The following is a 57,671-nucleotide window of genomic DNA, read 5'->3' on the forward strand; positions in this document are numbered from 1 at the left end:
GGTTGATGTGCTGCTGCCATTGTTCGGATTTAGTCATGAGCTGTCTCGTTGAAGAATTTGAAGACAGCTTAGAATGAATTGAGTAGTGATTTTAGATGGGGTTGTTTGAGCGTTTACGTTGAATTCAGAGGGTAAATACTAAAATTTACATATTGGGTGTTGATGCAATCACACAGCTATCTTGAATACACCCCTAGGGAGGGTGAATTTGGATGTGGATCGGGCTGAATTTAACCTGAGGGGGACATATATTTAATCCTGCACGACTCTGCGTGAGTGTTGCCGGTGATCAGGGCAAGGCGGCGAATGCCGCGAAATGACGAGTCCTTTTCAAGGTCGTCAACACCGCTCTGGACGGCGGCAACCCGCGCTCCCCGGGGGCTGCCGGATGATTCCAACTCGGTGTTGCCGGTTTTTGATTTGATCCATCAGGCCTGCAAACCGGCTTCGTGATTCGACACCATCCGAAAGCCCAATGAGCACTGGTTTAAATAGAGGGTCTCTCCGGTGTGTGTCTCTGGCTACTGCACGATGGTCACCGGATAAACCGCAGATTTTTTGGCCGTCGGATTCAGCTGTCTCATTTCCGGAGCCAGTTTACCCAGTTCCTTGGCGCGGTTGCCAGATGAAGGGTGAGTTGATAAAAACTCCGGCCCGGAGCTGCCACCGACTTCCTGCATTTTTTCCCAGAGCGTAACGGCGGAGGTCGGGGAATAACCAGCACGGGTAGCCAGTTCGATGCCGATACGGTCTGCTTCGTTTTCGGCAGTCCGACTGTTTGGCAGTTGCAAGGCATACTTCGCAGCCATGGCACCACCCGAGAGGGCGATGGCGTTATTGTCGGTAGCGGCAGCCGTTGCCGCCAGACCGGCGTTGATCACCATGGCCCGCGACATTTGCTCGGCGGTGTGGTTGGCCAGCGCATGGGAAATTTCATGCCCCATGATTTGGGCAATTTCATCATCGGTCAGATTGAGCTGGTCGATAATGCCGGTATAAATGGCCATGCGACCACCGGCCATACACCAGGCGTTCAAGGTGTCGGGGTCGTCAATGATGGCAACACTCCATTCCCAGCTGGCTGTTTTCGGGTATTTGGCAACCGCTTCTGTGATCAGTCGGCCAGTGATGGTTTTGATGCGGCTGATGCGTTTGGGGTCGGTGACCAGTTGGTCGCTTTCTTCCAGCTCGCTGACCGTGCTCAGGTAGGCACTTTTGGATTCGCTGATGGCTTTCTCTGGCGAGATCACCATCAATTGGGTACGTCCGGTGGGGCTGGTGGCGCAACCCGCCAAGACCAGAGCGGTGGCGATGCCCAAAAGCAGCAAGGATGTGTTGATAGTCAGTTTGGGTGTGTACGTCATCATCATCGTTTTCCGTTTTTGATAATCCTGATGGGGCCAGTCTACGGTCAATTGCCTTCAGTCTGAAGAGATGCAGTGACAGTTCGTTTAATTCAGGGTGTCTCTGTCATCCGGCTGTTATAATCGCCGCAATATTATTGTGAGGCGTCTACGTGTTTACTGATTATCCCCTGAATGCTCGCCTGGCGCTTGGCCTGGAAAAATTGTCTCTGGAAGCTCCAACCGAGGTGCAGCAGGCAGTGCTGCCGCTGGCATTGGCGGGCAAGGATATTCAGGTCTGTGCCGAGACGGGCAGTGGTAAAACCCTGGCCTATCTGTTGCCCGTGATGCAGGGGTTACTGGATCGGGATGCGCCCAACTCCGCAACCCGTGCGTTGATTATGTGTCCCACTCGAGAGCTGGCTACCCAGGTGACCAAGGTGTGTCAGCATTTTTGTGATCTGACGACACTCAGTGTCGGACAGTTGTGTGGTGGTGAAGAGTTTCAGTATCAGGCGGCGTTGCTGCGTAAAAATCCAGAGTTGATTATTGCAACGCCGGGTCGTCTGGTGGATCACCTGAAACGTGGTACGTGTGATCTGGGCGATCTGGAATATCTGATTCTGGATGAAGCCGACCGTATGCTGGATATGGGCTTTGCCGAAGATATGGACATCATTCGTCGCGCTTGTAATAACGAGCGTCAGACCATGCTGCTTTCGGCGACCTTGCGCCATGAAGGGGTTGGCCGAATTGCCGCCAATCTGCTGAAAAATCCTGAAGAAATCACTACCCATACCATTCAGGAGCAGCATGGTTTAATCACCCAGCAGCGGATTCTGGCGGATGATAACGCTCATAAAGACCGCTTGATCGCCTGGTTATTGGCGCATGAAACCTACGAAAAGGCGTTGATTTTTGTTAACAAACGCACCGAGGTCGAACGCCTGTCAGAATTTGTTCGTCGTCATCGTAACGGTGTTGCCATGCTACACGGCGAAATGACTCAGGATGAGCGCAAGTATGTGATGCAGACGCTCAGGGAAGGCAAACGTAATATTCTGGTGGCGACGGATGTGGCGGCGCGTGGCCTGGATGTTGAGGGAATGGATCTGGTGATCAATTATGATCTGGCACGCAAGGGCGATGAATACGTTCACCGTATTGGCCGTACTGGCCGGGCAGGCAAGTCGGGTTTGGCCATCAGTCTGATTTCTCCGTATGAATGGAATCTCAAAGCGGCGATCGAAAGTTATATTCAGGTGGTGATGGAAGCGCGCAAAATTGAAGGCTTGGTGGCGGTATACAAAGGCCCGAAAAAACTCAAGGCTTCGGGCAAGGCGGCATCTGTTGGTAAACGTAAACCAAAGACCAAAGCTGCTCCATCCGGTCGTGATGGCAAGCCAGCCAGAACCGGGCCGCGTCCATCTCGACCTGCTGTTGCGGGGAGCCGTCCCGCTGCTGGAAGCCGTGCAGCTGAAGGGAACCGTCCTGCTGCTGTAGGGAGTCGTCCGAGTACGCGTAAAAGTAATGTCACGGATGGAGAAGGCTTTGCACCGTTACATCGGAAAAAGCCAACCGAGTAGGTTGGCTTTTTGGCTGCCGTGCCGGTTATAACTGGTTGTGGTTATTGGCCAAAACGACCAGCGTTGTAGTCGGCAATGGCTTGTTCGATTTCCTCGACGCTGTTCATCACAAATGGCCCGTAGTGAGCTATTGGTTCTCGCAACGGGCGTCCCGTCAGCAGCAGCAGATCGGTATCACTGGTGGCATTCAGCGTGATTATTTCTTCGTCGGTGTCAAACATAACCAGAGACTGGCTGTGGTTCATGTCAGTCAATAGACCCCGATAAACATAGGCCATGACGCTATGGTCAGCAGTGATTGGCAAGGTGAGCTGTTGCCCAGCGTCAAGGTGTATGTCGGCAATGCCAGCGTTGGCTGCGATGGTTGCCAATGGTGCAACATAGTCTTCGCCATCAATGATCCAGTGCCCGGCGATCAGCTTTAGTTGAGCACCGCAGGCAGCCGTTTGGAGCAGGATTTCATCAGCGGCAACATCACGGTACCCCGGTGTCTTCATCTTTTCGCTGGCAGGCAGATTAATCCAGAGCTGGAAGCCATGCAGTGCGTCCATTTCCCGCGACGGCATTTCGGAGTGAATAATGCCGCGTCCGGCCGACATCCATTGTGCGCCACCACTGTTGATCAAGCCGCGGTTACCAAGGTGATCCTTGTGTTCCAGTGCGCCCTGAAGCAAATAGGTCAGGGTTTCCATGCCTCGGTGAGGGTGGGGCGGGAAGCCGCCGATGTAGTCATCCGGGTTGTCTGATCGCAGTTCGTCGATCATTAGAAATGGATCGGAGGCGGTGTCGTTAAAGAGTGCGACACGCTGAATTTTTACGCCATCGCCATCAGAACTGGCGTGGCTGCGAATGATTTTCTGGTAACGCTGGGACATAACATTCTCCTGATAATGTGAGAAGGCTACACCGTCTTTCCTCTGGCTGCTGAGGATAATTTACCGGCTATCAATCGAATAAATCGAATTAAAGGCTGTGGAATGATCTATTAAACAGCCGTTTGTGCCTGAATCTGATCATCCAAGCCTAATATAATGGCGTGTTGCAGTTGCTGGCATAACACCGGGTCGGAAAACGGTTCTCCATCCTGATCCACGATGTAGAAAATATCCGATACTCGTTCACCTTCGGTGAGAATCTTGGCTCCCTGCATCTGGGCGCCAAACTCGGAGAAAATAGCACCCACGCGTGCCAGTAATCCCGGACGGTCGGCTGCGGTGACTTCCAGCACTGTGCGTTGCATGTGAGGATCATTACTCATGGTGACTTGGGTCTCGACTGGAAATTGCTTGAGCAGACGCGGAGTGCGGCGCTGAATGATCGTGGAGTATTCTTCCGGGTTCTCCAGTGCGGTGATCAAGGCGTGACGGATGGTGTCCAGGCGTTGTGGGTCATTGATCGGACGGTTATTCTCATCCAGAACAATATAGGTATCGACGGCCTTATTGTCTGATTCGGAGGTCATGACTCGGGCATCCTGAATATTGAGATTGAGCTGATCCAGGGTGGCGGTGGTGACCGCAAACAGGTCGATCTGGTCTTTCATGTAAATAAAAATCTGTGTGGCACCTTCTCGATCCCGATCAGAGGTTTGGCGAATGGAAATCAGTGGGTCGCTATTGTTGCCATGCCCGGCGATGGAGAGGGTGTGCCAGAGAATATTGTCAACACTTTCTCTTAAAAAGTAGTCATCACCGCAGTCGCCCCAGATTGCCAGGGTTTGCTCCCGGCTCAACCCCTGTGCTGTCAGTTGCGACAAAGCTTCCTGCTGAATTTCTTCGATATAATCTTCCTTGTTTAACGGATTGGCGAGACCACGACGGAGGGCTTGCTGGGTATTGAAATACAGTGAGCGCATCTGCTCTGCACGCCAGCTGGTCCAAAGCTTGGGATTGGTGCTGATCATGTCGGCAATGGTGATCAGGTAGAGCATGTCGAGGTGATGCTGGTCGCCGATGTCCAGTGCAAACTGATGAATGTCATCCGGATTGTTCAGATCCAACCGCTGTGCCGCGTACGACATAGTGAGGTGGTTGGCGACCAGCCAGCAGACCATATGGGTGTCGGTGGGGCGCAGATTGTGTTGGCTGCAAAACTGCAGGGCGATGGCTTCGCCGTTACTGGAATGATCACCTTCCTGAGCCTTGCCAGTGTCGTGCAGCAGGGCGGCCAGATACAGGACTTCGCGGCGCTGAATGCGATGAATCAGCTTGGATGCCAGCGGGTACTGGTTACGCAGGCTGGAAAAGCGCAGCTGGCGCAACATGCGGATCATGCGGAAGCTGTGGTCATCGACGGTATGAATGTGCAGCAGGTCGTGCTCCATCATGCCGATGATACGACCGAACTCGGGAATGTAACGTCCGAGAATGCCGTAGCGCATCATGCGTGACAACTCACGCACGACGTGATTTTTGTGGCAAATAAGATCAATAAAGCAGGCATTGTTTGCGGGATTGGTGCGAAATGTATCGTCAATCAGATGGCGATGATCGCGTAAGGCGCGAATGGTATCAGAATGAACACCTTTCAGGTCGGGGGTGTTGGCACAAAGGACAAAGACTTTTAATAGCCAGGCGGGTTCGCGGGCAAACAGCTGCAGGTCAATCAATTGCAGGTAACCATTAAACAGCACGAAGTGTTCGTTGACAGCAACGGGCTCGATACCTTCATGGCTGTTCATGAAATCTTCGTTGAAATGCAGCAACAGCAGATCGCATAACTCGGTGGTTGAGAGTTGGTTGCGGTAAAAACGGGTCATAAAACGCTCGACACCAAGATGATCATTGTCATCTTCAAACCCCAACAGGCTGGCAACCTGGCGTTGCAGGTTAAACAACAGGCGGTCTTCTTCCCGTCCTGCCAGCATGTGCAGGGCATAACGGACCTGCCAGAGAAACTTCATGCTGCCGGCCAGTCGTGTGAATTCAAACTCGGTCAGAAAGCCCCGGTTCTGCAGCGCTTCGAGGCTGCCGTCACCAAAGTATCGTGTGGTCACCCAGCTGACGGTCTGGATGTCACGCAAGGCACCTGGCGAGTTTTTGACATTGGGTTCGAGGTTGTATTCGGAGTCGTTATGCTTGTCGTGACGTTTTTCCAGTTCGTGCCATTTTTCTTTGAAAAAAGTTGCTGCAGGCCACAGGCCAGGTTCGTTGATAATATTCTTCAGGTCGATATGGAGTTCAGCTGTACCGGCGATTATTCGGCTTTCAAGCATATTGGTAATAATGGTGAGGTCTTTCGATGCTTCCTTGCGGCAATCGTCCAGTGTTCTGACGCTATGGCCGATTTCCAGTTTCAGATCCCAAAGCAAGGTGATAAACCCTTGCAGCTGTCCGGCATTGCTGGAGATGGCTTGTTCATCACGGCAGAGCAGCAGCAAGTCGATGTCTGAATAGGGGTGCAATTCACCGCGGCCATAGCCTCCGACCGCAAGCAACGCGAGGTCGTCATTCAGCAGGCCATTGTGCCGCCAGAGGCAGGCCAGCAAGGCGTCCATTTGCTCTGAGCGAAATCGTACCGGGGTTTCTGCATCCAGTGTGGCACGAAAATACGCATCAGCGTTTTGCTGGGTTTGTTGCAGTACTTCGCGGATGACCGGAATTGGCCCAGAGCATTCCGCCAGCCGGGCCAAAAGCTCTGCATGGTCGGCGAGCTTCAGTTCAGGTCGCTCCAGGCTCATGTGCCAGCTCGGTATTTTTCACCCGTGCGTGCCGTCAGCACCTCCACTCCGGATGTCGTGACCAATAGCGTGTGCTCCCACTGGGCGGACGGTTTGCGATCCTTGGTGACCACGGTCCAGCCATCCTTCATCAGTTTGTTGAAGCGGGTGCCGAGGTTGATCATGGGTTCAATGGTAAAGGTCATGCCTTCTTCCAGTGCCATACCTGTGCCTGGCTTGCCGTAGTGCAGTACCTGAGGGTCTTCATGAAAGGTTTTACCGATGCCGTGGCCGCAGTATTCACGAACCACTGAGTAGTGATTGGATTCTGCGTGTTTCTGGATAGCGGCACCGATGTCACCCAATTGAACACCAGGACGTACCATCTCAATGCCCAGGTAGAGGCACTCCTGAGTGATTTCCACCAGGCGCTTTACGGCCGCTATTGGCTCGCCAACAAAGAACATCTGGCTGGTGTCGCCGTGGTAGCCATCTTTGATGACTGTAATATCGATGTTGATGATGTCGCCTTTTTTCAGGATTTTGTCATTGCTGGGAATGCCGTGACAAATCACCTGGTTAATCGAGGTGCAGATGGATTTGGGGAAGCCGTTGTAATTCAGTGGCGCCGGGATGGCTTGCTGTTCATTTACGATGTAGTTGTGGCACAAGGTATCCAGTTCTCCCGTGGATACACCGGGGACGACATAAGGCCCGATCATTTCAAGGACGTCAGCTGCCAGGCGCCCGGCAACGCGCATTTTTTCAATTTCTTCAGCCGTTTTGATGGTAACAGTCATGTATAGATACAGAATTCCGCTGGTAGATGGGTCATTGTATCGGTTGTGACCGCAGTGTTGAACAATCATTAAATGTAATTGTACGTGACAAGGAAAGCTATGGCTCTGGTCTCGAGGGCTTCAAAGTGGTATAAAGCGCGCGCTGTAAGCACCGTCGGGGCAGGGCAAGTAATTGACTCTGTACCGGCAACTAAATCACACACGTGCCACAACGATGTGTCGGGGTGCTGCCAACTTCGGTTGTGCAGTCGACTCATTGGGTACGTGGAGGCCTAACCCAACTGTATAAGGTATAGATATGGCACAAGTAAATATGCGTGACCTGCTGAAAGCAGGCGTTCACTTTGGTCACCAGACTCGTTACTGGAACCCGAAAATGGGTCGTTACATTTTTGGTGCACGTAACAAGATTCACATCATCAATCTGGAACACACGGTTCCGGCGATGAATGAGGCTCTGGTTAAAATTGAAGGCATCGCTGCCCGTAACAACAAGATTCTGTTTGTTGGTACCAAGCGCGCTGCTGGCAAAATTATCAAGGAACAGGCCGAACGTGCCGGTATGCCATTTGTGGCGCACCGCTGGCTGGGCGGCATGCTGACCAACTACAAAACCATTCGTCAGTCTATTCGTCGTCTGCGTGACCTCGAAACGCAACAAGCTGACGGTACATTTGAGCAACTGACCAAAAAAGAAGCCCTGATGCGTAGCCGTGAAATGGAGAAGCTGGAACGCTCCATTGGTGGTATCAAGGAAATGGGCGGTTTGCCAGATATGGTGTTTGTAATCGACGTTGACCATGAACGTATTGCGATTCAGGAAGCTAACAAGCTGGGTATCCCGGTTGTTGGTATTGTGGATACCAACTCCAACCCGGATGGTATCGATTTCGTAATCCCTGGCAATGACGATGCCATTCGCGCTATCCAGATTTATGCTTCTGCTGTTGCAGATGCCGTTCTGGAAGGCAAGCAGCAGAATGGCCCGGCTGCAGACGAGTTTGTTGAAGTGGCTGCTGAAGAAGCACCTGCAGCAGAAACACCTGCTGAGTAATTGACAACTCGGGTCGGTAAAAAAGGGGGCGTGCCCCCTTTTTTTTAAGCAAGAAATTGAAGACAAGTTAACAAAAGAGGATTGGGATTATGGCGAACGTATCGGCCGCTCTGGTTAAAGAACTGCGTGAACGTACTGGTCTGGGCATGATGGAGTGCAAGAAAGCTCTGACTGCCAATGACGGTGATATCGACAAAGCAATTGAAGACCTGCGTAAGAATTCCGGTCTGAAAGCGGCCAAGAAAGCTGACCGTACTGCTGCCGAAGGCAAGCTGCGTATTCAGGTTCAGGACGGTGTTGCGTTTGTTGTAGAAGTGAACTCCGAGACTGACTTTGCTGCTGGCGATTCAAACTTCAATGCCTTTGCAGATCTGGTGGTTGCCAAGCTGGCAGATACTCGTGAGACCGACGTTGCCAAGCTGATGGCAGGCGACCTGGAAGAGGCGCGTATGGCGCTGGTTCAAAAAATCGGTGAGAACATTACTGTTCGTCGCCCAGTGGTTATTGAAGCCGGTGTTGTGGGAGCTTACCTGCACTCCAATGGCAAGGTTGGCTGCGTGGTGGCGCTGAATGGTGGTACCGAAGACGTTGCCAAAGACATTGCCATGCATGTAACGGCTTCCAACCCGCGTGTGGTTCGTGGTGAAGACATGCCAGCAGAAGTGCTGGAAAAAGAAAAAGAGATTATCAAGGCGCAGCCGGATATGGCAGGCAAGCCAGATGCGATCGTTGAAAAAATGATGGTGGGTCGTATCAACAAGTTCCTGAAAGAAAACAGTCTGCTGGATCAGCCGTTCGTCAAGAACCCTGACCAGACTGTTGGTCAGCTGGCCAAAGAAGCCGGTGCTGAGGTTGTTTCTTTTATCCGCATGGAAGTGGGTGAAGGTATTGAAGTTGAAAAAGTAGACTTCGCTGCAGAAGTTGCTGCACAGCTGAAAGGCTGATACAAACCCGGGGCAAACCATCAGGGATTGTCCCAACCTGAATATGCCGGGGTCACCCGGCATATTTGTATCCAATACACGCTAATGGAGTCGGTCATGGCTAAACAGCAGAGTCCTAAATACAAACGTATCTTGTTAAAGCTGAGTGGCGAAGCCCTGATGGGTGAGCTGGATTTCGGCATTGATCCCAAAGTGCTGGATCGTATGGCGCTGGAAATTGGGCAGCTCAAGGGTATTGGTGTTCAGGTTGGTCTGGTTATTGGTGGTGGGAACCTGTTTCGCGGCAAGAAACTGAGCGAATCGGGTCTGGATCGTGTCGCCGGAGATCACATGGGGATGCTGGCAACCGTTATGAATGCCCTGGCGATGCGGGATGCGCTGGAGCGCGCCAATATTACTACGCGAGTCATGTCTGCGATTCCGATGAGTGGCGTGGTCGATCATTATGACCGTCGCAGTGCCATTCGTGCGCTGGATATTGGGGATGTGGTTATTTTTGCTGCAGGTACCGGCAATCCTTTTTTTACTACCGACTCGGCGGCTTGTTTGCGCGGCATCGAGATCAATGCTGACGTGGTAATGAAAGCCACCAACGTGGATGGTGTGTATACTGCAGACCCGAAGAAAGACCCCAGTGCGACCAAGTACGATACCCTGACGTATCAGGAAGTTCTGGAAAAGCAGCTGGGTGTGATGGATTTGACCGCTATATGCCTGGCGCGTGATCATCAAATGCCGCTGCGGGTCTACGATATGAATGAAGTTGGTGTGCTTGCCCGTCTGGTCACTGGCGGTGACGACGGCACATTGATTGTAAGCGAGGAACAATGAGTATGATCGAAGATATTAAGCAAGATGCAGAAGAACGAATGGGCAAAAGTGTGTCCTCATTGCTGGATGCCTTCAAGCGTGTACGTACCGGCCGGGCGAACCCCGCCATTCTTGATAACATCAGCGTTGATTATTACGGAACCGCGACACCGATTGCTCAGGCAGCCAATGTGATTGTTGAAGATGGCCGTACACTGGCGATCAATCCATGGGAAAAAGCCATGGTCACGGTGATTGAACGGGCTATCCTCAAGTCTGATCTGGGTCTGAATCCGAACACCTCCGGTGATACCATTCGCCTGCATATGCCGATGCTGACCGAAGAAACCCGTAAGGATTTCATCAAGCTGGCGCGTTCTGAGGCTGAAAAAGGGCGAGTTTCCATTCGCAACATTCGTCGCGATGCCAATGGCAGCATCAAAGAGCTGCTGAAAGAAAAAATGATCTCCGAAGATGAAGAGCGCGGTGGTGAGGATCAGATTCAGAAGCTGACCGATAAGTTTATCGCCGAGGTGGATGCTCATCTGGCGCAGAAAGAAAAAGATCTGATGCAGGTCTGATTATTCTTCATGTCTACCAGTATCGATGATAAAAACGCGGCTGTTGGCCGCGTTCCCCGTCATGTTGCCATGATTATGGATGGCAACAATCGTTGGGCCAAGTCGCGTCATTTGCCAGGTATCGCCGGCCATAAGGCGGGGGTTGATGCTGTGCGTCAGGCGGTTGAAGTGTCGGCGCGGGCAGGGGTCGAGGTGTTGACGCTGTTTGCTTTTTCCAGTGAAAACTGGCGTCGTCCGGCAGCGGAGGTGTCTGCACTCATGCAGCTCTTTACGGTTGCGTTGGAGCGGGAAGTCAAACGGCTGCATCGTAACAAACTGCGACTGGTCGTCATGGGCGATAAAAACGGCTTTTCGGCACGTATTCAAAAGTTGATTGCCGATGCGGAGACGCTGACAGCGAACAATACAGGCATGGTCATCGTGATTGCCGCCAATTATGGTGGTCAGTGGGACATTGCCCAGGCTTGTCGGAAAGTGGCGATTGAGGTACAGCAAGGACGTCTGGATCCCGCTGATATCAACGAACATACCTTGCATCAATACACCTGGCTGAGCGAATATCCGGCACCGGATTTATTGATTCGCACCGGCGGCGAACAACGTATCAGTAACTTTATGTTGTGGCAGTGCGCGTATAGCGAGCTGTATTTTTCTCCGGTGTATTGGCCAGACTTTAAAGAACAAGAATATCGCCAGGCGCTTGAATCCTTTGCGGATCGAACCCGTCGCTTTGGCCGAACTGATGACCAGCTGAAGGAAACCGCCAGCCGTGTTTAAACAGCGTGTGATCACCGCTCTGGTGCTCGCTCCCCTGATGGTCATCGGCATTTTCTTTTTGCCGTTGAAACAATTTGCCATCTTTATTGCCGCCATTGCCACTATTGGAGCCTGGGAATGGGCCAATATCGCGGGTTATGAGCGTCGCTGGGGACGGGTTGCCTACGCCTTGATGGTGTTTGTTTGTCTTTATATCAGTGCCCGTGTCCTCCGGATTCGCCCGGAATTATTGGTGTATTACCTCGCCGTTGGGGCGTTGTGGTGGATCGTCGCCTTTGCCCTGGTCAAACGTTATCCCGGCGGAACCAGCTTATGGACTTCGCGCCCGGTCAGAGGGGCGTTGGGTCTGTGTGTGCTGGTGCCGATGTGGGTCGGTTTCATGCACCTCAAGGTACAGCCTCACAGCTCATTGTTGATTATTTTTGTGATGCTGATTGTCTGGGGCGCAGATACCGGTGCCTATTTTTCTGGCAAGCGCTGGGGAAATACCAAGCTCGCTCCCCATGTCAGTCCGGGTAAGTCCTGGGCCGGGTTCTGGGGTGGGCTGGCGACCGCCGCTCTGGTCGCGATACTGTTTGGTTTGGGGCTGGATCGCTGGCTGCAACCGCTGTCGCGTGACGATTATTTGCAAATGTTACTGATTGCGGTAATCACCATGGTTGTTTCCGTACTCGGGGATCTGGTCGAAAGCATGATGAAACGTCATCGCGGTATCAAAGACAGCTCGTCGCTGTTGCCTGGGCACGGCGGGGTACTGGATCGGATCGACAGTATGGCAGCAGCGGTACCGGTATTTGCCTTATGTATTCACCTGCTTGATTGGGGGTTTGGTCAATGACCCGTGCCGTGACCATCTTGGGAGCGACAGGATCAATCGGTTGCAGCACACTGGATGTGATCGCCCGTCATCCTGAGCGTTACCGGGTGTTTGCACTGACCGCTGCTACTAATGCAGAAAAACTGGCTGTTCAGGTGCTTGAACACGCGCCTGACTATGCGGTCATGCTGAATAACAGCGGTGCCGATGCGGTTCGTTGTCGGCTGCCTGCCGGTCATCCTACCCAGGTCTTGTCTGGTGAAGAAGCGTTAGCCTGGGTCGCCGGCCACGAGGACACCGATATAGTGATGGCGGCGATTGTTGGTGCTGCCGGATTGTTACCATCGCTGGCCGCCGCCCGTGCCGGTAAGCGTGTGTTGCTGGCCAATAAGGAAGCGCTGGTGATGGCTGGGCCACTTTTTATGGAGGCCATCAAACAGGGTGGGGCCGAGTTACTGCCCATTGATAGCGAACATAATGCGATTTTCCAGTCGCTACCTGAACACTACGGTGGCCACTTTGCTCCGTATGGTATCAGCAAGATTTTATTGACGGCTTCCGGTGGTCCATTTCGAGGTTGGCAGTCTGCACAGCTTGAAGCGGTCACCCCGGCCCAGGCGGTTGCTCATCCGAACTGGTCCATGGGGCAAAAAATCTCGGTCGATTCCGCTACCTTGATGAACAAGGGACTGGAGTTGATCGAAGCCTGTTTTCTGTTTAACTGCCAACCGGATCAGGTTCAGGTGGTGGTGCATCCCCAAAGTGTTATTCACAGTCTGGTGCAATATTGTGATGGTTCGGTCATGGCTCAGTTGGGCCAGCCCGATATGCGTACTCCGATTGCCTACGGTCTTGCCTGGCCAGAACGAATCACTTCCGGCGTTGCGCCATTGGATCTGGTGACGATTGGCCGGTTTGATTTTGAGGCCGCTGACGAAGAGACTTTTCCCTGTTTGGCTCTGGCTCGACGGGCATTTAGCGTGGGTGGCACCATGCCAACGGTATTAAACGCTGCTAACGAAATTGCCGTTGAGGCATTCCTTGGGGAACGAATTCCCTTCAGTACCATTCCAACGCTCGTCAAACGGGTGATGGATGCTCATGAAACGACAACGGTGAAGAGCCTGGAGACGGTACTGATGGCTGATCATTGGGCCCGTAATCAGGCGATCCTGTTGCTGCAAGGTTCTGTAAACGAGGTGGATGCGTGACAATTCTCTGGTTTATCGTCGCCATCAGTGTGCTGGTGGTGGTTCATGAATACGGTCATTTCTGGGCTGCCCGCCGTTGCGGTGTCCAGGTGCTGCGGTTTTCAGTGGGGTTTGGCAATCCATTGTTTTCTGTACGCGACAAGTATGGCACCGAATACTCGGTGGCACCGTTACCCTTGGGTGGCTACGTTAAGATGCTGGATGAACGCGAAGCCGAGGTGCCCGCGCATTTAAAGGATCAAAGCTTCAACAGTAAATCGGTTTCACAGCGTAATTTTATTGCTGCCGCAGGCCCATTCGCCAATTTTATTTTTGCCATTCTGGCTTACTGGGTGCTGTTTATGGTCGGCACTACCGGTGTGATATCAGATGTTGGTCGGGTAGTTGATGATTCCCCGGCGGCCGTTGCTGGCATTGAGGCGGGTGATCGTATCGTCGCTGTTGATGGGTACCAGACGACCACTTGGGAAGATGTTAACTGGCGTTTGATCAATCATCTGGGCGAAAGCGGTCATATTGCCTTGACGCTTGAAGACAGTAATCGCATTCAGCGCCCCGTGCAGCTGGCGATTCAGAACTGGTTGTCCGACAGCGACCAGCCCGATCCAATGGGATCTCTGGGGATTCAGCCGCGCCAACTAGAGGTGCCGGCGCTGGTCGGTTCTGTGGTCGAAGGCAGCGCTGCAGAACAAGCCGGGTTTTTGCCTGGCGACAAGGTAGTTGCGGTTGACGGCATGGCGATCAAGGACTGGTTTGCCTGGGTCGAGCTGGTGCAGCAACGTGCCGGTGTCGAACTGCAGGTTGAGGTGTTGCGTGATGGTAACAGGCAAATGCTGACCCTGTTACCCGGCAGCCGTACGCTGGACGATGGTCGCCAGATTGGATTTGCTGGAGTGGGGACGGTACAACCTGAAGTTCCGCCAGAATGGTTGAGTACCAGTTCGGCCGATCCATTGACAGCGATGCTGCGTGCAACGGGTAAAACCTGGGATTTGATTACTTTTACCCTTGATTCCCTTTGGAAAATGCTAGCAGGCGATCTCTCGGTAAAGAACTTGAGTGGCCCTATTACCATTGCTAAAGTAGCCGGCGTTTCGGCCTCGGGAGGGCTGGAATCCTTTATACAATTTCTGGCGTTGCTCAGTGTATCACTGGGTGTGCTGAATTTATTGCCGGTACCCATGCTGGATGGTGGTCATATTCTGTTTAATCTGGCAGAAGCCGTGACCGGCAAACCACTACCGGAACGGGTACAGACAGTGGCGATGCAGATGGGCATTGTGATGCTGTTCAGCCTCATGGCAGTTGCCTTTTATAACGATATCGGTCGACTTTAACTTTCGAAAGTCGCGTCATTTTGGATTACATTTTTCATGCGTTCGCTGCTGTTTTCCCTACTTGTTGGGCTATTTTCTTCGATTGCCTGTGCTGATGATTCATTTGTAATTGAAGATATTCGTCTTGAGGGGCTGCAGCGAGTGTCTGCAGGTACCGTGTTTGAGCGGCTGCCGATCAATGCGGGTGACCGGATTGACGGCAATCGCCTGGCAGACGTCTCACGGCGTTTGTTTGCTACCGGCTTTTTTAACGACATCAAGGTGTATCGTGACGGCCAGGTGCTGATCTTCCAACTGGTTGAGTTACCAACCATTACCCAAATTGAACTCGAAGGCAACTCGGCTATTCCGGATGATGTGCTGCTGGATAACCTCAAGCTGGCCGGTTTGGCAGAAGGGATGGTGTTCAAACGCTCGACACTGGAACGTATCGCGCTCGAACTGGAACGCCAGTACGTGATGCAGGGGCGTTACGATGCTCATATCGAAACCGTGGTTGAGGCACTGCCGCGTAATCGGGTGGCGCTGAAAATCAACGTTGAAGAAGGCAATGTGGCGGCGATTGCGCACATCAATATTGTGGGTAACCAGGCGTTTTCGGATGACGAGTTACTGAAACAGTTCAGCTTGCAGGAATCCAACTTCTGGTCCTGGTACGCTGGCGATAACAAGTACTCACGGGAAAAACTGGCAGCAGATCAAGAAGCCCTGCGCTCGTATTACTACGATCGCGGCTACCTGCGTTTTAATATTGAATCCACCCAGGTCGCACTTGCGCCAGAAAAAGATGGTGTTTATATCACGGTGAACGTCACGGAAGGTGATGTCTATAAAGTCCGGGATATCAGGCTGGCGGGTAATCTGGTACTGGATGAAGACGAATTCAAACGTTTCTACAATATTCAGCCTGGTGACGTTTTCTCGCGCAGCAAGGTACTGTCTAGCAGTGAAGGCATGATTCGCCGCCTGGGTAATGACGGTTATACCTTTGCCAAGGTGGATGGCAGCCCCAAACCCGATGACGAAACCCTGGAAGTTGACCTGACTTTTTTTGTTGAGCCAGGACGACGCACCTATGTTCGCAGTGTCAATTTCAGTGGTAACGACAGCACCATGGATGAAGTCCTTCGCCGTGAAATGCTGCAAATGGAAGGTGGTTGGGCATCGACCGAAAAGATTGAAGCCGGTAAAAACCGTCTTAACCAACTGGGCTTTTTCAAGACCGTGACGGTTGAAACACCTGCGGTATCGGGGGCGGATGACCTGATTGACGTTGACTATAACGTTGAAGAGCAAATGAATGGCAGTCTGAACTTCAACATCGGTTATGCCGGTGGCAGCGGTATGATTCTGGGTGCCAGTGTCAGCCAGAATAATTTTCTGGGTTCCGGCAATCGCATGAGCATGAGTGTGCAGAAGAACAAGACGGTGCAATCGTACAACTTCTCTTTCCTCGATCCTTATTACACCATTGATGGTGTCAGTCGTGGCTTTAACTTGTTCTATCGGGAAACAGACTACAATAGCCTGAGTTCTGTCAGTGACTATCAAACCAATGCCAAGGGCGCCAGCGTGACGTTCGGATATCCGATCACCCGTCGCCAGCGACTGTCGATGAGCGCCGGATTTACCAATACCCATATGTTTGAAGGATCGACGGTTCCTGCCGAAATTCTGGAATTTCTGGATACCGAAGGGGATGACTTTGACGAGTATACCCTGGGTCTGAACTGGCGTTACAACGGCCTGAACCGGGGTATGTTTCCGACTGCCGGTATCGAACAAAAACTGTCGGTTGATCTGGGTGTTCCCGGCAGTGATCTGACGACCTACAAGCTGGGCTACACCGCCAATTACTATTTCCCCTTGTTTGAAGACTGGTCATTCCGGGTGCGGACAGAATTGGGCTACGCCAACGGTTATGGCGATCAGAAGCAATTACCCTTCTTCAAGAACTTCCGTTCCGGTGGTCTGGGTTCGGTGCGTGGTTATACCAGCAACAGTCTGGGGCCACGCGGCTTGCCAGAGTACACAGTCGTACCTGTGGTACAAACCGATAGTGACGGCAATGTATTGTATGAGACCGATGAGCTGGGCAAGCCGGTGGTCGACTCATCAGCACCTACCGTGGTGTATAAAACCGATGAAGATGGTGCCGCTGTTGCTGTTTCCAACTCCAGCCAGTACAAGCCAATTTACGACACCGATGCTGATGGCTCTGCGGTGACTGCACCTGCCTATTATGAAACCGCCCGCTCACTGGGTGGTAATATGCTGGCCGAAGCGTCGCTGGAATTGATTTTTCCATTCCCGTTTGTTGAAGATCGCAGCTCATTGCGTAGTGTGCTCTTCTTTGACGCTGGCAATACATTTACCGATAGCTGCTATACCCCCAATGATGCGGATGTTCCTTCATTAACGTCACATCCGTATTGTACTGAGGGGTTAGACTTGTCGGATTTACGGTTGAGTACTGGTGTCGGCCTGACCTGGATAACAGCTATTGGTCCGCTGACCTTTGTATATTCGATACCACTGAATGACCAGCGCGGGGATCGTACGGAAGGCTTCGAGTTCTCTCTTGGTCAGGTTTTTTAATGCTGACATCCAGCACAATTGCAATTTAAAGGAGCATTGGGATGCGTGTTTTTCTGTTTTTGGTTGCTGTACTACTGTCACCGCTGGCGGCAGCTGAATTGAAGGTTGGCGTTGTGGATATGGAGCGTGCCCTGTTTCTGTCTGAAGAAGCCAAGTCCGGTGCGCAAAGGTTTGAAAAAGATAATGGCGCTGCCATCAGCAAAGTGCGTGAGATAGAAAAAGCCATGATGACGCTGAAGGACAAGCGTGAAACCGACGGTGCTATCATGAGCCAAGATGAACTGGCCAAGTTGGTGGGTGAATACGAAGAGAAGGGCAAGGAGCGTCAGTTCTATCTGGAAAAACTGCAGCAGCAGGATCAAAAATGGCGGCAGTCATTTTTCCGGTCGAAATTACCAGAGCTGGAAGAGTTGTTGAAGGCGCTGATCGAGGAAGGCAAATACGACCTGGTGTTGCAGGCAGGAGCCGTGGTGTACAGTGCACCGGCTATCGACCTGACCAAACCGCTGCTTGAACGCCTGAACGGAAAATAACGCTTTATCATTACATTAGTAAGGGCACATCGATGGAGCTGAGTTTATCCGAACTGGCCAGCCACCTTGGCGCAGAAGTCCGTGGCGACGGTTCGACACGGATTGGCGGCGTGGCGCCATTGTCATCGGCAGGTGCCAATGACGTTACTTTTATCGCAGACCCGGCCTATCGCAAGCAACTTGGTACTACCCTGGCAGCCGCCGTTATTGTCAGTCCTGCGCTCGTCGATGATGTGAGCGGTGCTGCACTGGTTGTTGACGATGCCTATCTGGCGTTCGCAAAAACGACCCAGCTGTTTGACAATCGTCCATGCTCGCCTGTTGGTGTTCATCCCCGCGCTATTGTCGAAGATGGCGTTGTACTGGGTGATGGGGTGACGATCGGGCCGGGTGCGGTGGTTGGTCGTAACAGCCGTATCGGTGCGGGTACCGAGATTGGTGCCGGATGCGTTATTGGCAGTGATTGTATTATTGGTGACGATTGTCTGCTGAATGCCAACGTAACGCTGTATTATGGGATAAGCATTGGCGATCGGGTTCGGGTACAATCCGGCGCCGTTATTGGTTCCGACGGTTTCGGCTTTGCTCCCAATAAAGGCAAGTGGGAACGTATTGCCCAGTTGGGCAGCGTTCGTATCGGTAATAATGTCGAAATCGGAGCCAATACCTGTATCGATCGCGGTGCACTTGAAGATACCGTGATCGAAGACGACGTGATTCTCGATAATTTGATCCAGATTGCTCACAACGTGTATGTCGGCCAAGGCTCGGCCATGGCGGGTTGCGTAGGTATTGCCGGTAGCACCCGAATCGGCAAAGGCTGCACTTTAGCGGGTGGTGTCGGGCTTGCCGGACACCTGACGCTGGCTGATGGAGTACATGTTATGGGAATGACGCTGATTACAAATTCGATTGATGAGCCCGGAGCCTATGCGTCGGGTACGTCACATATGCCAGCCAAACAGTGGCGTCGTAGCGCCGCACGATTTAAACAGCTCGATTCGATAGCCAAACGGCTGCAGAAATTAGAGAAAATCCAAGAAGGTAAAGCTTGATGTACCCGCAACCAGTCCAAACGATCCAGGAATTTTTGCCCCACCGTTATCCGTTCCTGTTGGTTGACCGTATCAATGAAGTAGATCTTGAGTCTGAAGATGCTCCAGTGATTCGTGCCATCAAGAATGTCACCATTAACGAAGCGTTTTTTAATGGCCACTTCCCCGGTCATCCGGTGATGCCGGGCGTCCTGATCCTGGAAGCCATGGCTCAGTCTGCCGGTTTACTCGGTATGACCATGATGGGTGAAAAGCGTAAGCCGACTATGCTGTACTACTTTGCCGGGGCCGACCATGTACGCTTCAAGCGTCCGATTGTGCCTGGTGACCAAGTTATTCTGGAAGCCCGTTTTACCGGCACCCGTCGTGGTATCTGGAAATTTGATTGCCGTGCACTGGTGGATGGCGAAGTGGCCTGTTCAGCATTGATTACCTGTGCTGAACGAGATATGGAGCCGGCATGATCCATCCTACGGCCATCATAGACCCGTCTGCCCAACTGGCTGATGACGTTGAAGTCGGTCCGTACAGCATTATCGGTGCAGACGTAGTGATCGACTCCGGTACCATAATTGGCCCTCATGTCGTGATCAAGGGGCCAACCCGTATTGGCAAGCATAATCGGGTTTATCAGTTTGCCACGCTGGGAGAAGACTGCCAGGACAAAAAATATGCGGGCGAACCAACCCGGTTGGTCATTGGCGACAACAACGTGATTCGCGAAAGCTGCACTTTTCATCGTGGTACGGTGCAAGACAACAGCGAAACCCGTATCGGCAGCCATAACCTGTTTATGGTGAATGTGCATGTCGCACACGACTGTGTTGTTGGCGATAACTGTATCCTCGCCAACGACACCAATCTGGCTGGCCATGTACACCTGGGTGACTGGGCGATTCTTGGCGGTGCGACACAAGTGCACCAGTTTTGCAAGATCGGTGCACACGTCATGGCCGGAGCCGGTACCGTGGTACTGAAAGATATCCCGGCTTATGTTATGGCTCTGGGCTATCCGGCAGAACCCCACGGTATCAACGCCGAAGGGCTGCGCCGTCGCGGCTATTCGGCTGAAGCCATCAGTGCCGTGCGTAATGCTTATAAAACGGTTTATCGTCAGGGCTTGACCCTGACGGAAGCATTAGCAAAGCTGGAGCAAGACGCAGCAATCGAAGCGGCAGTGGATGTGCTGTTCGACAGCCTGAAAGATTCCAGTCGCGGGATTATTCGCTAGTGAAGCGGATCGCCATTGTGGTGGGCGAAACCTCCGGCGATATGCTCGGGGCTGGCTTGCTCACATCGCTACGCGAACGCTACCCGGATGCGATTTTTGAAGGTATTGGCGGCCCTTTGATGCAGTCTCGGGGCTTTGACAGCCTGTATCCGATGGAGCGACTGTCTGTCATGGGTCTGGTCGAGGTACTGGGCCGTCTGTTTGAGTTGCTGAAAATCCGCAAATCACTGGTGCAATACTGGAGTGAGAATCCGCCGGATGTGCTCATCGGTATCGATGCCCCGGATTTTAACCTGACGCTGGAAGAAAAACTGAAAGCGCGGGGCGTCAAAACGGTTCATTACGTCAGTCCATCGGTTTGGGCCTGGCGTCAGAAACGAGTGATAAAAGTCGGCCGTGCTGTCGATTTGATGTTGACGTTGTTTCCGTTCGAAGCCCGTTTTTACGAAGAACACCGTATTCCGGTACGTTTTGTGGGCCATCATCTGGCTGACAAGATTCCGTTTGAAACACCCAAAACCCCCGCTCGTGAAACTCTGGGACTGGATGTCAGCAAACCATTGGTGTGTCTGATGCCCGGCAGCCGGGGTGGTGAAGTGGAACGTCTCGGCCCGCTGTTCCTTGAAACTGCCCAGCTGATGTTACGCAAACGTGCCGACTTGCAATTTGTGATTCCGGCTGTCAGTGTGGATCGTCGTAACCAGTTGGAAGCCCAGCTGGCGGATATGCCCCTGAAATTACCGGTTACTATTGTGCTGAGCCAGTCCCATACCTGTATGGCGGCGGCCGATGTGATTTTGCTGGCGTCTGGTACCGCAACACTGGAGGCGATGCTGCTGAAACGGCCGATGGTGGTCAGTTACAAGGTCAACAAGGTTACGGCATTCCTGTTACGCCGTATGCTGAAACAGCCTTTTATCTCTTTGCCCAATCTGTTGGCAGGACGAGAGCTGGTACCTGAGGTCTTGCAGGAGCAAGCGACGCCGATGAAGCTGGCGCACGAATTGATCACTTGTCTTGAAGATCAGGATACCCGTCACCAGTTGCACGAAACCTTCCAGTTTATTCATCGGCAATTACGACGTAATGCGGATCATGAAGCCGCAAAAGCCGTCATTGAATTGCTCGAACCAGAACAGGCCGCTGGTGCAGACATGCGCCAGGACGCGCACTAACCGAATAGTATCCCATGATTGATATTGAACTGTCCCTGATTGAACAGGGACTTGTCTACTGCGGTATTGATGAAGCCGGAGCCGGACCGTTGTGTGGCGACGTGCTTGCGGCGGCAGTGGTATTACACCCGGACAGACCCATCCCAGGGCTGGATGATTCAAAAAAGTTGACTGAAAAACGTCGGCAAATTGTCTACGAACAGATTCTTGAGTCGGCTGTGGATTACGCCATTGCCCGTGCGACCGTTGCAGAAATAGATGACATCAATATTCTCAACGCCCGCATGCTGGCGATGACCCGTGCGGTGGCCGGTTTGTCGGGTGATGTTGAATATGCACTGGTGGATGGCAATCGCTTGCCACAGCTCGACATTGCTGCAACCACAGTGATCAAGGGCGACAGTCTGGTGCAGGCCATCGCTGCCGCTTCTGTGCTCGCCAAGGTCACCCGTGATCGGGAAATGCTGGCACTGGACAAGGTGTATCCTGGTTACGGTTTTGCCCAACACAAGGGTTACGGGACAAAAGTGCATCTGCAAGCGCTGCAAACCTTGGGGCCTTGTGCCATTCACCGGCGCAGTTACGCGCCGGTCAGGGCTTTGTTGGAGTCGGACTCCACGCGTTAAGGTCAGCCAATCAGCGTTTTAGTGGCAACGAGTGAAACTGCTCAGCCTGACGATAGGTTTGCTGACGGAGGAAGTCACGCAGCGCTTCGTCGGTGGTGCAGGCAGCTATCTGTTCTGGAGTAATGGCTTCACCGATGCCCAGATGAATGGTGGACTTGCGTTTTTTGAGGAATTCGGCCGGAATTCTCAGTGTTCGCAGGGCTGGATGAATTTTGCCCAGAATATGAAAGCTGGCACTGTTGCGGCCGTGAAAATACACCGGAATAACGGGTACGTTGGCTTTACGGATCAGGCGCACACTGGCGATGGGCCAGGTTTTGTCGCTGATACCGCGTTGGCCTTTGTACCAGGTGGATACTTCACCGGCAGGAAACAGCCCCAGGCCATTCCCCTGTTTCAGTTGGCCGAGTGATTTACGCATGCCGCCCATGCCTTTTGGGCCGCCTTTTTCAAACGGATTAACCGTAATAAAAAGATCGGCAATCGGGGCAAAATAACTCAGTAGGTAGTTGGCAACGACGCGGAAATCCGGGCGAATACGGCAAATCAGCAGTAGCAGGATAACGCCGTCGAGGAAGCCGAACGGGTGGTTGGAAACGGTGATAAAAGGTCCCGTTGCCGGAATGGCCCGACGCAGTACATCGTCGTCATAATCCAGTTCGATATTCAGATAGTGGAGCGATTCCTCAATCATATCGATGCCCTGCTTGGCATCCAGCTTGTCGTAAATACGAGTCAGAGTTGGGCCTTTTAATAGCCGCAGCAGCATGTCGAGTTTGCGAGGGGAGAGTTTGGTCGCTTCCAGTAGTCCCTTGCGATCAAATAACTCCATAGCGTGTTTCCCGTGGTCGGTAATGAATCGAACGCATAATACCAGTCAATCCCCTTGCGGCAAGCGCTTGTTGGAGTCGCTACAGTTTGGATAAACGAATGAAAAATCACACCAATGTCATCATTATCGGGGCGGGTGCCGCCGGGTTGATGTGCGCCGCACTGGCGGCCGCTGGCGGCTGTTCTGTGCGGGTGCTGGATCATGCCAACAAGGCGGGCAAAAAGATTCTGATGTCCGGTGGCGGACGCTGTAATTTTACCAACTATGACATCCAGCCTGAGCGCTATCTTGGTCATAACCCGCACTTCTGTAAATCTGCCCTGAGTCGTTATACCCAGTGGGACTTTATCGCGCTGGTCGACAAGCATGGTGTGGCCTGGCATGAGAAAAAGGATGGTCAGCTGTTTTGTGATAACAAATCGAGCGACATTCTCAACCTGCTGCTGAGCGAGTGTGACCAGGCTGGGGTCGATATCCAGCTCGACACGAGCATCCAGGCTGTCGCGGCGGAGCCTGCTGGCGGCTACCGTTTGCAGACCAGTAGTCAGCAATATCACTGTGATGCACTGGTGATAGCAACGGGTGGGCCATCCATTCCGACCCTGGGTGCCAGTGGTTTTGGTTATCAGGTCGCTCGCCAGTTTGGTCTGGCGGTTTATGAGCCGGTCGCCGCACTGGTGCCGTTTACTCTGACCAGCCAGCTCAAGCAGTTGAGTAGTGAATTATCGGGTAACGCTTGCCGTGTTGATGTCAGCTGTCATGGCAAGCATTTTCTGGAAGACATGCTGTTTACTCATCGGGGATTGAGTGGCCCGGCGATGCTGCAGATTTCCAGCTATTGGCAGCCCGGCGATAGCTTGACGATTAACCTGTTGCCAGAAGCTGATGCGGCGGTGGAATTGCGCTCAGCCCAGCACACCACCCCTAAGCAACTGGTCAAAACCTGGCTGGGTCAGCGTTTGACACAAAAAATAGCCGAATGCTGGCTGGCTGCGGTGGGATTCGCCGCCGATCAACCCTTGTCCGCGTTGAATGGGGCACAAATGGATGATCTGGCCCAACGTATTCACCACTGGCAGGTCAAGCCTGCTGGCACTGAAGGGTATCGTACTGCCGAGGTGGCCCTTGGCGGTGTCGATACCGATGAGTTGTCTTCCAAAACCCTGGAAAGCAAAAATCATCAAGGTTTGTACTTTATTGGTGAAGTGGTGGATGTCACCGGTCATCTGGGTGGATTCAACTTTCAATGGGCCTGGTCCAGTGCAGCCGCAGCAGCAGAGCACCTTGTCAAAGTCCGGAGCTGATACTCTGGATGTAATCGTTGATACCTTGGTAGCGTATTTTTTAGGTGAATAGCAAGAATACGTCCTATTGATTTCAATTATGGGTTCGATGTCCATAGTATTCATTGGCAAGCGGCGATGAGCATCCGGCAACAGATCAGGAGCCATCCGCTGCATACCCCAAAATGCATATGACAAAGGACGAACCCATGTCTGCTTACCAAAACGACATCAAAGCTGTTGCTGCCCTGAAAGAAGCCGCCGGTGCTGGCTGGTCAGGTATCTCTGAAGAGTCTGTTGCACGTATGCGTGCCCAGAACAAGTTCAAGACTGGTCTGGATATCGCCAAGTACACTGCCAAGATCATGCGTGAAGACATGGCTGCCTACGATGCCGACAGCTCTCAGTACACTCAGTCTCTGGGGTGCTGGCACGGTTTTATTGGTCAGCAGAAGATGATTGCGATCAAAAAGCACTTCGGTAGCACCAAGCGTCGTTACCTGTACCTGTCTGGCTGGATGGTTGCTGCACTGCGTTCACAGTTTGGTCCTCTGCCTGACCAGTCCATGCACGAGAAGACAGCGGTTGCCAGTCTGATCGAAGAACTGTACACCTTCCTGCGTCAAGCCGATGCCCGCGAACTGGATCAGCTGTTCCGTGCGCTGGATGCTGCGAACGAAGCTGGTGACTCAGCCAAGGCTGCTGACATTCAGACCCAGATCGACAACCATGAAACTCATGTAGTACCGATCATTGCTGACATCGATGCTGGTTTTGGTAACGAAGAAGCAACTTACTTGATGGCCAAGCAGATGATCGAAGCGGGTGCTTGCTGCCTGCAGATCGAAAACCAGGTTGCTGACGAGAAGCAGTGTGGTCACCAGGACGGCAAAGTGACGGTTCCTCATGCCGATTTCCACTCCAAGCTGCGTGCGTTGCGTTACGCTTTCCTGGAGCTGGGTGTTGACGACGGTGTCATCGTTGCTCGTACCGATTCCCAGGGCGCTGGCCTGACCAAGCAGATCGCCGTTGTGAATGAGCCAGGTGATTCTGGCGACATCTACAACAGCTTCCTGGATTGTGAAGAAATCACGATTGACGACATGCAGCAGGGTGACGTGGTGATCAAGCGTGGCGACAAGATCCTGCGTCCGAAGCGTTTGCCATCCGGTCTGTTCCAGTTCCGTCGTGGCACCGGTGAACAACGTTGTGTATTTGACTGTATCGAAGCCATCAAGGCCGGTGCTGACCTGCTATGGATCGAAACTGAAAAACCACATGTGGGTCAGATCAAGGAAATGATGGACGAGATCCGCAAGGAAGTGCCGAATGCCAAGCTGGTCTACAACAACAGCCCGTCATTCAACTGGACACTGAACTTCCGTCAGCAGGTATTTGATGCCTTTGCCGCTGAAGGCAAGGATATTTCTGCTTACGACCGTGCGGCTCTGATGAGCGTTGACTATGACGAAACCGAGCTGGCAATCGAAGCCGATCGTCGTATCCAGAGCTTCCAGGCGGATGCATCTCGTGAAGCGGGCATCTTCCATCACCTGATTACTCTGCCGACTTACCACACTGCGGCCTTGTCTACCGACAACCTGGCCAAAGAGTACTTCGGTGAAGCCGGTATGCTGGGTTATGTGGCGGGCGTACAGCGTAAGGAAATCCGTCAGGGTATCGCTTGCGTCAAGCACCAGAACATGTCCGGTTCTGACATGGGTGATGCACACAAGGAATACTTCTCAGGTGATAACGCCCTGAAAGCTTCTGGTAAAGACAACACCATGAACCAGTTCTCGTAACGGGTTCACACCCCACTTGGGTGTTGTAGCTGGGCGGCCTTCGGGCCGCCTTTTTTGTGCGCAGCTGCAATGCAACAAAATTCGCTATTGGGTAGCGAGTGCCAGTCGTATATGAATGGATTCTGGAATAACCATCGCTTGCCGCACAGGAAGCCGATGGCAGGATCATCCCTCTGCAAAAAGCTTGGTCTATATATATGGACAAAATTGGCCAACTATTTCTAATGACTGAAAGTAGTGAAACTCGTATGGGGATATATACGGAATGAAGTTATACTGAACGGTGTAACCAGGCGTATCTAAACTTCCCATCAACTTTCATGGATCCAGAAGGCCTCGATTGAGGTCGCGAATGTGATGCTGAGATCAATCAAGCTGCAGAGCTTAATCTACCGTAGTTTTCTGACCAGCTCTCTGGTACCCCTGTTTGCCATCGAATTACTGTTGTTATTATTGTACTTCGGCGTAAACGCCTATCTGTCAGACCATCATCAGAATGCGTTTGTTGAAGAAGTTGTCAGTAACCTTGAAGGCATTAGTATTCGTGAGGCCAACTTGGTTGATGGCCAGCTGGCGGAAGTCAGCCGGATGGCGGCATTGATGCAACGGGCACATGAGGATTTTTTTGCCCATCCCGAGCGTTGCAAGGACGTTGTACCGACAGGACTGTTCCGTACCCATCCGAACGGTGCCTTGTATAAGGCATTTGATAATGGTGGTGCATCGCTTTATTTCTCTGCCAGCACTGCGGCAACCGAGGCGGTACTTCGAAAAGCCTGGTGTTCTGAGCAGCTTGACCCCATGTTCAAAGCGTTGGTAAACCAGAATCCATTGGTATCTCAGGCGTATCTGAATACCTGGGATGACATGAATCGATTATATCCGTTTATGGAGAATGCACCGGTTCAGTATGGCTCTGGTCTGCATATGGAAGATTATAACTTCTATTTTCTTGCGGATAAAAAACACAACCCAGAGCGGAAGCCGGTCTGGACCAGCGTCTACCTGGATCCGGCCGGGCAGGGGTGGTTGGTGTCGGTGGTTGTGCCGGTATATCGTGGTGATTTTCTTGAAGGGGTAAGTGGTCTGGATATCACCATTGATACCTTTGTTCGTGCCATTCTGGATGCTGATTTACCCAGGGGGGCCAGTCGCTTTCTGGTGGATCATGATGGTGTGATTCTGGCTATGCCTCCAAGTGTGGAACAGCTGCTGAAATTGAAAGAATTACGTCACCCTGTCGCTGTATCTGCTATCCGTCGTACGGTAGAAAAACCGGAAGAATTCAATCTGCTCAAAAGTAGCAACGATGAGATTCGCCGGAAAATGACGGATGTCCTGAATGATGTCAGTCCTAATGGTCAATACAGTCTGAGTATCAATGGTGCTGATTATCTGCTGAATAGCCAGCGAATTCCTGCTACCGGCTGGCACATTATTACCCTGGTTGATCAAGCAACATTGCTGGCGCCGATGAGTGAATTACACTCCATCAGTAATCAGGTGGGTTTTGTGGCAATCAGCATCATGGTGGTTTTTTATGTGCTGTTTTTCCTCTACCTGGAAAACAAGTCACGTCATTTGGCCAAACGGGTTGCGGATCCGATTGAGCGCTTGTCCAATCTGACCAGCTCGTTGGGCGACCAGTTGGTGATGGAAAAACTGACGTCGGTGGGCATTGCCGAGATCGATCGCTTGTATGGTAATTTTAATCGTATGAGCAGCCAGCTGGAACAGAAAACCCAGGCGCTGGTAGATTCGGAAACCCGAGAGAAAGTCCGACGTAAAGAGACCGAAATACTGGAGCGATTGGCGATTACCGATCGCCTGACGGGTTTGTATAATCGCCGTAAGCTGGATGAAGTACTCACCTGCGAAGTGGAGCGTAGCAACCGTTCTGGACACCCGTTCAGTATTGTTATGCTGGATATCGATCACTTTAAAAACGTTAATGACACCCATGGCCACCCGGTCGGTGACCAGGTCATCGTGGAGCTGGCTATATTGCTGCTGGAGTTTATTCGCAAGATCGATATTGTCGGACGCTGGGGCGGGGAAGAGTTTGTTATTGTCTGTCCGATGACCGATCTGGTGGGGGCCAGGCAGCTTGCCGAAAAGCTGCGAGTGGAAATTTTTAATCATCACTTCCCTGTGATTGAACACCTGACCGCCAGCTTCGGTATCGCCAGCTCGATGGCGGAAAAACATTACGAGCCTATTATTGATCGGGCTGATCAGGGCCTCTACGATGCCAAACGCTCAGGGCGTAATCGAGTAGGGGTTCGATTGATCGCCCCTCGCAACGATGATGGGGCCTTGCTTTAACCCCCGCGACCAACCAGCTGACGTTATTGCTTGCTCAGCACTTGCTTGATACGTAACTGGGTTTCTTCTGTTTGTAGCAGCTCAGCAAACAGCTGCATTTCTATAGCAACAGCACGGTCTACCCGCTCGACATGCCCTTCTTCCTTTGCCAATCGCTTGATCGCCCGGATAGAACCTTGAGAGTTCTTGCTAATTTGTCGGGCTATCGCCAGGGCGTTATCCAAGGCTTCACCGTCTTCGGTGACCTGGTTTAACAGTCCCCATTGCTGTGCTTCGCTGGCGCTGAAAAAACGTCCGCTCAGTAATAATTCAGCCGCCACTTTCGGGCCAACGGCTTCAGCCAGTAAAACCGAGCAGGCACCTTCAGAGGTAACGCCAATTTTGGCAAAGGGCAATGAGTAACGGGTACTTTTACCCGCATACGCAAGATCGGCGTGTAACAGAATATTGGCACCAATACCAATAGCAACACCTTCTTGTGCGACAATCAGTGGTTTTGTCAAGGCTGCCAGGGTATGGAAAATACCCGCGACCCCTTCTTTGACGGCGAACAGATTACCACCAGGCAGCAAATCACTGAGATCGTTCCCGGCAGAAAAAGCCGTGGCAGACCCGCTTAATACAATCACATTAACCTGTTCATCCTGCTCTGCGGCAGTCAGTGCTGCAATCAGATCCAGATAGGTCTGCACCCGGATAGCATTCAATACTCCCGGTCGATTGAGTTGTAACAAGGCAATGCCCTTGTCCTGGCTGTACAGAAGATCCTCAAACATGCGATGTGATTCCTATATCTGTGAATTAAAATATATTCACTGTGTATTTTTATTCACATGATTGTGCCTGATTCCGGTACCGCCATCAAGAATGCCAGGGTTAGCAAATCTCCATGCTGAATAGACTTGCATCCAGACCCACCAGTCCGTTAACGCCAGTGCCCAAATCGTTTTCAACATACATCCAGGCGCTATCACACAGAGATCGATCACAGATTTGTAGATTAAACAACCAACAATCTCCCTGGATTCGGCACTGAAAAATATTGCCTGATGGCAGGAGGACGTCGGGACGTAAATCATCAAGTGGTAAATACCAGGCGATGAGAGAGGGATTAGACGTATCCGTGTCGGTATTATTACTCGCGTGGTATGTCTGAAACAGCTTATGGCTCTTGGCGATGGGTATACTTGAACCATGGGAAGTGATCTGGAAGCTGCCCTGCAGGGATCGCAGTGGCAGTTGCGGAGGGTGTTGCCATAGGTGATTTTGTTGAACAGGTTGTGTGCCTTCGGGGGTGGTCATAGTAAGCATCCATGTCTGGGAACCACGACAGTTAAACGGAAATAATGCTGTGCCCGAATGGCCTACATCAAGATTAGTGCATGATTTTACCAAAGATGAACAGCAGGGTACGACGTGTGATGCCAAGGGTCTTACTCCCACACGAGGGAGGGGTCTCCACCGTTGGTTTGTATGACGAGAGAGTGGTGGAGTCGTGGCTATCATTGAGAAGGCCCCCTGGCAGGCTCAGCGGATCAGGGCTTCAACCTGGGCTCCATGCAGACGCGCAGGAGCCAGTACCAGTAAGTTCTTAATTTTTCATCAATACCACCAACAGGCTGCCCGGTGCGACACCTTGCCCGGCTTGCTTGACTACTTCCACTACGGTACCCGCTTGATGGCTGGAGACTTCTATTTCCATTTTCATCGATTCCAGAATCAGTAGCGGCTGGTTGGCTGCCACCAGATCGCCGGGTTTTACCAGACATTGCCAGACGTTACCGGCGATGTGGCTTTCAACGCTGAATTCACCGTCTGCTAACGGGCGTTCGTCTTTCTGTTCGGTGGCAGCTGGTTCACTGTCGTAATTGAAGCGGCCGGTACGTTTCCAGTCTTCCAGTTCGTGTTGGAAGGCTTTCTGGCGTTCGCGCTGGAATGCACTGATGCCGGACGATTGTTGCGCCAGAAAAGCTTCATACTGGCTGAGGTTGAATGTGGTTTCTTCAATCCTGATCGGGTATTGGCCGTGGGGAAACTGCTGGCGAATGTCGGTGAGTTCGTCGTGGCTGACTTCGTAGAAGCGTACCTGATCAAAGAAGCGCAGCAACCAGGGCTGAGTGAATTCCCTGGTTTGTTTGTAGCGGTTCCACATTTGCAGGGTACGGCCGACAAACTGGTAGCCACCTGGGCCTTCCATGCCATAAATACACATGTAAGCACCGCCAATACCGACGGAGTTTTCCGCCGTCCAGGTACGGGCCGGGTTGTATTTGGTGGTAACCAATCGATGGCATGGGTCAACCGGTGTTGCTACCGGGGCACCGAGATAAACGTCCCCCAGGCCCATCACCAGATAACTGGCGTTGAAGACGATGTCTTTCACCTCCTGAATCGAATCCAGGCCGTTAATTCGCCGAATAAATTCGATGTTGTCCGGGCACCAGGGGGCATCGGCGCGCACAGATTGCATGTACTTCTCGGCTGCCAGTCGGCATACCTCATCGTCCCAACTCAAGGGCAGATGCACAATACGCGATGGCACTTCGGCGCCTTCGAGGTCACCAAGCTGGCCTTCGGCGGCTTGTAGCAAATCCAGCAGCTGGTCTTGCGGCAATACGGTGGAGTCGTAGTGTAGTTGCAGCGAACGGATGCCGGGTGTGAGTTCTTGCAAGCCTTTGATCGGCTGGCTTTGCAGGTATTGCATCAGCGCGTGAACCCGAAAACGCAGGCGAATATCCAGTTGTAACGGGCCGTATTCAACCAGTAAGTAGCGGTCGCCGGACGGCCGATAGATAACACCCGTCGGGTGGTTGTCGGTGCTGATTTTCGCGACGACAGGGGAGGCCGGACGGTAGTCTTCCACCGTCACCGCATTGGCGGCTGTCAAGGTGATCAGATTGGCGGCTTGCTGGTTAAACAGTTCAACGGCGGTGGTTTGCGACACCGGAATAAATGTGATTTTGTCACCGGCTTTTAGCTGGCCCAGTTTCCACAGGTCGGCGGTGATGACTGTCGCCGGACAGACAAAGCCCCCCAGGCTGGGGCCGTCGGGGCCAAGAATGACGGGCATATCGCCAGTGAAGTCGATGGTGCCGATAGCGTAGGCGTTATCGTGAATATTGGACGGGTGTAAGCCGGCTTCGCCGCCGTCAGTGCGTGCCCATTCCGGCTTTGGGCCAATCAGCCGTACACCGGTGCGGCTGGAGTTGTAATGAATTTCGTAGGTGTGTTCAAACAGGCGTTCGATATCGCTTTCAGTAAAAAATTCTGGTGCACCGTGGGGGCCATAAATTACCCGTAATTGCCATTCGTGGGTAATTGCTGGCAACAGGGCATCAATGGCTGGGTTGATGGCGGGTGTGCTGACGGACTGCAGGTGCAAGACATCGCCTGGCAACAGGGCGCGACCATTGTGACCGCCGAACTGTCCCAGCGTGAAGGTGGATTTGGAACCCAGGTAGTCCGGGCATTGCAATCCGCCATCTATTAACAGGTACGCTCGTGCACCGGCACCACTGACCGCGCCGGTATCGAGTATATCTCCGGCTTGCACCGATATGGGTTTCCAGAATTCCGGAATCTCGATCACACCGTTCGCGTGGGTGATTTTGGCCTGGGTGTGAGCACCTGCCAGCAATACCCGCGTGGTGGTGTTGAATTTCAGGATCGGGCCTTTGAGGGTGATTTCCAGCCCGGCGTCCTGTGTGGCATTACCCAGTAAACGGTTACCCAGCTCAAACGAGTAGCTGTCGAAGGGGCCGGAAGGCGGTACGCCAATGTCCCAATAACCGATACGAGCGGGTAAGTCCTGAATGGTGGTTTGAGTGCCTGCGGCGATGACTTGAAGAGTGAGCGGTGCATGGTGCAGGGTTTTCAGCAGCTGGGTGTAAACATCGCCATTATTGACGCGCTGGTCGGCCAGAATATCGCGCAGGTAGGCGCGGTTGGTTTCGATGCCATACAGTTCACTGCTTGCCAGTGCTTGTGACAGACCAGCAAGCGCCTGTGCACGGCTGTCGGCCGTGACGATGATTTTGGCAAGCATGGGGTCGAACAGCGCTGGCACGGTGGTGCCGGATTCGACCCAGGTATCGATTCTTAAACGACCTTGCTCAACCGCATCTGGCCATTCAACGCGGCTTAATAAACCAGCAGACGGCTGGAAATCCAGTGCCGGGTCTTCGGCGTAGATACGGGCCTGAATAGCGTGGCCTACAGGCTGAAGCGTGGCCTGGTATTGATCGAGGTGCAGGTTGTCTTTACCGGCTTGAACGCCTGGTAGACGTACCATCCATTCCACCAGATCAACGCCATAGACTTCTTCAGTGACACCGTGTTCTACCTGTAAGCGAGTATTCACTTCGAGGAAGTAAAACTGGCCGTTGGCGGCATCAAAAATAAACTCGACAGTACCGGCACTCTGGTAGTTTACGGCAGCAGTCAGGCGTCGGGCGGTGGTTTGCAATTGCTGGCGTTGGGCATCGGTCAGGCCAGGGGCTGGGGTTTCTTCGAGGACTTTCTGGTTGCGACGCTGCAAGGAGCAATCGCGTTCACCCAGGGTGATGACGTTGCCGTTACCGTCGCCAAAGACCTGCACTTCGATGTGGCGGGCTTTTTCGACGAATTTTTCCAGAAACACGCCGTCATTGGCGAAGTTGTTGGCGCTCAGGCGTTTGACGCTATCCCAGGCTCCGCTCAGTTCCTGGTCGCTGTAGCACAGTTGCATGCCGATACCGCCACCACCGGCGGTGCTTTTCAACATCACCGGGTAGCCGATGTGTTTGGCAGCGTCGCGGGCGGCGGTGAGGTCGGTGAGTAGTTCGGTGCCGGGTAGCAGTGGCACGCTATTCTGTTCGGCCAGGGTGCGGGCGCTGTGCTTGAGACCAAAGGCGGTCATGTGCTCCGGGCGAGGGCCAAGAAAGTAAATGCCCGCTGCACTGCAAGCACTGGCAAAATCGGGGTTTTCACTGAGGAAACCGTAGCCGGGGTGGATGGCATTGGCACCGGTTTGGCGGGCGATTGCCAGTATACGATCCTGGTTCAGATAAGTGGCAGTGACCGGGCCTTCACCGAGACAAACGGCTTCATCGGCCTGTTGTACATGCAGGGAGTGTTGGTCTTGCTGGTGGTAAACGGCCACTGAGCCAATACCCAGTTTTTTCAGGGTGCGGATGATACGGCAGGCGATGGCGCCACGGTTGGCAATCAGTACTTTGGTCAGCATGAGCGTTCAGGCTCCGTTGTTCAGCTCGCAGGCCGTCCTGCGAATATTCTGGAACCAGCGCGGGTCGTCCCGCCGGTTTTTTTCGGTGCTGGTTGGCTTTTACCCAATACTGGATGTAATACGCCTGCGGCGATTACATCCTGCAGTTTGGCCGCCTGGGTTACTCCCACACCAACACTTCGATGGGGGTCGGGTTATAACCGTTACACGGGTTGTTCAACTGTGGGCAGTTGGAGATCAGCACCAGGGTGTTTTTCAGGGCTTTTAATTCAACGTATTTACCGGCACCGGAGATGCCATCAGCGAAGGTCAGGCCTCCGTCGGCAGTGATCGGGACGTTCATAAAGAAGTTGATGTTGTGGGTGATGTCGGCTTTGTCGAGGCCATATTCTTCATGCTCGTTGATGGCCAGCATCCAGCTGTCGCGACAGGCATGCATGCATTTTTTTTCCAGTGCGTAACGCACGGTGTTGGATTCGGTGGCACAGGCACCACCGAGGGTGTCGTGGCGGCCACAGGTGTCGGCGACGATTTCCAGTAACGGGTTGTTGTCGTTGGTGCGCAGGATGGAACCGGCGGTCAGGTAGACGTTGCCCTGTTCGCGAATGGTGTCCATGGCGCTGTAGCGTTCGCTGACATCGTCGGCATTGTAGAACAGCGTATCGGCGGCCTGGTTGCCTTCGAGGTCGAGAATACGAAGGGTCTGACCGGCTTCAATACGGTGCAGGAAATAGTCTCCGGCAGCGACGGTTTGGCGGAAGCTGGCGTCGTCCGGGTGCAGCGTGCTTGCTTTAATCATAATCTTTGCTCCTCAGACGGATGTCAGTCCATGAATGTGTATAACAAGGTGTTCTGGAATCCGCGCTGGTTTTCCGGGCAGTGATTCTTGCAGTTGTCGTTGTCTGCCAACGGCATTGCCTTGGCCAGGGCGTACTGCACCGGTTTGCGCGGGTATGCGGCAAAGCCGGTCGCAGGAGCGGCCATCGGGTGCGGGCAGGTATGCAGAATCACCAGGGTGTCCATTTCAAAGCGCAGGGTAACGGAGTCACCCGCTTTGCCAGCGGGCTGGTAACTGAGGTTACCTTCGTCGTCGGTAAACACCTGACTGAACAGGTTGAGGTTGGCGGCCATGTCTTTACGGTTGAGGCCGTACTTGGCTAGCTCGACCATAAAGCTGTCGTAGCCATTCTGGGTCCAGTCATTGCGTCCCTGCTGGTACGTTACCGGCGGCCAGCGTTCGGCCTGCATGGTTTTGTTCATGTTGCCGCAGACGGTGTCGTGCCAGCCACAGTCGTCCTCGACAATGGAGGCTAAGACGCGGCCCATATCGGAGTACAGGCAATGGCCCTGGGTGAGTTTGAAGGTATGTTGGCACTTCAGACTGTCGGGGGCGTTGTACTTCTCCAGCAGGTCGTTGGGGTTGTACAGCAGCAGGCCAACATTGGCACCGCCTTCCAGATCGGTCAGGGTCAGCAGGGTGCCTTTACGTACCCGCATCGACCAGTGGCTGCCGCCAGTCAGGGTGTCCTGATAAAGGGTTGGGCCAGATTGAAAGGGACTCATCGGGTTCTCCTTAAACGGCATGGCGCGAGGCCAGTGCTGGTTGTTGGATGCGGGTAATTCGCAGTAAGTATGAACTCAGACAAAAGGATGTCGAATCGCTGCTGGTCGGATGTTCTGGGAGGTATCGGAAAATACGGGGTATAGCAAATGGCATGTACACTCCTGAATCAGGGTTAACGGCTTGAAACATTGGTCTGCCAAAACGCCAGACCTCCGGCAGAACAGTCACCAGACTGTTTTGCATGTCTCCCGGGCTTTTATCCCGCCGTGTAACCTCCGATCAGGTGTCAGGCAGTGCAGGCGCACTGTTGCCACATCGGTGAGGTCGACGGCTCTCGGACCAGTCACAGCACGCTGCTGCCGGAACCCTAGCCGTCTATTTGATGGACTATTTCACTGAATTAACAGCAGAGTTGCAAGCGATCTTTATGCCAATGTCGTATCGGAAGCATGGTACCTGCTCTGTCTTCCTGTGAAAGTGGCTGACGTAGACAGTGCGGGTTTGCTGTCATGCCGCCTTGCCCTGAGGCTTTTTGTATTTGAGTGATGTGGTGGCTGAGCTATTTCAGGGGGTTTTGTTGTATTAATTTGTTATGGGAATCGACCGGTATGGAGGGCCAAAACAATATTTTTGCGCCAATATGGTGCAAAAATCACCATGATATCGTCGTGAGATTGAAAAACCACTCCGAGTTCCAGAGCTTGCTGTGGCCCCAGATTGTGTACTTTTTACGTTTTGTCCGGTTATTCATATGAACGTCACTCTCCGGGTGTTTATTAGTAGTAATTTTTTGTAAAGTTCGCTCGAAATATACAGCGGAGATACGCATGGATTACCTGATCGTCGGCTTGGGTGTAACCATTCTGGTTGCTGTTGGTTTTATTGTCTGGACAGGATTTATCAGACGGGCGTCAGAGAGTGACTTGCCTTATGTTGCAGTTGGCCCGGTGTTGTCGCCTGCTGAGTACTCTTTTTATGGCGTATTGCAATCGGCGTTAGGAAAATCGGCGTTGATCTTGTGCAAGGTGAGAGTAGTGGATGTGATCAAGCCCCGTTCCGGACTGGATCCCAAAATCTGGCGCTTCCATTTTGACCGCATCGTACAAAAGGAATTCGACTTTGTATTATGTGATCCGGACGATCTGAGTGTGCGTTGCGTTATTGAGCTGGATAATGCCTCCCAAAGTAATGACGAGCGGCAGAAACGGAACGAGTTCCTGACTGCTGCCTGTCAGGCGGCAGACGTGAAAATAATGCTGGTGGATGCTCGGCGGGGGAGTTCGATCAAGGAAATCCGGGAGTTGGCCGGTTACCCATCGGTTACGTCTTCTTTCTCAGCTGACCCGTCCGGTGCTCAGCGGAATGGTACGGAGAGTCAGTATCCATCAACCTTGCTGGTGCCGCCCTTACCTGGTGATGACATGCTGACAACGGAAAGGATGGATTCAGATGATGGGCAAGCAGCAAATCCATTTTCCCTGTCTGCACTGGTGAATGAGCAGCAGCCAGAAAACCTTGTGGCTGATTTCTCCAGCGATCTTGGCTTGGAATGGGTGGAAGAGCGTGGTGTAGCAGCCCCGGTTACGGATGATCCCACACCTGCCTCTGAGCCCGCCAGTCTGGTAAATGCGACGGACACAACATCAATCGGTGTTACCTCAGACACCTTGCCACGGGCATCGGGGGTAGGTCGCGAGGCTATTCGGCGTTCGCTGAAGCAGGCAAGCCCGGCGTCTCTTACTGTCGAACCGCACTGTCCCCGTTGCCAGGCGACGCTGGTAAAGCGCAAGCCAAAATCCGGTAAATTTGCTGGCCAACTGCTTTGGACTTGCAGTACTTTCCCTGAATGTCGTTATGCCGCGCCTTTCAAAGCACATGCAGACAAGGTGCGAAACGACGTCAACGAATCCGCCTGAAGCGTTGGCTGTACCTGTTTGCCGAGGCTGTTTTGCATGACATCTCGGACTTTTGTCTTTAATTGTAAAGTTTTGGTGTTTTTTCGATCGGCAGTTGTTGTTAGGTAAAACGGCTCTGATAATGGCCGGGGATTTTTGTTACCGCTCTGTTGCAAGGCACGATTCGTGCTTTCTGCTATGCTGTCAGAGTGTAGTTTGTTGAGTGAATATCACTGCCGCAGGAGCGTTTTTGTTTTGGCGTCTCCCTAGTGATTCTGGCTGGCTACCCTTTGGGCAATTAATGTTTTATTACCTGTCAGTTATGAGGTTTCCGTACTATGGATGTGCTCGAGATATTGGTGTTATTGATCGCACTGGTGCTAATTGCTTTGGTTGTGGCAGTGGTGCTGGTTTCTGTTCAGGCGCTGACATCTCGCAAAAGCTCCAGCTCTTCAGAGACTGAATCCGGGCCGGCTGTCACAGTTCCCGCATCTGGGGGAGCCACCCCAACGCCAGTTACCGTACCTGTTGCCATGCCTGTTGCTAGGGAAGATGAAATTCTTGACGAAGATGCCGAGATGGACGGGCAGTCCGTCGAGGATCTGGTGTTTCCGGGAGATAACCCGGAAAGCACAAAAACCACGGGAAAAGAAGTGCCCGTTACTCCCCAGGCCCATTACACACCAAACAGTGATGCACCAAGCAAGGAACAACCTGGTGCCGCCAGTCAGGATCGCCGTCCGCCACCCGCATATCAGCCTGTCAGGGATAATATCCCGGAAGACAGGATCCGGCGTCCCATTGAAGAAGTGAATGTGGCCACGCCCGTGCGGCGCAATGATGAAAATTTCCCTTACGTGGCTGGAGGCCCGCTGCTGACACCGCTCGAACGGCTGTTTTATGGTGACCTCAAAACGTCAGTTTCTGACAAAACCGAGATATTCTGTAAAGTCCGGGCGTCAGATATTCTTAATCCAAGGTCGGATCTCAACTTTGAAGAATCCCATTTTGCGGCGGAACAGCTGGCCACCCAGCGTTTTGATTTTGTTTTGTGTGATTCCCGCGATTTCTCAGTGATTGGTGTTATTGAGCTGGACGGCATGAATGAGCGCGAAGGTTTACGCAAGGCACAGCGTGAGGTGTTGCGCAAGTCCGCCGAGTCGGCCAATTTGCCAGTATTGCTGGTGGATATGAAGCGTGGCTATACCATCAAGGAAATCCGTGATCGGGTGAATTACTTGCTGCCGAAAGAGAGTGGTGGCTATATGGAAGGTTCACTCAGCCATCAAACGGCGGAGCTGGATGCGCTGTTTGATGAACAGGATGAAGGTATTTCCCAGTACCGGCAGGTGGATTCCGACGACGATGTTGAAGAAGCCACACTGGCTGAGGCTGACGAGGTCGTGGTGAAGAAGAAGGACGTCGCCGCCGTCGCCGTGGCAAAAGACAGTGTTGCCGAAACTCACGAAGACGTCGATAAAAGCGCTGCAACCTCTGGCGCAGCAGAGGTTGTCGATAAAAAAGCCACGCCGGCTTCGGAGCACAAAAATGCCTGTCCCCGTTGTCAATCACCGTTGAAACTGTCATTGGCGACCACCGGCGAGTTTGCCGGGCAGTATTTCTGGATTTGTACCAAATTGCCGGAGTGCCCTTATGTCGCTCCTATTGCACCGCCCCAATAAGTACACCTGCCAGTTTCATGGAAGCGTCAGCAGTCTGACGGGATCGGTGACATTCAGGAATTATTTATGTGATCCGAGCAGAGTCCCAACAGCGACTGCAGGTAACGGGTGGCCGGGCCAGCACTGCCCGGACTGGCGACGATGAGGAACAGGTCTTCGTAGCGGCTGCAATCGGTTGCCATCGGTAACGGTTTGAGGGTTCCTTGCTGCAGATCATTATCAATCCAGCTGAGTGGCAGCCAGGCATAACCCAGTCCCCGGCGGACGATGTTCAAACTGGTATAGGTATGGGACACCGTCCAGCGTTGGTGGGCACCCAGCCAGCCGGAGTCCTGGCGTTGGCGACTGCTGTCTCGCATCACAATTTGGCGATATTCGGTAATATCGTCGTAAGTCAGCTTGCGGCCTTGTTGCAGCGGGTGATCCGGGCTGCTGACGGCAACAAACTGTTCTCTGTGGATCAGTTGGCCTTGGTGACCAGAGGGCAACACCGGAGTCACCAGCAGATCAATTTCCCCTCGTTCGAGCATGTCGTTGCCACCATTCATAACAAATTCGGTTAACTCAACCCGGGTGTCGGGAAAGTGACTGGAGAAGTCGTGCAACAGGCAAAAAAGCCGTTCATAAGGGAAAATCATATCCAGTGCGAGTCGTATGACAGGCTCGACACCTTGTTGCAAAATATCAGCCGCCTTGTCCATGCTTTCCGCCTGTTCCAGCAACCGGGTTGCCCGTTGCAGCATCACTTTCCCGTGTTCTGTCAGCACCGCCTTGCGGCCTTCCACTTCCAGCAAGGTGATTCCCAATTGCTCCTGTAGTTTGTGCACGCCGTAGCTGATGGTGGACTGGCTTTTGAAAATGGCGTCGGCCGCCTGGGCGTAACCACCATGGTCAACTACTGCCTTGAACATGCGCCACTGTTCCAGTGTCGTTTTCATCGGAAATCCTGTTTGTTGCCAAGGGTATCTTGGGGATCACTGCGATTGGACTGTGCTGCGGGATGGTGCACCCGCTGCAAGGCTGCAGCCATTGTCCGGTGTGTGTAACGACGGGTCAATTTCAGCCGGTACTTTGACGGTTCCCTCTAGCTTTACAGCAGAAGGAGCTTCCCTCTGGATGGCTATAGCCAGCAGGCTATACTCAGATTTTTATGACGGGGGCTGAACCCATGGCTGTTCCTGAATCGCCCGAATCGTTTGTTAAAACACCAGATACAAGACTGCGCCATCAGGTGGCTAATCCGCTATTACGCTGGCTGCTGATGCTGTTGGGATGGTTGGCCGTGGCGCTGGGAACAGCGGGGATTTTTCTGCCGGTTTTACCCACCACGCCATTTTTGTTACTGGCGGCTGGCTGTTTTGTTCGGTGTTCGCCAACTTTCTATCGCTGGCTGATCGGGCATCCAACCTTGGGAAAGTACTTGCTTTATTACCTGGATGGTAAAGGTATGCCAATGAAAGCAAAGATTTATACCTTACTGCTGATGTGGACGTCACTGCTGGTGACTGCTTTCGTATTACTGAACTCATTGGCCCCAAAAGTGGTGTTGCCGCTGATTGGACTGGGAGTCAGCTGGTACATTTTGCATTTGCCGACTCTGACCCTGGTGACCGAGCCAGGGAGTACTGTCGAGGATTCGCCGGAGTGATTTGGTGGCTTTTGCGTTGTGGTTGCCGCTATGCTTTGCGCCGCATTTATCTGTTTGAGGTGGTAAAACGTGTTTTTTCTGAAACAGCATGTCGATTGGTTGCTTTTTCTATTGCTGGTTCTGCTCTTTTGGCTTTGGCCGGGGCTGGATCTTGCTGTCAGCCATTGGTTTTACGATAGTGATTCAGCCAGCTGGCCTTACCGCGACAATCCACTCAATCTCGCGGTGTATGGTTTGTTTCGGTATCTGCCTTATGCTCTGGTACCCCTGTTGTTGATGGGGCTGGGATTAACTTTCTGGTCACATGGGCTGCCCTCCAGTCAGCGGCGGGTATGGCTGTTTTTACTGCTGACCCTATTGATAGGGCCTGGTCTGCTGGTGCATTCGGTGTTCAAGGAGGGTTTCGAGCGACCGCGCCCGAAACAGGTGGTCGAATTTGGTGGCGAAAGTGGATTCAGTCCGGCATTTGTTATCGCTGATCAATGCCATGGCAAGTGCCGTTCGTTTGTCAGTGGTCATTCGGCGATGGGATTCTGGTTGATGGTGTTTGCCTGGTGGACCCGGCGCCGGGTCTGGTTGTGGCTCGGTATTGCGGTGGGGGTAGGGGTCAGTCTGGTGAGAATAACCCAGGGCGGGCATTTCCTCAGTGATACCTTGTTTGCCGGATTTATCTGTTATTTCATCTATCGCCTGCTCAGCTTCTGGGTGTTGGGGCATAGTCGTATTGGTATGTCTGATACAACACGGGGTACGGCTTGATCCCCGTTTGTTGTGCAGCCAGACGGGGTTACTTGGTCGTAACCAGCCAGCGGTTTTTTTCTATCGTGGCGGAGCCGATACCACGTACCTGAGCCAGGTCTTCGACAGTGGCAAAGGGGCCATTTTCCTGCCGGTAGCGCACAATCGCCTCAGCCTTGGCTGCGCCGATCCCGGTCATGCGGGTCAATTCAGCCACATTGGCGGTATTGATATTGATCTTGCTGATGGTTGCGGCTTTCTCTGTGGTTGTTTCAATGGCGTTTGTGGTTTTGGCTGGGGAATCGTTGGCTGCCAGTACGATGGACGTCTGCAGGGGCTGTTGTGGTGGTTGCAGTGTTACCGAGAGATCAGCGTTGGGTGTGACGGCAGTGCTGGAGGACTGGCTATTGGCGGGTTCGCTGCAGGCAACGGACGACAGGGCCATCAGCAGGGTAATCATGGCGGGTTTGAATGATTGCATTTCAACATCTCCTTGTTGGCTGGAAAGGTGAAGTTAGCAATCAAACAAAGAAATTTGAATCCGGCAAAACTCCTAGATCGAGAGTTTGCCGGTTCAGTCTAAAGTGTGAAGCAGCGACTATTTTTCAGCGACTTTTGTCGTCTTTTTGGCTGGGCTTTTTTTCTTGTTTTCCTCAGTCCATTTTCCGTCTGTGTACCAGGCTGACCAACCCGTGGCCTTACCTTCCACTTCTGACATCACGTATTGTTCTTTGCTTTTGCGACTGTAACGAATGACGGCAGGATTGTTGTCCTTGTCGGTTCGTGGTGCATCCAGCAGGTAATGATATTTTTGCGGCAGTTCGGCCTGGTGGGCTAGCAGTTCTTGTACTTGCGGTGGACGGGTTTCGCGGTTTTTCGGAAACTGGCTAGCGGCCAGGAACAAGCCGGAGGCGCCATCACGCAAAACGTAGGTGTCGTCTACTTTCTGACACTGCAGCTCCGGCATTGGAATCGGATCCATTTTGGGTGGTGCGGCTTCGCCACTTTTCAGTAGCTTGCGGGTATTTTTACATTCGCTGTTGGTGCAGCCAAAGTATTTGCCGAAGCGACCCGATTTGAGCTGCATTTCGCTACCGCACTTGTCGCAATCGAGTGTGGGGCCGTCATAGCCTTTGATTTTGAACTGGCCACTTTCAACCTCAAAGCCGCTGCAATCCGGGTTGTTGCCACAAATGTGTACCTTGCGCTGTTCGTCCAGCAGATAACTGTCCATGGCGCTGTCACAGATCGGGCAGCGGCGTTTTTCCATCAGCCGACGGCTTTCCGCTTCTTCGTCTTCGTCGGCGGAGATGGCTTCTTCGCCGGGTATCAGGTTCAGTGTCTGGGTGCAGCGTTCTTTGGGCGGCAGTGAGTAGCCAGAGCAGCCAAGAAAGACGCCGGTAGAGCCGGTACGAATTTGCATATGACGACCACAGGTCGGGCAGGGGATGTCGGTATCGACCGGGGTATTCGGACGCATACCGCCATCTTCACCGGCACTGTCCAGTTTTTTCTGGAAGCCGCCGTAAAAATTATCCAGTACTTCAGTCCAGTTGCTGTCACCGTCGGCAATATGGTCGAGTTTTTCTTCCATGCTGGCGGTAAAACCAAAGTCCATCAGGTCGTCGAAGTTTTCAACCAGGCGGCTGGTAACAATGTCGCCCATCTTTTCAGCGTAAAAACGACGTCCCATAAGGCTGACATAGCCACGTTCTTGAATGGTGGAAATAATCGAGGCGTAGGTCGACGGTCGGCCAATACCCCGCTTTTCGAGTTCTTTTACCAGTGCGGCTTCAGAGAAACGCGGTGAGGGTTTGGTGAAGTGCTGTTTGGGTTCCAACTCAACGAGATTGAGGTGATCACCTTCGGTGACGTCTGGCAACAACACGTCATCATCCTTGCCACCGCCGGAGGTCAGTACTCGCAGATGGCCATCAAAGCGGATCACTCGGCCTCGGGTTTTTAATTCAAAGTCGCCGGCGCTGGTGGTAATGCTGGTACTGGTGAATTTTGCATCGGCGGTTTGGCAAGCCACAAAGCGGCGCCAGATCAGGTCGTAAAGACGCTGGGCATCCGGCTCCATGCTGCTGAGATCGGCGGCACGTAATGCGACATCAGAAACCCGAATGGCTTCATGCGCTTCCTGTGCCCCTTCCTTGCTGCTGTAGATTCTGGGTTGTTCTGGCAGGTATTCATTACCGAGCTTGTCCTGAATATAGTCGCGCACACTGGCAACGGCATCCTGACTGAGGTTGGTAGAGTCGGTACGCATGTAGGTAATGTAACCGGCTTCGTACAGACGTTGGGCCAGCGTCATGGTTTTTTTAACGCTGAAACCCATGCGAGTGCTGGCGGCCTGCTGCAACGTTGACGTAATAAACGGCGCAGCCGGTTTGGAGCTGGTGGGTTTGTCTTCGCGTTTGCTGACCGAGAAGGGCAGCTGGCGCAGCTGGTCCACCAAGATGGTGGTATCGGCTTCGTTGGTCGGGCGGAATTCCTTGCCTTGATATTTAATCAACTGCGCACGTAGCACTTCACCGGCGTCGGTGCTGAGGTTGGCAAAGGCTTCCCAGTATTCTTCCGGAATAAAGGCGCGGATTTCGCGTTCGCGCTCAACAATCAGGCGTACGGCAACGGATTGAACCCGTCCGGCCGACAGGCCACGGGCAATTTTGCTCCACAGCAAGGGCGACAGCATGAAACCCACTACGCGGTCGAGAAAACGTCGTGCCTGTTGGGCATTGACGCGATTCATGTTCAGGTCGGAAGGCTGTTCAAACGCTTTCTGAATGGCTTTTTTGGTGATTTCGTTAAACACCACGCGACGGTACTGCTTGTCTTCACCGCCAATAATCTCACGAAGGTGCCAGGCGATGGCTTCTCCCTCGCGGTCCAAATCCGTCGCCAGATAGACCTGGTCGGCATCCTTGGCCAGACGCTTCAGTTCGTCGACGACTTTTTCCTTGCCAGGCAATATCTGATAATGGGCTTTCCAGCCATGCTCGGGGTCGATCCCCATGCGATTAATCAGTTGCTCTTTGGCTTTGCGGGTTTTGTAGACCGCTTTTTCTTCCGGTGACATCTTGCGAGTCAGGGCGGCCTGTTTGGCGCGCTCTTTCGGGTCGCTTGTCGATGCGGAACCGGATGTAGGCAAATCGCGCACATGGCCGATACTGGACTTGACGATAAAGTCCTTACCCAAGTACTTATTGATGGTTTTCGCCTTGGCAGGCGATTCCACAATTACCAGCGATCTGCCCATATTCTCCGCTTTACCCTTAAAAAACGTGTTAACTCATCCCAGTAGTCGCGACACTTTATAGGTAGACCCCAGGGTCTGGTCAAGCCTGAAGCAAGGAACTTCTCTATATAATCCATTCTCAGTGGCAGAGAGTGGGACAGATTCGCAGGTCAAATATCGTTTTTTTGCCCGGCCTGTGGAAGGTGGATACCCAGCTGTTTCCTGCACCCTGGCCAATCGTTGCTAGACTGAAGGGGACATCTATTTAATCCTGCACGGCTCTGCGCGAGTGTTGCCCTTCTTTAGGGCAAGGCGGCGAATGCAGCGAAAGGACGCGTCCTTTTCAAATGCGTCAACACCGCACTGGACGGCGGCAACCCGCGCCCTGCGGGGGCTGCCGGATGATTCCGACTCGGTAAATAGATGTCCCCTGAAGGTCACGCTGGCAGGTTGTATTATTGACAAGATCCGGCTGTGCTTTTATTTCACTTCCCACCGCCGTGGGGCCGGAGGTTGGTTTCAGATGTCTGCGATTGGAATGGTCATTGCGCTTGCACTGCCGATAGCTCTGTTGATGTTGGGAATGGTGTTTTACGGTCGGCATCAGCAGAAGCAGCAGTCGAAACGGATGCAAGCCCGTCTGATTGCCAGCAGGGCAGAAGAATTGCAAGAAGCGCTGGAATTTCTGATGGTGGTGGACAACCTTCAAGAGCTGCAGCTGTTGGTGCTGGAACGGGTCGAACAGCTGTATCAGCTGGCGCGTGAAACCCGGCCAGAGGGCAAGGTTCAAGTTGACTCTGAGGCACTGCCACCAGTTGATATCGAATCCCTGCGACATAAGATACTGGAGAACAAGGAACCCAGAATTGTACTCAAGAGTGATCGTGAAATCCGCTTTGCCAAACAGCAGTTCAGCCGGGTGTTGAAAGCACTGGGGGCGATGGCGAAGCGCAAGCAGATATCGGCCACCACGTTGAACGAATATCGTCGTTATTTACGGCTGACGTTGCTGGAGCGGGAGGTCGATACCTTTACTGCCCAGGGAGATGTGGCGGCAGCGCGTGGCGATGTGGTTACCGCCAGTGGCTACTACAAGGCAGCACGCAAGTTGTTGATTGAATTTGATTTGCAGTACCCGGAAAAAAACGAACGTATCCGGGACTTGTCGGAACGTACCAATGCCCTCTTTAATGGTGGTCTGATAAAAGAAGATAAATTGTCGCAAGCACTGTCCCGTGAAGCGGATGTTGAGCGAGACCCTCACGGAATTCCGTCGGATCCGGAGGAAAAACGCAAATATTGAGGGTGGTTTTTACTGGTGTTTTGCTCCTGCACGGATTGTCTCACGGCTGTTGAATCATTTTTGTCTCTGTGTCGCTGCCTGAACGTTGAGCCTTTTCCGGAGATTGCCGGAATGGATGTCTCCGGGGTTGCTGTATTGCGGCTGGATCGTATTCATCCGGTACTGTCGGGCAATAAACTGTTCAAACTCTTGTGTCACTGGCAGCCTTGGCAGGCGAGTCGCCAGCCAGGCTGGATTACTCCAGGCGGTGTCTGGTCGAATCACCTGCATGCGGTGGCTTTTCTGGGGCAGCGCCTGGGAATACCAACTACCGGCCTGATCCGTGGTTATGAACATCTGCCGCTGACCGCAACCCTGCAGGATTGCGCCGACTGGGGTATGCAGTTGGTCTTTCTGTCCAAAGTTGAATACCGGCAACGCTATCACCAGGCTTGGCAGCGTCATTGGTCACGCGTGACAGACAGCTATTTTATGGGTGAAGGCGGTGCTTTATTGACTGCTAGAGGGGCGCTGGCCGTTCTGGAGAACGGCAAAGATCCTGGTGGGCAGGCGTTTGATGAGCTTGCCAGGGTTTGCAGCCGATATGATCAGGTCTGGCTGGCCGTTGGCAGCGGCACAACCGCAGCACATCTGCTGCCGCGTTTGCCGCCGCATGTGGTGCTGATGGCGGTGAATACTGTGGCTGATGACGGTGCTATGGAACGGCGTTGGCAGCAAGAGTTCGCTGGCAGGCAATGGCAGCTTGTTGCCTCTGTGGCGCGCCGGTTCGGGGCGCAATCCGACGTGTTGCGGGAACGTATTCTTGCTTTCGATCAGCAGGGTTTGCCGCTTGACCCTGTGTATGGCGCTGCTCTGGTAGAGACTTTTTTGCAGCAGCAGTCACTTTGGCAGGGCAAATCCGTATTGCTGATTCATGGTGGTGGTTTGCAGGGGCGACGGGGTATCGGCTTGGACATTGACTGCTGAGCAAAATCAGTCTGGCCAACGATCCGCAACCACCATCCAGCGTTGCTGTTCGGCCCATTGCTGCTGCCCGGTTGACTGTTGCTGCAGCGGTTTTACCCGAGCAAGGCAGAGCGGAACCTGCAAGTGACGAAAATGGCAGCCGAGCAGCTGGACGACATCGGCAGCACTGGCAGCAATTGGCGACAGTACCGGGCTGAGCCATTCGTCTCTCGCTAAAATTACCCAGAAGCCTTCGGTGATATGGTTTGGCACGGCACTGGCGTGACACCAGCGGCCTTGCCAATGCAGTCGATTGACTTCTTGCGGAAGTTGCGCCGTAACGGTGCTGTCGGCAGGATAAAACAGACAGCCGCGAAACACCGCTTCGGAGTCTGTGGGGTGCCAGCCCATTGCTGCCAGCTGCTGCTGTGCTTCAGCCAGGCGAGACAGCGGCAACTGTTGTTCACGGGTATGACGTATTTTGTTGGCCAGTCGATCACGCCGATTGGGGCCAATCCAGTCGTTGCCGATGCCAAGATAAAACTTCAGCGCCAGTTCAATATGGCAGTGCTGCTCACCAGTATCGATCAGCAAATCAAGCTCACCTAATGTACGGCCATACTGGGAAATCTGGATGTTGGCGTCCCAGCGCCAGTTGCTGTGTTGCAACCATTCGTGCCAGAGCGACTCGAATATCAGGCCCAGACGACTGTGTTTGGAGTGCTTGATACGCGGCCAACTGGCAGGCGAACCGGCTTGCTGCTGCAGCTGGGAAAACCATTGTGGCTGTGCGGCCGACCAGGAGCAGTCGAGCAGCGATGGTGACACCAGCGCCCATGTCAGATCACGCAGATGCTTGTCAGTCAGTTGGAAAAAGGGGTCGTCAGGCGTTTGCATGCGTCAGGTCAACAAGCCTTTTGGTAGTTGCTGTGATATAAATCGCGCACTTTAGGGGACATCTATTTAATCCGGTGCTCACTCTGGGCTAGCGGATGGTGTCGAATCACGAAGCCGACTTGCAGGCCTGACGGGTCACGTCAAACGTCGGCGACACAGAGTCGAGATCATCCGGCAGCCCCTGCAGGGCGCAGGTTGCCGCCGTCCAGTGCGGTGTTGACGAATGTGAAAAGGACGCGTCCTTTCGCTGCCTTGCCCTGAACAACGGCAACACTCGCGCAGAGCCGTGCAGGATTAAATAGATGTCCCCTTTATATTCCCGACACTGGCAGTATCAGTTTGGCAGGATTGGGTACCATAACAGCGCCGGGTACAGGCCGCATCGATAACAACGACTTGGGTTAGGGTGATGGAAGAATTCCGCAATATAGGCCTGATTGGCCGCCTGAACAGTAACAAGGTCATTGAAACCGTCAAGCGATTGTCCCGCTTTCTGACTGATGAAGGGTACTACGTCATTCTGGACGATCGTATTGCCGAGGTGATTCCAGGTCACAATATGCAGGTCAGCAAGGTTAATTTGCTGGGTGAGATTTGTGATCTGGTGATTGTTGTCGGCGGCGATGGCAGTTTGCTGGGAGCTGCCCGCGCATTAGCCAAATATCATATTCCGGTGTTGGGGATTAACCGTGGGCGTCTCGGTTTTCTTACCGACATCAGTCCAGACGAAGGCATGTGTGATGAGGTGCTGGCCGTTTTACAGGGCGAGTACACCAGCGAATTGCGCTTTTTGCTGGATGCCGAGGTCAAGCGCGATGGCAATCCGATTGGTGCCGCCGCTGCCCTGAATGACGTGGTATTACATCCGGGCAAGTCGGCCAGAATGATTGCCTTCGATCTGTATATTGAAGGGCAGTATGTATACAACCTGCGTTCGGATGGCCTGATTGTCTCGACGCCAACCGGCTCTACGGCTTATTCGTTGTCGGGAGGCGGGCCGATTATGCATCCCAAGCTGGATGCGCTGGTGCTGGTGCCGATGTTTCCTCATACCTTGTCGAGTCGGCCGATTGTGGTGGATGGCAAAAGCGAAATCAAAATCCATGTTGATGGCGACCTGGATATTTACCCGACGCTCAGCTGTGATGGCCAGACCCATATTCCATGCGCGCCGGGCGATACCATTACCATTCGCAAAAAAGCGCACAAGCTGAAGTTGATTCACCCCAAAGGGCATAATTTCTACGAAATCTGCCGCACCAAACTGGGCTGGAGCAGTAACCTTGGAGACTGAACATGCATCAGGGATATGACCTGATCGGCGATATACACGGCTGTGGGCAGACCCTCGTAACTTTGCTTGAGCAAATGGGCTACCGCAAGCAGCACGGTGTTTATCGTCACAATAACCGCAAGGCAGTCTTTGTTGGTGATGTGGTTGATCGTGGCCCGCACATCCGCCTGGCCTGCGAAATTGTCAAGAACATGGTCGATGCCGGTGAAGCAGAAATGCTGATGGGGAATCATGAATACAATCTGATTACCTATTGCACCAAAGCACCGGCCGGTATGCGTCAGCCGTTTTTACGCGAGCATACCCGTCGTAATACCCGCATCGTCGAAGCCACCATGGAGCAGTTTGCCAATTATCCACAAGAGTTGAACGAAATGCTCGACTGGTTTCTGGAACGGCCGCTATTTGCCGAATACGACCATTTTCGTGTGGTGCATGCCTGTTGGGACAGCGACATGATTGCGGAATATATTGCCCGCTATGGTGGTAACCAGCTGGATCGTGATTTGCTGGTGGAATCGGTTGATACGTCCAGTTTCTTGCATCAGTTCCTGGATCGGATGCTACGCGGTACATCGCTGAAATTACCGCAAGGACGTTCCATGACCGCCAAGGATGGTTTTGTGAGGCAGTTTTTTCGCACCAAATTCTGGGAGCATGAACCGAGTCGCTACAGTGATGTCCTTTTTCAACCGGATCCACTGCCAGATGACCTGCAGCATTCGCTGCTGAGTGACGCGGAAAAACGTCAGCTGTTGTTTTACAGTGCTGAGGAAAAGCCGCTGTTTTTTGGTCATTACTGGATGGCAGGTATCCCCTCGCCGTTAAGCAGCAACCTGGCCTGCATTGATTACAGTGCGGTCAAATATGGCCGCCTGGTTGCTTACCGCATGGATACCGAACATCAATTGCAACCCAGTAAATTTACCTGGGTCAGAGTGGAAAAAAACGAGCGCTGATGGAAGCTTTGCTGGTACTGGTAGCAGGCGCGACGGTCGACCTGTCGCCGATCACACAACAATTATGGGCACATCGTATCGCTCATCGGGTAGTGATGGTGGATGGCCAGCAGCACATCTATCTGGCTAATCCGGCCGATATTCCCCAGGTTCGGGCCTGGGTCGAACAGTGGCGGGAAGGTCAGTTGGATGCCCCAGAAATCGAGCCGGTGAGCACCCGGCCGCTGGTGTCGCTGATTCTGATGTTAACCAGAATTCCGGTGACACTGGGTGTTTCTGTGCTGTTGGTGCTGATCTTTGGCTGGATGCAGCTATCCACCGACTGGTTGCCTTGGGTTCGGCCGGGAGATGGCCTCTGGCCGGATCAGCGGCTGAATTTTGCCGCTTATCTGGATATCGGGCTATTAGCCTGGCTCAAGCCGTTACTGGTGCATTTTTCGCTGATGCATCTGGTGTTTAACGGCATGTGGTGGTGGATTCTTGGTCGTAATGTCGAGCAGCACGATGGTTCGCGGATGTTGCTGTTGTTGACGCTGCTTACCGGGCTGGTGGGCAATGTGGCGCAATGGTGGTATAGCGGCCCCGGCTTTGGCGGGTTGTCTGGTGTGACTCTGGGGCTATTGGGCTGGATTGGCTGGCGCCAGTATCAACGCAAGATAGCGTACTCCGTGCCACCCATGTTATTGCCGGTGATGGCCGGTTGGCTGCTGCTGACCATGATGGGGGACACTCTGGTACCGGGTCTGACCGGTATCGCCCATGGTGCTCATCTGGGTGGGCTGATCTCCGGTATGTTGCTGGCGACCGTGTGGCCAGCCCGGCGACCCGCAACGCCCAATACGTAAAAAATTGTCTGGAGGTAACCTATGACCTTGCAAGATCTGATTCAGTCCCTGACGCCGGACGTCTATGAAAACCTGAAAAATGCCGTGGCGCTGGGCAAATGGCCTAATGGCATTGCCTTGCAGCAAGGCCAGCGCGAGCTGTGCCTGGAAGCGATTCTGCATTATGAAATAACCCACCAGGTACCAGCCGATCAGCGGGTCGGTTATGTCGGTGGCGCCTGTGCCAGCGGCAATGTGGATATTATTGGGCGCGATGACAACGTTCAGCCGCTGACACTGCAATAGCGGCATGACAGACAGCTACAATGGCAGCCTCAGCAAGATGACCGCGACCGCCGATGCCGAAGGGCAAGTGGCTTATCAGCTGTCACTGGGGCGCGACCAGATCGATATGAACGCCTGGCTGGGGCAGCGTCTGGCGCTGAGCTGGAACGGTACGATTCATTGTTGTGCTTGCGGCCGCCACACCCGTAAAAGTTTCAGTCAGGGGTATTGTTATCCGTGTTTCAGCAAGCTGGCGCAATGCGATCGTTGCATGATGAGTCCGGAAACATGCCATTTTCACCTCGGTACCTGCCGTGAGCCGGAGTGGGCGGAGCAGGTCTGCTTTCAGCCCCATTACGTCTATTTGGCCAATTCTTCCGGTATCAAGGTAGGCATTACCCGTGCCGGTCAGCTGCCAACCCGTTGGCTGGATCAAGGTGCTGTGCAGGGGATAGCGATTGCAAAAGTAGCCAGTCGGCGGGTGTCTGGCGTGCTGGAAGATCTGCTGCGTCAGCGGGTGGCCGACAAGACCAACTGGCGGACGATGCTGAAAGGTCAGAACCCCTTGCTGGATCTGGCATCTGAACGCGACGCCCTGTTTGATGAATTTGACCGTCGTATCCTTGGGCTGGCCGAGCAGTTTGGCGAACACGCCATTGAATGGTTATCCGCTGATGCCACACTGTCGCAAAGATTTCATTACCCTGTGCTGGAATACCCGACCAAGGTAACCAGCCACAATCTGGACAAGACACCAGACGTGCAGGGCCGGCTGCTCGGCATCAAGGGGCAGTATCTGATGCTGGATAGCGGCGTCATCAACCTGCGCAAATACACCAGTTATCAGATCACTCTGACTAAATATTGACGCGATCTGACTAATACTCCTGCTCGATAACAACGACCGTTTTATGATCAGATGGTCAGGGTTGCAGAGAGAACCGACTTCAGAAGGAAACAGATACATGCGTGACGCTCAACCTCAAAGTATTTACCTGAAAGATTATTGCCAGCCCGAGTACTGGATTAGCCAGACGGAACTGACTTTTGATCTGCAGGACGATGCGACCGTCGTAACTGCCGTATTAACGCTGGAAGCCAACAGCGCAGGTGCTCAGTCCGGTGTGTTGGAGCTGCATGGCCAGCAGCTGGAATTACTGGGATTGACACTGGATGGCGACGTGTTGGGCACCGGGCGTTATACCGTGACGGATGAGACGCTGAGCATCACCGGTCTGGCGCAACAGCATTTCCTTACCATAGTGACGCGAATCTACCCGGCTACCAATACCGCACTGGAAGGCTTGTATCGCTCTGGCGGGATGTATTGTACCCAGTGCGAAGCCGAAGGTTTTCGCCGCATTACCTACTATCTGGATCGCCCGGACGTGATGTCGGTGTTCACCACTCATATCATTGCCGATGGCAGCCGTTATCCCGTAATGCTGTCGAACGGTAACTGTACGGCGGATGAGATGCTGGCGGATGGTCGTCGCAAGGTCACCTGGCTTGACCCACACCGCAAGCCTGCCTACTTGTTTGCCCTGGTGGCGGGTGATTTGCTGAATAAAGAAGACCGTTTCACCACCATGAGTGGTCGTGACGTGACGTTAAAAATCTTTGTTGAGCCACAGAACATCGATAAAACCGACTACGCCCTTGATGCGCTCAAGCGCTCGATGCGCTGGGATGAAGAAGTCTACGGTCGCGAATACGATCTGGATATTTTCATGATTGTGGCCGTGGATGATTTCAACATGGGTGCGATGGAAAACAAGGGGTTGAATATCTTTAACTCCTCCTGTGTGCTGGCCAATCCAGCGACCGCTACCGATGCGGCGTATCAACGTATTGAAGCCATTGTGGCGCATGAATATTTCCACAACTGGTCGGGTAACCGGGTGACCTGTCGCGACTGGTTCCAGCTCAGCCTGAAGGAAGGGTTTACCGTATTCCGTGATGCCAGCTTCTCGGCAGATATGCACTCGGCTACGGTCAAGCGGATTGAAGACGCCAAGATGGTCCGTACGGTACAGTTTGCCGAAGATGGTGGCCCAATGGCGCACCCGGTGCAGCCGGATTCCTTTATCGAGATCGCCAATTTTTATACCGTTACCATTTATGAAAAAGGCGCCGAGGTGGTGGGGATGATCCACAAGATCCTTGGGGCGGAAGGCTTCCGTAAGGGATCGGATCTGTATTTTGATCGCCATGATGGTCAGGCCGTGACCATTCACGATTTTGTCGCCGCCATGGAAGACGCCAATGGTGTTGACCTGACCCTGTTCAAACTCTGGTACAAGCAAGCCGGTACTCCAGTGGTCAGCGCTGCTGTCGATTATCGCGAAGATGAGCAGGCGCTGTATCTGACCTTGCGTCAACAATGCCCGGACACTCCAGGGCAAATCGGCAAGCAGCCCATGTGGATTCCGGTGCAGCTGGGTCTGATCGCTGCCGATGGTCAGGACTTGCCGGTACAGGTGGCTCCAGCGCTCAATACCGCCGGTATGGAAACCTGGACCAGCGCCAGCCAGGTGCTGCACTTTACCGAAGCCGAGCAAACTTTTGTGTTCTCGGGACTGGCACAACCACCGGTGTTGTCGTTATTCCGTGATTTTTCGGCGCCGGTCAAAGTCGAGTTTCAACAGTCGCCACAAGAACTTTTGTTCCGGTTACAACACGACAGCGACGGCTTTAATCGCTGGGATGCCGGTCAGCGGCTGATGCTGGACTGGATTGATCAGGCCCGACTGGATGAATTTGAATTACCGGAAGATGCCCGGCAAGTGATGGTGCAGTTGCTGACTGACGAAACCCTCGATCCTGCCATGGTCAGCTACCTGTTGACCTTGCCATCGGAAGCCTATATTGCTGAATTCAGTGATCCGGTAGATCCTCATGCGATTCACCTGGGTCGCAAGCGGGTTCGTCTGGCCATGGCGATGGCCCTGAACGAGCAGTTTGCCGCCTGTTATCAGCGCTTGGTCAGTCATGCCGAATATCAGCCGGAGCCACAGCAAATGGCAGCCCGGACGTTAAAAAACCTCGCTCTGAGTTATTGGAGCGTGGCGTCGGATGCCGGTATTCGCCAGGCGCTGGCGCAGTTTGGCAGCACGGATAATATGACCGATCAGATGGCAGCGCTGGTGGCGTTGATCAATAGCGGTGATGACGAGCTGGCGCAGCAAAGTCTGGATGCTTTCTATCAGCAGTGGCAAAACGATTCACTGGTGGTGAACCAGTGGCTGTCGGTACAGTCCGGTTCTGCAGATCTTGGTACACTCAGTCGTATTCAGCAGTTACTGGAACACGAAGCCTTTGATTGGCGTAACCCGAACAAGATTCGCTCGGTGATTGGTGCATTTGCCAATCAGGCCCTGTGCCATTTCCATGCAGTAGATGGCAGCGGCTATGAGTTACTGGCCGATGCGATTATTCGACTGAATGCCACCAATCCACAGATTGCCTCACGTTTGTTGACACCGCTGACCAAGTGGCGTCGCCTGATCCCTGAGCTATCTGAACAGATGAAGGCCCAACTGGAACGGGTGGCGGCCCAGCCTGACCTGTCTCGTGATGTCTACGAAGTAGTCAGTAAAAGCCTGGCCTGAGGATTATCTGTTTGTGGCGCTGGCTGTTGCTGACATGTCTGTTGCTGGCGGGGCTGGCACCTGGTGCATTGGCGCAAGGTGTTAGTCAACGGACAGATTATCTTGCCGCCGAGCTGGACGATACACAGCTGACCGAGCGATTGGCCCGCGCAACTCGTCTGTCTGATGAGCTGACGCCACTGGGTGCAATACGCGCCGGTAATGGCACCGATATTCCGGTCTGGCGTGGTGGATTGCGGATGCCTCCTCTCGGTTATCTGGCTATTGGCCAGCCGCATATTGATCCCTTTGCCGATGAAACCGAACTGTTGCGGCTGTCGGCTGATAACCTGTCCGACTATCGATACTTTGTAACTCCCGGCTTGCAGGCATTGCTGGAACGTTATCCGGGCAGGGCCTACTTGTCGGTTTACCCTTCCCATCGAACGGCTGCTGCACCGGATACGGTGTATGAGCAAACCTATAAAAATGTCATACGTGCGGAAACCAGTTGGGATGGCTCCGGGTTTTATTATGCCTGGGGCGGTATTCCTTTTCCGCTGCCGGACAATGGTCAGCAGGTGATCTGGAATCATCTGGCCAGTTGGCGAGGGAAGCAGCTCCAGGCTCGTTGGCGTGAAATTCAGGTGTCTGGCGAGCAGCAGCACGTCATCAACTGGCTAGTGCAAGAAGACTATCCGTATTATTTCCAGCGTGACCGTTGTCTGTTGCCTCTGGCCCGTTGCGAACCCGACCGCCGCAACGGTCGCAGCAAACGCAAGGATCTGACTCTGTTCCAGCGTCAATGGAGTGCCGTTGGACAAGGATTGTTGCGGACGACGCATCAACTGGAATTACGGGAAGGCGTGGAACACAGCTATCGTCGCCAGCAGGGTGGGTGGCCCGATGGCTGGAACAGCGACCTTCGCAGCGCTGATGATGTGTCACTGTTTAGCGGTTCTCCACAGCAATATCACTGGATGCTACTGGGTAAGCGCGAGCTCTATATTCCCTACAATAATTATCGGTTTGAGGCTCTGGATGATGCCGTGTTACTGCAACCGGGACATTTGGCCAGCGCTGCGCTGCGATTCGAAAAACATCGTGTTTGGGTGGTGGATGGAACCCTGAAAAAAGGCGCGACAAACCCCTATAGCAAACGGGTCTATTATGTTGACGAAGACAGTTGGCAGATTGCTCTGGCCGATTTTTATGGCGCCGACGGCCAGTTGCAACGACTCGGCCTAGCGCTGTTAAAAAGCTTTTATGAGTTACCCGCCGTGCTGCCTGCGGCAACCGTTATTCACGATCTCGATACCGGCAGTTACAGCGTGACCGGGCTGGAGTCCGGGCAAGCAGAGATGCGTCACTTTGACCAGGCTATAGAAGGAGAAGGGATCATGGTGGAGATCGACTGAATGGGCGAGTCCATTCGTGGTTGCGCTGGGCGGACAACGTGCTGCTTACCCTGTTTGGCCCATTCTGGCCTGGGTTCCGGGATAACAGGTTCCGGGTTGGGTTCAGGTTTGAGTTCTGTGGGTGTCAGGTTGGCAAATACCCCAAGTCATGCGATTATCCACACATTAAGGATATAGACCTGTTCCTTTAATTCACATAAGGGCAGTTTTCTGTCTCATTCAACATAATAATAACGGAGTTCTTGATGCGTTTTATCAAGGCGTGTTTTCTCATGGTAACCCTCTCTCTGGGGGCGACGACCGTACTGGCAGAGTGGGTTGATCCCTTACAGGCTCCGGCGCAAGCCAGTGTTAAAGCGCATACCGCGTTACTACTCGATATTACCCATGCCGGTGATCGCCTGGTGGCGGTGGGTGCCTTCGGCCATATTCTGTATTCTGATGACAATGGCCAATTTTGGCAGCAAGCGCAGGTGCCGGTCAGGGTGACTCTGACGGCCGTTACCTTTATCGATGACCGTACTGGCTGGGCCGTGGGCCATGATGGCGTCGTACTGGCAACGGCTGACGGCGGCATGAGCTGGCATAAACAGCTGGATGGTTTTGCCGCCAATGACGCTATGGTCGTTGCCTCCGAACGGTTACTTGCCAAAGCCGAAGCTGCTGTATCAATGGCGTCAGATGTTGGTGATGAGGAACTCGAAGACGCTGAAGCCGCACTGGAAGCCGCCACCTTTGCTGTTGAGGATGCCGAGTATGACGTCTCCGTGGGTTCAACCAAACCATTGCTGGATGTGCTGTTTCTTGATGCCCAACATGGCTTTGCCATCGGCGCTTATGGCATGGCCTTTGAGACCAGTAACGGCGGTAAAAGCTGGACGGAATTTACCTCACGTTTGCCTTTGCCAGAGCGCTCCCATCTCAACAGCCTGGTACAGGCCGCCTATGGCCAATTGTATATCGTGGGTGAGCTGGGGCTTATTCTTACTTCTACCGATCAAGGCCATAGCTGGCAAGCTCTGGAGTCTCCGTACGACGGCTCGTTGTTCGGCATGATCAGTTCCGGTAATACCCTGACGCTGATGGGACTGCGTGGCCACCTGTTTCAATCGACCGATGCGGGCAATCGCTGGACAGAATTGGCGCTTAACAACGAACAAACGTTGTTTCAGGGCCTGGCCATGGCAGACGGTACACGGGTGCTGGTGGGGAATTCCGGTACTCTGATTCGGTTGGAACACCAGAACATCCAGGTGATCAATCTGACAGGGCGCAAGGGTATTGCTGGTTTGGCGGTGACTGAAGAGGGTTTTGTGCTGGTGGGCGAAGCCGGTGTACAGCGTATTAATCATCGTGGCAAGCTGATCAGTGCTGCCCGCATGACCACAGCAGACGGAGTTTCCTCCGGCGGACAACTGGCCGCGGAGGCGCAGTAATCATGGCTCAGAAACATCATTATTCGACCGAACCCGAACACTTTATTCTCTCGCCGGAAACTGAACCCTTGTTAGAGCGAGTGTTGTTTAATAATCGCTCGCTGGTGTTGATGCTGCTTGGTGTGCTGACCCTGGTGTTTGCATTTGGCCTGACCCAGATTCGTCTCGACTCCAGTATCGAAAAGTACATCCCTCTGAATCATCCCTACATCCAGAATTACCTGGTGCACAAGGATGATATGAAAAGCGGTATGGCCAATATCAAGATTGCGGTGGCCGCCGTGGAGGGAGATATATTTGATGACGACTACCTGAAAACACTGAGCAAAATTAACGACGATGTTTTT

49 protein-coding genes and 1 riboswitch (1 of these 50 running past the window's edge) are annotated in these 57,671 nt (G+C 53.1%); of the genes, 35 read left to right on the plus strand and 14 right to left on the minus strand.

Features of this window, described 5'->3' with window-relative positions:
• Nucleotides 1-306 precede the first annotated feature (306 nt).
• On the plus strand, nt 307-453 hold the full coding sequence (locus WG929_RS01595) for a hypothetical protein (RefSeq protein WP_416204610.1): 147 nt from the start codon (nt 307-309) through the stop codon (nt 451-453).
• Nucleotides 454-521: 68 nt separating this feature from the next.
• On the opposite strand, the gene WG929_RS01600 is transcribed toward WG929_RS01595, so the two are convergent.
• The gene (locus WG929_RS01600) at nt 522-1,370 is read right to left on the minus strand and encodes a M48 family metallopeptidase (protein ID WP_416204611.1); all 849 of its coding nucleotides are present in this window, start codon (nt 1,368-1,370) and stop codon (nt 522-524) included.
• 146 nt (nt 1,371-1,516) lie between these two features.
• Here WG929_RS01600 and WG929_RS01605 point away from each other — a divergent pair, with 146 nt between their 5' ends.
• On the plus strand, nt 1,517-2,929 hold the full coding sequence (locus tag WG929_RS01605) for a DEAD/DEAH box helicase (protein ID WP_416204612.1): 1,413 nt from the start codon (nt 1,517-1,519) through the stop codon (nt 2,927-2,929).
• A 41-nt stretch (nt 2,930-2,970) separates the two neighbouring features.
• On the opposite strand, the gene WG929_RS01610 is transcribed toward WG929_RS01605, so the two are convergent.
• The 3 genes from WG929_RS01610 to map all read right to left on the minus strand — a co-directional run bounded on the left by WG929_RS01610 (nt 2,971) and on the right by map (nt 7,387).
• Nucleotides 2,971-3,804, minus strand: a complete 834-nt coding sequence (locus WG929_RS01610; RefSeq protein WP_416204613.1) for a pirin family protein — start codon at nt 3,802-3,804, stop codon at nt 2,971-2,973.
• 110 nt (nt 3,805-3,914) lie between these two features.
• Entirely contained in the window at nt 3,915-6,608 is a 2,694-nt protein-coding gene (glnD, locus tag WG929_RS01615; RefSeq protein ID WP_416204614.1) for a [protein-PII] uridylyltransferase, read from the minus strand.
• On the minus strand, nt 6,605-7,387 hold the full coding sequence (gene map, locus WG929_RS01620; RefSeq protein WP_416204615.1) for a type I methionyl aminopeptidase: 783 nt from the start codon (nt 7,385-7,387) through the stop codon (nt 6,605-6,607). Before map ends, glnD begins: the two co-directional genes overlap by 4 nt.
• Nucleotides 7,388-7,685: 298 nt before the next feature.
• Between map and rpsB the strand changes: the two genes are divergently transcribed.
• The 15 genes from rpsB to rnhB all read left to right on the plus strand — a co-directional run bounded on the left by rpsB (nt 7,686) and on the right by rnhB (nt 22,136).
• A complete protein-coding gene (gene rpsB / locus WG929_RS01625) occupies nt 7,686-8,441 on the plus strand; it encodes a 30S ribosomal protein S2 (RefSeq protein ID WP_369857484.1) in 756 nt (251 codons plus the stop codon).
• A gap of 89 nt (nt 8,442-8,530) precedes the next feature.
• Entirely contained in the window at nt 8,531-9,385 is an 855-nt protein-coding gene (tsf, locus tag WG929_RS01630; protein ID WP_416204616.1) for a translation elongation factor Ts, read from the plus strand.
• 96 nt (nt 9,386-9,481) lie between these two features.
• Entirely contained in the window at nt 9,482-10,216 is a 735-nt protein-coding gene (pyrH, locus tag WG929_RS01635) for a UMP kinase (protein ID WP_369857486.1), read from the plus strand.
• 2 nt (nt 10,217-10,218) lie between these two features.
• Nucleotides 10,219-10,776: a ribosome recycling factor gene (frr, locus tag WG929_RS01640; protein WP_416204617.1), complete on the plus strand. Its 558-nt coding sequence runs from the start codon at nt 10,219-10,221 to the stop codon at nt 10,774-10,776.
• A 9-nt stretch (nt 10,777-10,785) separates the two neighbouring features.
• Nucleotides 10,786-11,553 carry a polyprenyl diphosphate synthase gene (gene uppS, locus WG929_RS01645; protein ID WP_416204618.1) on the plus strand — a complete coding sequence of 256 codons (768 nt, stop codon included), beginning with the start codon at nt 10,786-10,788 and terminating at the stop codon, nt 11,551-11,553.
• A complete protein-coding gene (locus tag WG929_RS01650; RefSeq protein WP_416204619.1) occupies nt 11,546-12,391 on the plus strand; it encodes a phosphatidate cytidylyltransferase in 846 nt (281 codons plus the stop codon). Before uppS ends, WG929_RS01650 begins: the two co-directional genes overlap by 8 nt.
• Nucleotides 12,388-13,581, plus strand: coding sequence for a 1-deoxy-D-xylulose-5-phosphate reductoisomerase (ispC, locus tag WG929_RS01655; RefSeq protein WP_416204620.1), 1,194 nt, complete (start codon nt 12,388-12,390; stop codon nt 13,579-13,581). The genes WG929_RS01650 and ispC overlap by 4 nt, the downstream gene beginning before the upstream one ends.
• A complete protein-coding gene (rseP, locus tag WG929_RS01660; protein ID WP_416204621.1) occupies nt 13,578-14,918 on the plus strand; it encodes an RIP metalloprotease RseP in 1,341 nt (446 codons plus the stop codon). The genes ispC and rseP overlap by 4 nt, the downstream gene beginning before the upstream one ends.
• A gap of 36 nt (nt 14,919-14,954) precedes the next feature.
• Nucleotides 14,955-17,516, plus strand: coding sequence for an outer membrane protein assembly factor BamA (bamA, locus tag WG929_RS01665; RefSeq protein ID WP_416204622.1), 2,562 nt, complete (start codon nt 14,955-14,957; stop codon nt 17,514-17,516).
• A gap of 41 nt (nt 17,517-17,557) precedes the next feature.
• Nucleotides 17,558-18,049: an OmpH/Skp family outer membrane protein gene (locus tag WG929_RS01670; RefSeq protein ID WP_416204623.1), complete on the plus strand. Its 492-nt coding sequence runs from the start codon at nt 17,558-17,560 to the stop codon at nt 18,047-18,049.
• Nucleotides 18,050-18,081: 32 nt separating this feature from the next.
• Entirely contained in the window at nt 18,082-19,104 is a 1,023-nt protein-coding gene (gene lpxD, locus WG929_RS01675; protein WP_416204624.1) for a UDP-3-O-(3-hydroxymyristoyl)glucosamine N-acyltransferase, read from the plus strand.
• Nucleotides 19,104-19,568: a 3-hydroxyacyl-ACP dehydratase FabZ gene (fabZ, locus tag WG929_RS01680; protein ID WP_369857495.1), complete on the plus strand. Its 465-nt coding sequence runs from the start codon at nt 19,104-19,106 to the stop codon at nt 19,566-19,568. Before lpxD ends, fabZ begins: the two co-directional genes overlap by 1 nt.
• A complete protein-coding gene (lpxA, locus tag WG929_RS01685; protein WP_416204625.1) occupies nt 19,565-20,335 on the plus strand; it encodes an acyl-ACP--UDP-N-acetylglucosamine O-acyltransferase in 771 nt (256 codons plus the stop codon). Before fabZ ends, lpxA begins: the two co-directional genes overlap by 4 nt.
• On the plus strand, nt 20,335-21,510 hold the full coding sequence (gene lpxB, locus WG929_RS01690; protein ID WP_416204626.1) for a lipid-A-disaccharide synthase: 1,176 nt from the start codon (nt 20,335-20,337) through the stop codon (nt 21,508-21,510). Before lpxA ends, lpxB begins: the two co-directional genes overlap by 1 nt.
• 14 nt (nt 21,511-21,524) lie before the next feature.
• Nucleotides 21,525-22,136: a ribonuclease HII gene (gene rnhB, locus WG929_RS01695; protein ID WP_416204627.1), complete on the plus strand. Its 612-nt coding sequence runs from the start codon at nt 21,525-21,527 to the stop codon at nt 22,134-22,136.
• 10 nt (nt 22,137-22,146) lie between these two features.
• On the opposite strand, the gene WG929_RS01700 is transcribed toward rnhB, so the two are convergent.
• Nucleotides 22,147-22,968: a lysophospholipid acyltransferase family protein gene (locus WG929_RS01700; RefSeq protein ID WP_416204628.1), complete on the minus strand. Its 822-nt coding sequence runs from the start codon at nt 22,966-22,968 to the stop codon at nt 22,147-22,149.
• Between the two features lie 98 nt (nt 22,969-23,066).
• On the opposite strand from WG929_RS01700, the gene WG929_RS01705 reads away from it, so the two are divergent.
• The 3 genes from WG929_RS01705 (at nt 23,067) to WG929_RS01715 (ending at nt 28,381) form a co-directional block, all read left to right on the plus strand.
• Entirely contained in the window at nt 23,067-24,272 is a 1,206-nt protein-coding gene (locus WG929_RS01705; protein WP_416204629.1) for a BaiN/RdsA family NAD(P)/FAD-dependent oxidoreductase, read from the plus strand.
• Nucleotides 24,273-24,460: 188 nt separating this feature from the next.
• A complete protein-coding gene (locus tag WG929_RS01710; RefSeq protein ID WP_369857500.1) occupies nt 24,461-26,056 on the plus strand; it encodes an isocitrate lyase in 1,596 nt (531 codons plus the stop codon).
• A 357-nt stretch (nt 26,057-26,413) separates the two neighbouring features.
• Nucleotides 26,414-28,381 carry a sensor domain-containing diguanylate cyclase gene (locus WG929_RS01715; RefSeq protein WP_416204806.1) on the plus strand — a complete coding sequence of 656 codons (1,968 nt, stop codon included), beginning with the start codon at nt 26,414-26,416 and terminating at the stop codon, nt 28,379-28,381.
• A 23-nt stretch (nt 28,382-28,404) separates the two neighbouring features.
• On the opposite strand, the gene WG929_RS01720 is transcribed toward WG929_RS01715, so the two are convergent.
• The 5 genes from WG929_RS01720 to WG929_RS01740 all read right to left on the minus strand — a co-directional run bounded on the left by WG929_RS01720 (nt 28,405) and on the right by WG929_RS01740 (nt 35,168).
• On the minus strand, nt 28,405-29,157 hold the full coding sequence (locus WG929_RS01720; protein ID WP_416204630.1) for an enoyl-CoA hydratase/isomerase family protein: 753 nt from the start codon (nt 29,155-29,157) through the stop codon (nt 28,405-28,407).
• Between the two features lie 100 nt (nt 29,158-29,257).
• On the minus strand, nt 29,258-29,683 hold the full coding sequence (locus tag WG929_RS01725) for a DUF427 domain-containing protein (protein ID WP_416204631.1): 426 nt from the start codon (nt 29,681-29,683) through the stop codon (nt 29,258-29,260).
• 289 nt (nt 29,684-29,972) lie between these two features.
• Nucleotides 29,973-33,605 carry an urea carboxylase gene (gene uca, locus WG929_RS01730; protein ID WP_416204632.1) on the minus strand — a complete coding sequence of 1,211 codons (3,633 nt, stop codon included), beginning with the start codon at nt 33,603-33,605 and terminating at the stop codon, nt 29,973-29,975.
• Nucleotides 33,606-33,765: 160 nt separating this feature from the next.
• The gene (locus WG929_RS01735) at nt 33,766-34,404 is read right to left on the minus strand and encodes an urea amidolyase associated protein UAAP2 (protein WP_369857506.1); all 639 of its coding nucleotides are present in this window, start codon (nt 34,402-34,404) and stop codon (nt 33,766-33,768) included.
• A 23-nt stretch (nt 34,405-34,427) separates the two neighbouring features.
• Entirely contained in the window at nt 34,428-35,168 is a 741-nt protein-coding gene (locus WG929_RS01740; protein WP_416204633.1) for an urea amidolyase associated protein UAAP1, read from the minus strand.
• A 244-nt stretch (nt 35,169-35,412) separates the two neighbouring features.
• Nucleotides 35,413-35,551, minus strand: a riboswitch (guanidine-I (ykkC/yxkD leader).
• 445 nt (nt 35,552-35,996) lie between these two features.
• Here WG929_RS01740 and WG929_RS01745 point away from each other — a divergent pair.
• Both WG929_RS01745 and WG929_RS01750 read left to right on the plus strand, forming a co-directional pair.
• On the plus strand, nt 35,997-37,085 hold the full coding sequence (locus WG929_RS01745; RefSeq protein WP_416204634.1) for a DUF2726 domain-containing protein: 1,089 nt from the start codon (nt 35,997-35,999) through the stop codon (nt 37,083-37,085).
• Between the two features lie 317 nt (nt 37,086-37,402).
• Nucleotides 37,403-38,746, plus strand: a complete 1,344-nt coding sequence (locus WG929_RS01750; RefSeq protein ID WP_416204635.1) for a DUF2726 domain-containing protein — start codon at nt 37,403-37,405, stop codon at nt 38,744-38,746.
• A gap of 53 nt (nt 38,747-38,799) precedes the next feature.
• On the opposite strand, the gene WG929_RS01755 is transcribed toward WG929_RS01750, so the two are convergent.
• Nucleotides 38,800-39,684, minus strand: coding sequence for a LysR family transcriptional regulator (locus WG929_RS01755; RefSeq protein ID WP_416204636.1), 885 nt, complete (start codon nt 39,682-39,684; stop codon nt 38,800-38,802).
• Nucleotides 39,685-39,914: 230 nt separating this feature from the next.
• Between WG929_RS01755 and WG929_RS01760 the strand changes: the two genes are divergently transcribed.
• Nucleotides 39,915-40,394 (plus strand): YbaN family protein, encoded by a 480-nt coding sequence (locus tag WG929_RS01760; protein WP_416204637.1) that lies wholly within the window; start codon nt 39,915-39,917, stop codon nt 40,392-40,394.
• 69 nt (nt 40,395-40,463) lie between these two features.
• Nucleotides 40,464-41,153: a phosphatase PAP2 family protein gene (locus WG929_RS01765; protein ID WP_416204638.1), complete on the plus strand. Its 690-nt coding sequence runs from the start codon at nt 40,464-40,466 to the stop codon at nt 41,151-41,153.
• A gap of 28 nt (nt 41,154-41,181) precedes the next feature.
• On the opposite strand, the gene WG929_RS01770 is transcribed toward WG929_RS01765, so the two are convergent.
• Nucleotides 41,182-41,613 (minus strand): ComEA family DNA-binding protein, encoded by a 432-nt coding sequence (locus WG929_RS01770; RefSeq protein ID WP_416204639.1) that lies wholly within the window; start codon nt 41,611-41,613, stop codon nt 41,182-41,184.
• A gap of 117 nt (nt 41,614-41,730) precedes the next feature.
• Complete coding sequence (topA, locus tag WG929_RS01775) at nt 41,731-44,394, minus strand: type I DNA topoisomerase (protein WP_416204640.1); 2,664 nt, start codon at nt 44,392-44,394, stop codon at nt 41,731-41,733.
• 502 nt (nt 44,395-44,896) lie between these two features.
• On the opposite strand from topA, the gene WG929_RS01780 reads away from it, so the two are divergent.
• Together WG929_RS01780 and WG929_RS01785 are read left to right on the plus strand one after the other, a co-directional pair.
• Nucleotides 44,897-45,676, plus strand: a complete 780-nt coding sequence (locus WG929_RS01780) for a hypothetical protein (RefSeq protein ID WP_416204641.1) — start codon at nt 44,897-44,899, stop codon at nt 45,674-45,676.
• Between the two features lie 60 nt (nt 45,677-45,736).
• Nucleotides 45,737-46,642, plus strand: coding sequence for a 1-aminocyclopropane-1-carboxylate deaminase/D-cysteine desulfhydrase (locus tag WG929_RS01785; RefSeq protein WP_416204642.1), 906 nt, complete (start codon nt 45,737-45,739; stop codon nt 46,640-46,642).
• Between the two features lie 6 nt (nt 46,643-46,648).
• On the opposite strand, the gene WG929_RS01790 is transcribed toward WG929_RS01785, so the two are convergent.
• The gene (locus tag WG929_RS01790; RefSeq protein ID WP_416204643.1) at nt 46,649-47,518 is read right to left on the minus strand and encodes a DUF1853 family protein; all 870 of its coding nucleotides are present in this window, start codon (nt 47,516-47,518) and stop codon (nt 46,649-46,651) included.
• A gap of 409 nt (nt 47,519-47,927) precedes the next feature.
• Between WG929_RS01790 and WG929_RS01795 the strand changes: the two genes are divergently transcribed.
• The 9 genes from WG929_RS01795 to WG929_RS01835 all read left to right on the plus strand — a co-directional run.
• A complete protein-coding gene (locus tag WG929_RS01795; RefSeq protein ID WP_369857520.1) occupies nt 47,928-48,812 on the plus strand; it encodes an NAD(+) kinase in 885 nt (294 codons plus the stop codon).
• 2 nt (nt 48,813-48,814) lie between these two features.
• The gene (locus WG929_RS01800) at nt 48,815-49,771 is read left to right on the plus strand and encodes a metallophosphoesterase (RefSeq protein WP_369857521.1); all 957 of its coding nucleotides are present in this window, start codon (nt 48,815-48,817) and stop codon (nt 49,769-49,771) included.
• Nucleotides 49,771-50,616, plus strand: a complete 846-nt coding sequence (locus WG929_RS01805) for a rhomboid family intramembrane serine protease (protein ID WP_369857522.1) — start codon at nt 49,771-49,773, stop codon at nt 50,614-50,616. The genes WG929_RS01800 and WG929_RS01805 overlap by 1 nt, the downstream gene beginning before the upstream one ends.
• A gap of 21 nt (nt 50,617-50,637) precedes the next feature.
• On the plus strand, nt 50,638-50,901 hold the full coding sequence (locus WG929_RS01810) for a YeaC family protein (protein WP_369857523.1): 264 nt from the start codon (nt 50,638-50,640) through the stop codon (nt 50,899-50,901).
• Nucleotides 50,902-50,905: 4 nt separating this feature from the next.
• Nucleotides 50,906-51,748: a DUF2797 domain-containing protein gene (locus WG929_RS01815; RefSeq protein ID WP_416204644.1), complete on the plus strand. Its 843-nt coding sequence runs from the start codon at nt 50,906-50,908 to the stop codon at nt 51,746-51,748.
• 97 nt (nt 51,749-51,845) lie between these two features.
• Entirely contained in the window at nt 51,846-54,491 is a 2,646-nt protein-coding gene (gene pepN / locus WG929_RS01820; RefSeq protein WP_416204645.1) for an aminopeptidase N, read from the plus strand.
• Nucleotides 54,492-54,502: 11 nt separating this feature from the next.
• Nucleotides 54,503-55,888, plus strand: a complete 1,386-nt coding sequence (locus WG929_RS01825) for a DUF1329 domain-containing protein (RefSeq protein WP_416204646.1) — start codon at nt 54,503-54,505, stop codon at nt 55,886-55,888.
• A 245-nt stretch (nt 55,889-56,133) separates the two neighbouring features.
• Nucleotides 56,134-57,324 carry a WD40/YVTN/BNR-like repeat-containing protein gene (locus tag WG929_RS01830; RefSeq protein ID WP_416204647.1) on the plus strand — a complete coding sequence of 397 codons (1,191 nt, stop codon included), beginning with the start codon at nt 56,134-56,136 and terminating at the stop codon, nt 57,322-57,324.
• A 2-nt stretch (nt 57,325-57,326) separates the two neighbouring features.
• On the plus strand, nt 57,327-57,671 hold the 5' end (the start) of the coding sequence (locus WG929_RS01835; RefSeq protein ID WP_416204648.1) for an efflux RND transporter permease subunit. It continues 2,136 nt past the right edge of the window; 345 of the gene's 2,481 nt are visible here — the first part of the coding sequence; the start codon lies at nt 57,327-57,329; the stop codon falls past the right edge of the window.

The sequence above is a fragment of the Oceanobacter antarcticus genome, assembly GCF_044962685.1.
GTDB classification, from domain to species: domain Bacteria; phylum Pseudomonadota; class Gammaproteobacteria; order Pseudomonadales; family Oceanobacteraceae; genus Oceanobacter; species Oceanobacter antarcticus.

Excerpts from the sequence above, each read along its gene's own strand:
- WG929_RS01595 (WP_416204610.1), top strand. The coding sequence starts at position 307 with ATGCCGCGAAATGACGAGTCCTTTTCAAGGTCGTCAACACCGCTCTGG.
- WG929_RS01600 (WP_416204611.1), bottom strand. The coding sequence starts at position 1,370 with ATGATGATGACGTACACACCCAAACTGACTATCAACACATCCTTGCTG.
- WG929_RS01610 (WP_416204613.1), bottom strand. The coding sequence starts at position 3,804 with ATGTCCCAGCGTTACCAGAAAATCATTCGCAGCCACGCCAGTTCTGAT.
- glnD (WP_416204614.1), bottom strand. The coding sequence starts at position 6,608 with ATGAGCCTGGAGCGACCTGAACTGAAGCTCGCCGACCATGCAGAGCTT.
- map (WP_416204615.1), bottom strand. The coding sequence starts at position 7,387 with ATGACTGTTACCATCAAAACGGCTGAAGAAATTGAAAAAATGCGCGTT.
- rpsB (WP_369857484.1), top strand. The coding sequence starts at position 7,686 with ATGGCACAAGTAAATATGCGTGACCTGCTGAAAGCAGGCGTTCACTTT.
- tsf (WP_416204616.1), top strand. The coding sequence starts at position 8,531 with ATGGCGAACGTATCGGCCGCTCTGGTTAAAGAACTGCGTGAACGTACT.
- pyrH (WP_369857486.1), top strand. The coding sequence starts at position 9,482 with ATGGCTAAACAGCAGAGTCCTAAATACAAACGTATCTTGTTAAAGCTG.
- frr (WP_416204617.1), top strand. The coding sequence starts at position 10,219 with ATGATCGAAGATATTAAGCAAGATGCAGAAGAACGAATGGGCAAAAGT.
- uppS (WP_416204618.1), top strand. The coding sequence starts at position 10,786 with ATGTCTACCAGTATCGATGATAAAAACGCGGCTGTTGGCCGCGTTCCC.
- ispC (WP_416204620.1), top strand. The coding sequence starts at position 12,388 with ATGACCCGTGCCGTGACCATCTTGGGAGCGACAGGATCAATCGGTTGC.
- bamA (WP_416204622.1), top strand. The coding sequence starts at position 14,955 with ATGCGTTCGCTGCTGTTTTCCCTACTTGTTGGGCTATTTTCTTCGATT.
- WG929_RS01670 (WP_416204623.1), top strand. The coding sequence starts at position 17,558 with ATGCGTGTTTTTCTGTTTTTGGTTGCTGTACTACTGTCACCGCTGGCG.
- lpxD (WP_416204624.1), top strand. The coding sequence starts at position 18,082 with ATGGAGCTGAGTTTATCCGAACTGGCCAGCCACCTTGGCGCAGAAGTC.
- fabZ (WP_369857495.1), top strand. The coding sequence starts at position 19,104 with ATGTACCCGCAACCAGTCCAAACGATCCAGGAATTTTTGCCCCACCGT.
- lpxA (WP_416204625.1), top strand. The coding sequence starts at position 19,565 with ATGATCCATCCTACGGCCATCATAGACCCGTCTGCCCAACTGGCTGAT.
- rnhB (WP_416204627.1), top strand. The coding sequence starts at position 21,525 with ATGATTGATATTGAACTGTCCCTGATTGAACAGGGACTTGTCTACTGC.
- WG929_RS01700 (WP_416204628.1), bottom strand. The coding sequence starts at position 22,968 with ATGGAGTTATTTGATCGCAAGGGACTACTGGAAGCGACCAAACTCTCC.
- WG929_RS01705 (WP_416204629.1), top strand. The coding sequence starts at position 23,067 with ATGAAAAATCACACCAATGTCATCATTATCGGGGCGGGTGCCGCCGGG.
- WG929_RS01710 (WP_369857500.1), top strand. The coding sequence starts at position 24,461 with ATGTCTGCTTACCAAAACGACATCAAAGCTGTTGCTGCCCTGAAAGAA.
- WG929_RS01715 (WP_416204806.1), top strand. The coding sequence starts at position 26,414 with ATGCTGAGATCAATCAAGCTGCAGAGCTTAATCTACCGTAGTTTTCTG.
- WG929_RS01720 (WP_416204630.1), bottom strand. The coding sequence starts at position 29,157 with ATGTTTGAGGATCTTCTGTACAGCCAGGACAAGGGCATTGCCTTGTTA.
- WG929_RS01725 (WP_416204631.1), bottom strand. The coding sequence starts at position 29,683 with ATGACCACCCCCGAAGGCACACAACCTGTTCAACAAAATCACCTATGG.
- uca (WP_416204632.1), bottom strand. The coding sequence starts at position 33,605 with ATGCTGACCAAAGTACTGATTGCCAACCGTGGCGCCATCGCCTGCCGT.
- WG929_RS01735 (WP_369857506.1), bottom strand. The coding sequence starts at position 34,404 with ATGATTAAAGCAAGCACGCTGCACCCGGACGACGCCAGCTTCCGCCAA.
- WG929_RS01740 (WP_416204633.1), bottom strand. The coding sequence starts at position 35,168 with ATGAGTCCCTTTCAATCTGGCCCAACCCTTTATCAGGACACCCTGACT.
- WG929_RS01745 (WP_416204634.1), top strand. The coding sequence starts at position 35,997 with ATGGATTACCTGATCGTCGGCTTGGGTGTAACCATTCTGGTTGCTGTT.
- WG929_RS01750 (WP_416204635.1), top strand. The coding sequence starts at position 37,403 with ATGGATGTGCTCGAGATATTGGTGTTATTGATCGCACTGGTGCTAATT.
- WG929_RS01755 (WP_416204636.1), bottom strand. The coding sequence starts at position 39,684 with ATGAAAACGACACTGGAACAGTGGCGCATGTTCAAGGCAGTAGTTGAC.
- WG929_RS01760 (WP_416204637.1), top strand. The coding sequence starts at position 39,915 with ATGGCTGTTCCTGAATCGCCCGAATCGTTTGTTAAAACACCAGATACA.
- WG929_RS01770 (WP_416204639.1), bottom strand. The coding sequence starts at position 41,613 with ATGCAATCATTCAAACCCGCCATGATTACCCTGCTGATGGCCCTGTCG.
- topA (WP_416204640.1), bottom strand. The coding sequence starts at position 44,394 with ATGGGCAGATCGCTGGTAATTGTGGAATCGCCTGCCAAGGCGAAAACC.
- WG929_RS01780 (WP_416204641.1), top strand. The coding sequence starts at position 44,897 with ATGTCTGCGATTGGAATGGTCATTGCGCTTGCACTGCCGATAGCTCTG.
- WG929_RS01790 (WP_416204643.1), bottom strand. The coding sequence starts at position 47,518 with ATGCAAACGCCTGACGACCCCTTTTTCCAACTGACTGACAAGCATCTG.
- WG929_RS01795 (WP_369857520.1), top strand. The coding sequence starts at position 47,928 with ATGGAAGAATTCCGCAATATAGGCCTGATTGGCCGCCTGAACAGTAAC.
- WG929_RS01800 (WP_369857521.1), top strand. The coding sequence starts at position 48,815 with ATGCATCAGGGATATGACCTGATCGGCGATATACACGGCTGTGGGCAG.
- WG929_RS01805 (WP_369857522.1), top strand. The coding sequence starts at position 49,771 with ATGGAAGCTTTGCTGGTACTGGTAGCAGGCGCGACGGTCGACCTGTCG.
- WG929_RS01810 (WP_369857523.1), top strand. The coding sequence starts at position 50,638 with ATGACCTTGCAAGATCTGATTCAGTCCCTGACGCCGGACGTCTATGAA.
- WG929_RS01815 (WP_416204644.1), top strand. The coding sequence starts at position 50,906 with ATGACAGACAGCTACAATGGCAGCCTCAGCAAGATGACCGCGACCGCC.
- pepN (WP_416204645.1), top strand. The coding sequence starts at position 51,846 with ATGCGTGACGCTCAACCTCAAAGTATTTACCTGAAAGATTATTGCCAG.
- WG929_RS01830 (WP_416204647.1), top strand. The coding sequence starts at position 56,134 with ATGCGTTTTATCAAGGCGTGTTTTCTCATGGTAACCCTCTCTCTGGGG.